We start from the raw sequence: 57,671 nt of genomic DNA on the forward strand, positions 1-57,671 counted from the left end.
TTGATTGAGGTGCGTGTAATGCTTAAAGACAGACTTAAACTTGCAAGAAAAAATGCCAAGAAGTCACAGCAGGCTGTTGCTGATGCAATAGGCGTAACTCAATCCGCATATAGTCAACTTGAAACTGGACGTGTGGATTCGAGTTCCTTCCTACCTGCGATAGCCAAGTTTTTAGGTGTTGATGCCTACTGGCTACAAACAGGTAAAGAATCAGAAAAGTTTGATCCGTTCATTACTGTGGATTCAGTTGTAGCAACCGAAGACTATAAAGATGAATTTATCTGGATTGATGTTGTTGAAGCTGTGTTTTCCTGCGGTGTGGGTGAGTCAATCGAATTCCATTTCGATACGATTAACGGAAAAATCCCATTTTCCCCATCATTCATGAAAGATAAGAATGTCACTGATAAGACAATGAAAATCATTAAAGCCAAAGGCGATAGCATGGCTGATTACATCAAAGATGGTGATTTGGTTGGGATCAATTTAGCCCAAACAGAAATTATTGATGGTGAAATTTACGCTGTGTATTTGGCTGGCGAAGGCATGTTGAAACAAATATTCAAAGAAGCTGACGGCTCTTTGGTGCTTCATAGCTTGAATGAAAAGTTTCCAGACAGAATTGTAAGTGAAGAAAATGGAAGGAATTTTAAAGTAATAGGTCGCCAGTTTTGGCGGGCGGGATAAATTTTAAAATAGAGAATACTTATGCACCCAAAACAAATAATGAATCAAATCATTGAACGTATTAACAATGCTGCAGCTGATAGCGAGTCACTAACACTTAACCCTGAAGAAGTGAAAATTCTTTCAGAAGAAATTGGCGATCTACACTTCATTCCTGTACTTACCAATGAGCAATTGATCCAGCTATGCAATGAGGGAAAGTTGGGTCAAAAGATGGTTGAAGAAGATTGTTAGCTATATAAAAAATTAATTGAAGATAACCTGTCTATTAAGACAGGACTACTAATCCAAAGGGGGAAGCCATGGATAATTTTGTACAAAGACTAAAAAATCATATTGAACATGTGAAAAAAGTGGGTGAGCACTGCACAACAGAGGAAACTACAAAGCAAGCTCTTATATTACCTCTATTGGATATTTTGGGATTTAATCCATACGATCCAACGAAAGTTCTGGCTGAGTTTGCAGCAGATTTCCCAGGAGTCAAATCAACAGAGCGTGTTGATTATGCATTATATTGCAACGGTCAGCCTGTAATGTTCATTGAAGCCAAGCCTTATATTGCCAACTTAACTAACCACGCCCCTCAACTATCAAGATATTTTAATAGCAGTCTTGGTGTAACTATTGGCGCTATTACAAATGGCCGTGAATGGAGATTTTTTACTGATTTAATAAACACAAATGTTATGGATGAAAAACCATTCTTAACTATTGATTTTACAAAAGCACATCCTGAAGATTTAACTCAATTGGCAGAGTTTAAGCATGATAATTTTCATGCAGAAAAACTTAGATTTTTTGCTGAAGAAAATCAATATATACAGCAATTTAAATCTGTGATTAAAAAAAGCATAAATGAAGTTGATATCGACTTTGTTCGCTATGTCGCACAACAGGCTAATATTCAACGTCAACTAAATACTAAGTTTCTTGAGTCCATCCAGCCTTTTGTTCAGCAGGCGGTACAGCAAGCGATTAGTGACACGGTTGTTAAGGGCTTGTCTTCTCCTACAATTATTACAGCACAACCTGTTGAGCAGAAGTTAGTTGGTGATCAGCCTGAAGTTAGCCAGGTAATACAAGAACCCGACTTTATCGTAAATCCCGACAATGAAAAAATCATCACAACAAAGGATGAGCAAGATCTGCTGCGCATTGTCACTGAATTATTCCCAGATATTGAGTTAGATGGCCGTGACACGGAAAGCTACTATTCTGTTTTATATCAAAATAAAAATAACAGATGGTTGTTTAGATATGACGTGAATCGTAAACGCCCTACTATTCAGTTTAATGTATCTATTGATGAGACACGTAAAGCTGAACTTGAGCGTGCTGGCCTAGAAATTCAAAATAATGGGCAGATTTTTATAGAAAAACCAGAGCACATCTACAGAATGGTAGGTATTTTAAGAGATAGCCTTGAATATTGTATGAATGACGAAAATTTCAAACGTACCTCCAGCCAGTAAATTTAGATGAGTTTAAGCCGCTATATGCGGCTTGGTTATTAATTGCGAACCCGACGCAGTCCTTTAGAACAGATCGGGTAGTAAATTATAGAGGGTGGAGTGCAGTATGGTATTGGATGAATTTTTAGATAACCACTTATTGTATGGTAGGGCTTTGATTGATTTGCAAGTAAGCAAAAAGGGTTCTAACCCTTTATGGACTGGGTTTGTCTCAACAAATCAAGGAGAATTTCCTGCATATATTAAAAAATGCAATCATAAAGATGGTTTATGTATCGAGATTATTAGCTCATTATTAGGGTTAATGCTTAATATTCCCATCCCAAAGCCAATCCTAGTTTTGGTTGAACCCAACCACCCTCAGATAGTTGTGAATGAACCCACTTTTTTGTTTGGGTCTCAAATGTATGAAATGCCATCGTTTGAAAGATTCTTATGTGATCATAATTTAAGCGAAGAATGTTTGCTTGATTACCCTAATCTTCATTCTATTGTTGCGTTTGATGAGCTTATTGCTAATCCAGATAGAAATAATAGTAATATTTTATATGATGGCGAATCCTTTAGATTTATTGATCATGAAAAAGCATTTTCTGCTACTCAAGACCCAAGGCAACCAATCAGTGAGATGAGTAAAATTGCTAACATCTCAGATATTGTGCAGCACTATAAGGGAGAGAATGATGTATACATCCACAAATTAATGTCGAAAATAAAAAAATCAATTAGTGAAGAAATGTGGGCGACAAACTGTGACTCGCTTATTAAAAAAGCTAAAGATAACTCGGTACTTAGTGAATATAATTTAATTCTTGAAAGGGTGCGTAGCTTTTTACTAGCTAGACAAAGTGTGTTGGCAGTTCTAATTGAAAATGCTATAAAACCACCACAAAACCCTCAGCAATTGGACTTAATAGGAGGTTATGATGTTTAATAAAGTTTCATTTCCCTCTGCACCTGATTTTTTTGCTGAATGGCGAACTGTGTATTTTGAGCCAATTCCAAATAGTGGGGAACGTATTGCTATACTCATAGTTATTAAGAATGTGAATGGTAGGATTGAAATTTTTGATGCCCTACACCCTACTGTTATCGATAGTCTATATGGTTCAAAAGCATCGTCATTTAACGGGTATTTAAAATTAATTAAACTAAATATTTTAAAAAATAATGGTGAGTCAACCATTGATGGAGTTGATATTAGCCCTTGGCATTCATCTCAATCTGTAAATATTCAAGGAGTAGTTAAACAAGCCCTATATAAGACTGCAAGCCTTGGAGCGGTTGCTTTAAAAAGCCTGTTTGAACAAGACGATAGTTCTATTGAAAATGAGCAAGTAGATAATCGTTGGTCTAAACGGATAAAAAATGCAGTGTTAGAAATTGACCCATCATATGAAAAATCATTCGATATAAAAATTCCCATTAGAAAAGATGTAAAAATTCTTTGTGGTTTTCATACATCAAGATACTCTGCAAAATTTAATGTCTGTACGTCACAGACCATAACTAGAATGAAATCAAACTTAATGGATCTCCAAATATTTGATTCTCACAATGTGTCTGATAAATTTGACTTAATTATTCAAATGCCAACAGATGACAATCTTCAAGTTTCACTTAAGACTTTGGCTAGAATGAAAGAAAATATTGAGTTACTAAAAGAGGAAGTCGCATCGAAAGCAAATATTAGTATTTACACCTGTAATTCAGAGAAAGAAGGTGCAGCAAGAATATTTGAAATGCTTAAAGCTAGTTAAGATTAAATCCTCATCCAACCCACCCCAGCGGTGGGTTTTTTATTGCTTAGAAAAATAAATATTAGCAAAATTATAAAAAATATAAGTAAAACTATTGACCACTAATATTAGTATGCTAATATTTATCTCGTAAACAACAAAAAAGCACACCGACCGTCAAATCATGTGTGCTTTTTCCAAAACTGCGAGGTAATTATGAATACAACAAACCAATCTTTCAAGTATCCAATTGTAGCTATGGCTGCTGCAGTTGCCACAGTGGGCGCTTTGGCTGTCACCTACACACCAAAGCCAACGACTTACACACCCGCTTTTACAGCGAACACTGCACCGTCTCAATACGAGCTATTACAGCTGCGTATGACTGACAACACCAAAGGTCAGGCTGTAATTCGTTTAGATGGTTTCCGCATCACAACAACTTTTGAAGTTGAAGCATTTGAAGACAATTACGGCGTTCCAGGATCTGAATTTACTGCTGTTGATGTTACCAGTCTTGATGATGTTCAGGTCTTTGATGCAACTGGCAAACGCTATAACGACTTCACCGATCACATCGATCACCGAAACATGAATGCTCTAATCAAAGCGCACATCGAAAAACACCGTTTAGTTACCGTGGGAGATGAATCATGAATTTTGCAACTCCAGAACAAGTGTTCACTGCCCTTGGTGATGGCAAGGACGTGTATTGGTCAGAGGATGGCTCAAGCGAATGGACTCCTTTAAACCAAAAGTCACAGCTTAACTTTTCAGACTTGTACTCAGGCTTTTTAAAGTTCCGTGTTGAGGATCTTCCGAAAATAAACATGCCGATTGAAGTTGCTGACACACAGTACTTTTCAGCCTTTGTACGACATGAGGGCAGCTTTGAAATTTACCGTGTGGGCACAACAAAAACACGTTTTTATGCACTAAAGCTGAAACGTAATGTGCGCTCTGAAAACTACTTTTCAAACATTGATGTATTTGCAGTTAACACTGACGGTAGTTTGAAAAAGGTGTTTAGAACAGTTGCTAATGATTGGGTATTTAGTGCTTTGGAAACGGCTCGCAAGGCGAATCGTAACCGCGAATATAACCAAATTCTGCAGGATACAGGCTTCTTTTCTAGCAAAGAATATGGCGAACACAGACGCAGAAGCCGCCGCATGGGAGGAATGTAATCATGGCATTACCGATTATTACAGCTGACCAGCCGCTAATTGTTCAGGCGATCATTACCTACATCTATGCGGATCCTGGTCTTGGTAAAACTTCTATGGGTTTTACAGGTGACAAAGCCATATCTTTTGACTTTGACAAAGGCGCACATCGTACTGGTGAGCTACGTCGTGGTGCCGTGGTTCCTGTTCAGCAATGGTCTGATGTTGCAAATATCACCCTGCAGGATTTAGCACCGTATAACACTGTTGTGATTGATACCGTGGGCGCAATGCTTGAAAGCATTAAAACCCACCTGCTTGGCAACCGTGAAAACCGTCAAAAGGATGGCTCACTTAAGCTTAAGGCGCAGGGTTTGGCCAACAACATTTTTACTCAATATGTGAACAACTTGGTCAGCTCGGGTAAAGACGTTGTATTCATTGCCCACGCATCAGAAGACAACTCGGGCGACCAAGTTATTTACCGTCCAGACTTAGGCGGTAAAAACAGAAATATGCTTTATCGCATTGCAGACATCATGGGTTATTTGACCACTGTCACTACCAGTGAAGGTAAAAGTGCACGTGTAATTAGCTTTAAGCCATCCCCTACTCACCACGCTAAAAACTCAGGTGCTTTAGGGGGTGAAACGGGCGAGGTTTGGGTACCTGATCTGAAAGAGCACCCGCGCTTTTTGGCTGACCTAATTAATCAAGCCAAGAGCCATATCAACACACTAACCCCTGCACAGCTTGAAGAGCAAAAGGCTCAGCAAGACTTGGGTAACTGGGAGCAGAGTTGCAATGAAGCAAAGCATGCTGGCGATATTAACGAACTGACCGCTTCTTTGGTTAAAGAGCATCGTTACTACGAAGTTATGCGCAAAACTCTACTGCACCATGCAAAGCGACTGGAATGCACATTCAACAAAGAATTGAACAAATGGATTGGGCCAAAAGAGTTTTTAGGCATCACGGATGAACAGCGCGATGAACTCCAAGACTTACTTTCCCAAAACAATGTTGATGTTATGACGTTCTGCGAAGAACAAGGAATTGACAGCCTTTTAGCAATCAATACCGCTGACTTCCAGGCAGTAAAAGCACACATCATGAATAACTTTAAAGAGGCCGCAATTGCATGAACGCAGTAATTTTAGACACCGAAACTCACGACATGAATGGATACCCGATTGAGATTTCGTATTCGCCTTGCGACTTTGTAGATGGCGCTTTGCACGTGGGGCATGAATTGAATTTTGATGAATACTTTTCATGCCCAGAACGCATCTCTTATGGTGCGATGGCAGTGCATCACATTTTGGAATCCGACATTGCAGGCAAGCCAAGCTATGAAACTTTCCGCTTGCCTACCACAGTCAAATACATGATCGGTCACAACATTGATTATGACGTTGCAGCAGTTAAAAAGTGCGACCCAAAAATTGAAGTGAAAGCAATTTGTACTATGGCACTTGCTCGGATGCTATGGCCTGAATCAGATAGTCATACGCTTGGCGCCTTGTATTACCAAATCAGTGAAGACAAAGAAAAGGCTCGTAAGCATTTACGCAATGCTCATAACGCGAAATATGACATTTACTTCACTGGTGTATTGCTTGAGGTGTTGGTTGGCGAGCTGGGCATCAAAGACATGAACTCGCTTTACATGATGTCTGAAACAGCGCGTATTCCGAAAATAATCACATTCGGCAAACATAAAGGTACTTACATTGAAGACCTGCCGAATGACTACAAAGCTTGGTTACTACGTCAGGATGACTTGGATCCGTATTTACGCAAAGCATTAAAAGGGTAAGAACATGAAGAAAAATTATGTTTGGAGCTATAAAGCAAAAGTACAAGGCGGCCGTGGCTACATCACTGGGCAAGTTGAAGCGCCTAATTACAGCCAAGCTGAACAAATGGTTATTGATGACAATTTATTGGTGGATTCGGTTGAACTGAAATTATGCCGCAATGTGAAGCCAACACAGGAGTTTGCAGCATGAAATACACATATTCCTCAATGACCCGCACCTTAACTGTGTGCGGGGCGAAGATGACACACATATTTAACAACGTGAGTTTAGGTGAAATTGACAGCCTAATTCTGAACGCAAAATTCAAAGAAGCGAACTGGAGAGAATAATGAATTCAGCAGCTGATCTAAAACGATTACATGAGCAAACGGCTCTACAAAAAGCAAAAGACAAGGTAATTGATGCTTTAAAGAATGACCCGCTTGGCTTGTCTGCAAACCAATTAATGACTGTTTGCCGCTTGAGTATCAAGACAGTGAAAAACATCCTGGCAACGATTGATGTGCAAGAAGAGCATGGGGTTTATTCCCTGTCAGGTGCTACTAGAGCAGAAATAAAAGCTGAGCCACAGCCACTGCCAGCAGAGCAACCAAAAGCTGAACAACCTAAACAGGTTTCAACCAGAGTGCAGGCAAAAGCTCATGAAGAAATTTTGCAGTACTTGCATGACTTTCCTGAAGGTTTAACAAAGCCTGAATTGATGGCTGCTTTGCAACTGAATGACAAGCAATTCACCAATGGGATTTATAAGCTCAATAAGGATGGCGAAATTATCCGTACAGGTAAATTCGGCAGCTACAAATACCAATTAAAAACTGATGGTCAAGAAATGAATACTGAAGTTATGGCGGCACCAGTTGCTGAAGAAAATACGATTGAAGTGCAACCTGTTGTAGAAACGTCTGCTCAAGATCCACAACCAAGTGAGCCTGATGCTATCGCTTTATTAAAAGACCAGATTAAAACAGTGGTCACACGTAAAAGTGAATTGACTCTACAGCAAGACCAACTGAGTGAACTTTTATCAAGTGTATTCGGTTTAAACACAGTCAATTTCTGTGTTGAAGGTAGCCGCTTAGTGGGTGTGCATCTTTCTCAAGAAGAGGTGGCGTGATGGATATTTCGATCAAACAAGAAAAATGGCGTCAAGAACGTCCATTATTTGAAGCTGAGTTTATTCACTCTCACCTTCTACCGTATTTCAATTTCAATGAAAGCACTGGTGATTACGAAATCAAAAGTGAAGTTGAATTTAACGAAGATGAAGATCGTAAATTGGCTTATGAGGTTTTAAATAGTAGCTGGGTTATGTGGTTGCGTGCAAAACGTGATGCCAAATCGCAAGCCGACGCACCAGGTCACATAACTGTTACCCATGAGCGTTTTCAAGAGCTTATTGCAATTGGGGTTAAGGCGGCACTGGAGCAAGCTAATGACTGAAATTCAATTAACAAACATTCAGTTCGCCCAGCTTCAACTCGATAACCTTGTGGCTAAGGATAAGCCATACATTGAAACGTGGTCGGCTGGTGACGTTGGCTCATTCAATGCGATTTTAAATGCGGTGGATTTTGACAATGAGTTCACGTATCACATGCGCGGCTGGTCAAGACAGCGTGTTAAAAGCGGTACTGGTGCAATGATTGAAGTGAATGAAATGAATGCGGATCAGCTGTATCACTTGTTCACTTGTTATTTGAGTAGGTTGCCGTGTGGTGTGGTTAAAGCTTTAGGAGAAGTGTCTTGAAAGCGAATGAGTTTGTTAAAAAGCACGGGTTGAATAAGGCAAAGGTGTTACTGTCAACACAGGGTAAAACAATCGCAAATCTAAAGAGTGAGTATACCGCAGAGCAGCTTAAAGAGTATCAGATGTATATTGTTTCTGACGACCTGATGAGCCTTGTTGAGTTGAAACGCCTTGTCGAAAGTCATGAGTTGGTTAAAGAGCATGGCGGCTTAGAGCGAGCCAAAATGTATGTTGAATCAATATACACAGCGCCAGAAGTTGTTGAGCGCATGAAGCAAGCCATCGCAGATGTGGAAAGTTGTATGGAGGTGAATGATGGAAATTGATCGTAGAATCCGAGCGAAAGAATTTATGCAGTTACTGGCGATTGGCAAAGATAAATTTTATGCCTTGGTAAATTCTGGGGATATTAAGCAGCCAGTACGACTTTCTGAAAAGGATGTGTTTTGGTATTCATCTTATGTGAAGAATAAAGTTGAAGAACACAAAACAGAATCTGATATGATAGCCCACACTTAGTGGGCTTTTCTTTATCAAATTTTTACCCTTCATCTCCCAAAACGGGTAACTAAACGGGTAACTCGAAAACCACAATATAATATATTTATTCTTTTTAGTAGGTTACAGTGAAAATAGTTATCCTAAATAAACCATATGACGTTCTCTCTCAATTCCGTGAAGATGAAAAACATCTCACCATGTCGGCTTTTGTTGATGATCCAGACTTACGTTTAGCTGGTCGTTTAGATATGGATTCGGAAGGCTTGGTGTTCTTGACTGATCATGGCGGCTTGAATCAGTTTATTACCAATCCAGCCAATAAAAAATACAAAACCTATTTGGTTCAAGTCGATGGTGATGTCACTGAAGATGCCTTGGCACAATTGCGTAAAGGCGTGGAACTGAAAGATGGCATGACTTTGCCTGCGCAAGCGTATAAAGTCGATGAGCCTGAATGGTTGTGGGAGCGTGATCCTCCTGTACGTTTCCGTGCTTCTGTACCTACTTCGTGGATTGAAATTTCAATTTGTGAAGGTCGCAACCGCCAAGTGCGTCGTATGACGGCTGCGGTTGGTTTTCCAACTTTGCGTTTAATCCGCACCAAAATTGGTTCAATTGACTTGGTACAATTGGGTTTACAACCCGGTGAAACTAAAGAAATTGAACCGTTGTTGTATCCTGATTTTAAAGATGTGCCTGCTGCTGAACCGTATCGCTCGCGTTCTTATGTGAAAAAACCTGGTGGTAGGGGTGGCAAGCCAATCCATCAAAAGAAAAATAAAGATGGCACTACCAAGAAAAAATCAGGTACGCCACGTATTTGGCAAATGGAAGAAAGTGAAAAGCCACGTCGTAAGACCAATGGTACCACACGTCCTAATACCAAAAGCCGTGGACGTCGGGCGCGTTAAATAAAAAGGAATAAGCTCACTCATTATGGTGGGCTTATTCCATTATTTTAAAGGAGTTCAGACTCTAGTATTTGAATATACTTTGGTAAATCCTGCTCTATAAGTTCACGAAACTTTTCAGTCAGAATTTTTCTCAATTTTTCTGTATCCCCACTTTCTATAAAATCACCAATATCATTTTCAGACAAAATTAATTTCTGAAATGACTGATGCCATTTAGGCTGTAAATTCTTGTCAACACGATTAAAAAAACTTTTATGTTTGCGGTATATTTCAAAAAGCCTTTCACGAACTTCTTGTTCACCTGCTCCAATTTTTAAATCAAAATTAACAACATGATTTCTTATATTGAACTCATACAAATAAATAGTATTATTTTCTAAATTTCCATGCTTTGGAAATAGACCTTTATCCTTTAATTTCTCAATATTTTTATGCAAAAATATTGGTTGAAAGCGGACATAAGTTTTATTACTGTTATAAGGTAACAATAACTTCTCTTGCTCGATAAGTTCACGTAAAATATTTCCAATTTCACTTGTATCATTTGGCGTACTATATTTAAAAACTAAATCGAAAGCAGACTTATATCTCTTATAGAGTTTTTTTGCGATATCTTCAATTTCTTTATTTTCATTCAACATAGATTTTAACGTCTGTAAATATTGCTCAAGAACAAATTTAGTTTTTTCAGCCAAATTAGCTGATTGTTTTAGGATTTTTTGTTCAATCAGCTTACTAATATGACCATAATTTAACTGAACATAATGTTTTGAATCCTGATCATTAATATTTTGATCTTCCAAAGACAAATAAATATAAATCTTATGTTTATAATCAGGATAACTTGTTTCAATAATATTTCTATATTTTCTAAGCTGACCTTTTCCTTCTCCAGAGTATATTTTATTTTCAATCATCATACAAAATTCATTCTTTTTAGATAAAAACAATAAATCTATATTTTGCATTTCCCTATGAATTACGAGGTCATCAAAATCTAAGTGAACAAAATCAAAAACAGATAAACCTGACTCATTACCTAAATTTTGAAATTCATTTTCTTTAAAATATAATTTTATAAACTCTTTTAATACAAAATCTCCTAATTTATGAGTTTCTGCAGGATCAAACAGCCATGCTAAAAAATTTGAATGCTGTAATTCTCTGTGTGAAACTCTTAAAATTTCCATAAGATTGACTTCTTCATTTACTAAATTCTGCAAACTATTGAAGTCATCATCTAATATCAGCTCTTTTAACTGATATTCCACCTCATTTCTCATAATTTAAGCCTTGGTCCTTCTTAAGCATTACACTTAGTTACTTTCTTAATATTTTTATTAAAAGTAAACCGATGCAAAAGCATCGGTTTACATTTTTATGATCAGCCTTTCAACCACTGCTCTACTTTTGCCTGATCTGTAACATTTAATACCACTTCTGGCAATTCAATCTGCGCAGCATTTAGCTCAAAAGCCATCAACTCATCACGGCGGAAAGCATGAACAGTATAAATTGCATCCTGTTTGGCATATCGCTCAAGGGATTTTACCGTAGCTTTTAAACCATCAATCGCAATAATCACATCATGCGCAGAAAGTCCCGCTTTTGCCGCTGAACCCTGACGATGTGCAGTTTGTACCAATACCCCTTCAGGTTTATCTGCCAATTTCAAACCAAATGGCAAAGACTTATCCTGTTTTAGCTGATAATCAATCCCGAACTCAGGCAATAACTGATCGAGCGGCAATTCATCAGTCGTGTTGATTAAATGGTGGATTTGCTCCGACCAATCATCCCCAGTTAATTCTTTGCATAAATCAAAGATGGTGCGCTCATGTACTTGAATGCCCTGTTGCGCATTGGCATACAATTTCTGCATTAAGGCATCTAAGCTTGAACCACGTAAGCGCAAGCCCAAATCTAAACATAAAGCCACCAAACAACCTTTGTTATAGTAGCTGGTTCCTGCATTGTTCGAGTTTTCATCTTGACGATAGAACTTGACCCAAGCATCAAAACTGGATTCTGCCACCGTTTGAATCGCACGACCCGGGTTTTGCAAATAACGATTAATTTGTGCTTTAAGTAGCTCCAAATAAGACGCCTGATCAATTACACCACTACGAAGCAATAACAGATCATCGTAATAAGACGTAAAGCCTTCAAAAATCCATAACAGTGACGTATAGCCTTCCTGATTCAGATCATAATTCACAAAGCTTTCAGGACGAATGAATTTCACCAACCAACTATGAAAATACTCATGGCTGCACAGACCTAAAAAGCGCTGATAATCTTTAGAAGGTTGTTCAGGTTCGTTAGCTTTCGGCAAATCATCACGAGGTGTAATTAAACTGGTACTGTTTGGATGCTCTAAACCGCCATAGCTATTGCCTGTTGCCATGGTCATAAAGGTATAGTTTTCAAATGGCGCAGAACCAAACATGGTAATTTGTGTAGCACAAATTTTTTCAATATCTTGCTGCATACGCGCAGCGTTCATTGCATGTTTGCCCGAAACCACAAATTCGTGTGGAATATCTGCTGCGGTAAAACTAAAACGGGTTTGTTCTGCCAATTCAAACGGTGCATCAATCAGTTCGGCATAGTTTTTGGCTTTTAAGGTATAACGCCCTTTCACCAAACTTTTTGCTGCCAAACCTGTCGCAAGCTGAAAATGCTTCAGCTCGTCTGGTAAAAATAATTCAACTTCAATAGCTTTATCTTCTTGCCCATCTAAGCCCAAACAGGCACAGGCAGGATTGACGTATAAACGGGTTTGATCGACATAAGCGCCACGCACTGACAAATCATAAGCGTAGACATCATATTCCACCGTAATCAATTCATGATCGGTGTTAAATAAGCGCCATTTATTCTTTTCAAATTTCTGAATTTTGAGGATACGCCCCGCTTCATCATAAGCACGTACCGACTCAAGATGTTTGGAAAATTCACGAATTAAATAGCTGCCTGGAATCCAAGTGGGTAGAGATAAAACCTGAGTAGGATTAGCCAATAAACGCACGGTGACATGAATAAGATGCTGACGATAATCGTCAAATTCGATTTGATAATGCAACATAATGGGCAATACAAAATGTATAAATAAGAACTTGGCAACAAGCTTAACATTTTTTTAGCAATTGATGCGTCAAGATGAGATTTGTCTGCATTTATGGGTAGCCATCTGAGCAAAAAAGGCATAGCATTCCCTAGTCAATTGTTATTGTTTTTGCTGCTTAAAACCATTGTGACACCAATGGATTGGTGTAAATAAGGAACTTCTTTGAAACGTGTTATCTATCTGATTGCGGCGCTCTGCTGGCTCTGCAGCGCAATCACGCATGCCGCATTATTGAATATTCAAGCTGAAAGTGTCGAAGCCGAAGCATGGGCAATTTTAGACCCACAATCTGGGCAAGTGATTGCAGAACACAATAGTCACGTACAACGTGCACCTGCTTCACTCACTAAAATGATGGTGGCCTATATTGTGCTGAAAGATATTCAGGCAGGTAAATTAGACCGACATGAAATTTTGACCGCAACACCTGTGGTAGAACAAGTGATGTGGGATGAATCACAAATGTATCTAAAAGCAGGTGAGCAGATTTCGGTAGATCAATTATTGGCAGGCTTAATTATTATGTCTGCTAACGATGCTGCACTCACTTTAGGTGAACGTGTTGCAGGTGGTGTGCCGCAGTTTATTGCCCGAATGAATCAGGAAGCGCAAGCTTTGGGTATGCAAGACACACATTTTCAGAATCCGTCTGGTGTGACCATGCCAAACCATTATTCTTCTGCGGCAGATATGGCACGTTTGGCACAAGCGATTGTGACTGAAACACCCGATTATTTGGCTTATTCAAAACAGACCAGTTTTACCTATAATCAGCACTTTCACCGTGCGACCAATATTTTATTAAAACAAGACCCAAGTGTAGATGGATTAAAAACAGGCTTCACCAAAGCTGCAGGCTACAACCTTGCCCTAACCGCAAACCGCCCAACACTGGACAGTGATGCACCTGAACGTCGTTTGGTGGTGGTGGTGATGGGAACCAAGAGTGCGCAAAAACGCGCTGAGGTGGCACATCAATTATTAAATTTAGCCTATAGCTATACCCGTAATGAAGTCGCGATTAAACCCAAACAAATGATTGCAGAATTGCCTGTGGTGAAATCGACTTTACGCATGTTTAAGATTGAAAGCAGTCAGCCAAAGTTTGTAACGACATCACTGTATGAACAGCCACATGCAATTAACTTGGCGCAGTTTGATCAAAGCACTCAACGTCTACAACTTGTGAATGCACAGGGCGAATTAGAAACACTTGAACCTGCACAGCGTACACAAACGCATGTCAATATTGAATTGTCTGAAAAGTTACTGACTGCGCCATTGGCACAGGTTATGAAACTGGCAACCGTACACGTTTATCAAAATAATCAATTGATTAACAGCTTTGCAATTGAAGAACAGGTCAACATTGTTGAAGCCAATATTTTTGAAAGAATCATGATGTGGTTTGGCAGTTTGTTTAATTTCTTTAGCCATCAACCTGTAGAAGATGAGAAAACTTCACTCGGTTAGAAGCCGATGATCCTCAAGATTTAACGATCACCAAGATGGGCAATGTCCCATCTTTTTTATTGTCATCTACACATCATACAAAGGGCTTAAAATGAGCCTGCAATAAAATCTGCAAATTTATAGGTATGACGCACAAATTTGCATTGAAATTATAAAAATTGCCCCGATTAACTAAAAAATGTCATAAAAAACTCGGAAAAGTGAAGAATTTGCAGAAATGTCTATAACAAATTCCACGTTTCACTTTATGATGTACCCTTAAAAAATTGAATGGATCAATAACATGACTGCTATTGCAAATGACCTCGTGGTTTCTTTCCACTACACATTGACTAACGCAGAGGGTGAAACTCTCGACAAATCTCAAGGTGAACCACTTGCCTATTTGCATGGTGCAGGTAATATCATCCCTGGTTTAGAAAAAGCGTTAGAAGGTAAAACAGTAGGCGAAAAATTTACTGTAAACGTACCTGCAGCTGAAGGTTATGGCGAATACAACCCAGACTTAGTACAAGAAGTTCCTGCACAAATGTTTCAAGGTGTAGACAACATCCAAGCAGGCATGCAATTCCAAGCGCAAACTGATGATGGCGTTCAAATCGTAACTGTAAAAGCAGTTGAAGGCGACAACGTAATTGTTGATGCAAACTTCCCACTTGCTGGTCAAGATTTAACGTTTGAAGTTGAAATCATTGAAATCCGTGAAGCTTCTCAAGAAGAATTAGATCACGGTCACGTACACGGTGCGGGTGGTCATCACCACTAAGATCAGTATTGATCGAAGCAAAAGGCAAAGTATTTTTACTTTGCCTTTTTTGTTTGTCATTCTAAAATTCAGGATAAGCACATGACTGAAAGATCCTTTCAGGCAGACTATTGCGGAAAGATCATTACAGGAAAAATCAACACAGCACATTGTCGTTTTATTGGACAATTAAACCCTTCGCATTTAAGACAATTTTACCCAGTCATGCTTATAATGAAGTCACCTTTCTAGCGCTCACATCAAGCATTCTTCCCATGCAAAACTATAATTTAGTTTGGTTCCGACAAGATTTAAGAATTTCAGATCACACCGCACTTTGGCATGCTAGCCAAGCAGGAGCTTGTATTGGCGTGGTGATTCTTTCGCCTCAGCAATATCGTTTACATCACGATGCGCCCATTAAAATTGACTTTTACTTGCGTCAATTAAATGCACTAAAAGACGAACTCGCACAACTCAATATCCCACTGATTGTTCAAATTACACCATCTTGGGCTGACATTGCACAAACACTGCTCCAACTATGCCAAACATTGAAGGACTCTCATCCGATTCAAAATATTTATGCCAATATTGAATTGGGAGTGAATGAGCTAAAACGTGATCTTGAAGTTCAACAAACCTTGAACCAACACGGTCAGGATTTGGTTTTGTACCATGACCGCACGCTTTTTCCTGTGGGTACGGTGCGCAATCAGAGCATGAAACCGTATCAGGTATTCAGCGCATTTAAAAAATATGCCTATCAACAGTTGAATGTCAGTATTCCGCGTTGCTTTCCTCTGCCGCAACCACAACTACCCATCCAACTTCCTAAACAATATCTCTCTACAGTGCCAAGTTTAGAACACTTAGGTTTCGACCCGCTTCCAACGGCACAACAAAACTTATGGGCAGTCACGGAACAACATGCACATCACTTGTTGGATGATTTTACACGTGAAAAAATGCACGATTATCAGCAACAGCGTGATTTTCCTGCGTTGTCTGGTACCAGCCAATTATCTGCGTATTTAAACTGTGGCATTCTCTCCATTCGGCAATGTCTGGCTGCGGTTTTTGCTCATTCACAAGGGCATTTTCATCTCGAAAATGTAGGACAACAAACTTGGTTAGATGAATTACTTTGGCGTGAGTTTTATCAACATATTTTGTTTGATTATTCCAAAGTTTCCAAGCACCGTCCTTTTAAAGATCAGACCACACAAGTGGCGTGGCGAAATGATCCTGCAGGTTTAGCAGCATGGCAGCAAGGAAAAACAGGCATCCCCATTGTGGATGCAGGTATGCAGCAACTTTTACAAAAGGGCTGGATGCATAATCGAGTCAGAATGATTTGCGCGATGTTTCTGTGTAAAAACTTATTGATTGACTGGCGCTTGGGCGAACAGTGGTTTATGCAACATTTAATTGATGGTGATTTGGCTGCCAATAACGGTGGCTGGCAATGGTGTGCCTCAACTGGTACAGATGCAGTGCCCTATTTTCGGATTTTCAACCCAGTAAGCCAATCACAAAAGTTTGACCCCAATGGTGATTATATTCGCACATGGCTACCTGAGCTGGCACATTTAGATGCCAAAAACATTCATGAACCGTATGTGAAAAATCCAAACCTAAAACTGGATTATCCTCATCCAATTGTAGATTTAAAGCTCAGCCGTTTACGTGCCATTGAAGCCTTTAAACAGCTTTAATTTAGATAGCACAAACATGAGATTTGTCAGCCCTCCCATCTGCCATTCCTTAGCATGATGGGAGATTCAACGATTAAACCGACAGTTAGGCGGCTAGCTCGTCACGTTTAAAGACCAATTCGCCTTTTAAAGAACTGTCTGCATCGAAATAATAACCTTCACTATTGAATGCTTTTAAGTCTTCTGCGCGTTCTAATTTATTCTCGATGATAAAACGTGCCATCAAACCACGGGCTTTTTTGGCATAAAAACTGATGACTTTATATTTACCATTTTTCTGATCTAAAAATACAGGTTTAATAATTTCAGCCTGAATTTTTGCTTCCTGCACCGACTTATAATATTCATCGGAAGCTAGATTAACTAATAATGCCGACTGGTTATGTTTTAAATCTTGGTTAATTAAATTGGTGATGATATCGCCCCAGAAACGATACAAATTTTCACCGCGCGCATTATGCAACTTAGTGCCCATTTCCAAACGATACGGCATCATTAAATCTAAAGGACGCAATAAGCCATATAAGCCAGAAAGCATACGCAGGTGTTGTTGAGCAAACTCAATATCTGCAGCAGACAAACTATAAGCATCTAAGCCTGTGTACACATCACCTTTAAAAGCAAACATGGCCTGACGCGCATTGGCAAGATCAAATTCTGCTTGCCAGTCACGAAAACGCTCGACATTTAAAGTGGCAATTTTTTCACTCACACTCATTAAACTGGCAAGTTCAGTAGCAGAAAGTTTACGCGCTACATCAATTAACTCTTGTGAATGTTCAAGTAATCTAGGTTGAGTATATTCATCGCTTGGTAATGCAGTTTCATAATCTAAAGTCTTGGCTGGAGAAATTAAAGCGAGCATAAACCACCTAAATAAAAAATACTGCGCTCACTATAGCAGCAGCTTTCAACAAACTCCAATGCGTGTTTTTGTTTAACCCTATCGGAAAAACACGTTGCGTTGTATTGCTAGAAGATGATCTCTTAGATCAATCCAACGTGGAGGCTGAGGTGCTTTTATTTCAGTGTCTGCTTTAAAAAAACATTGATTCACTCTGATCAGTTGAGCTTATTTTTTTTATAGTACTTGCAACATTTCTCTAGGCAATAAAAAACCCACTTAACTCTCCCAAATTAAGCGGGTTAAATAAAAATTATTTTGTTGTATTGTTCTTGCTGCTTAATATACGGTTGTGATGTGTCATTTAGATGACACATCAATTAAAAAACGAATGATTTTGATTTAAAAATCATGTATAGATTTTAAACATCCAACACATATCGTCCTAGTTTAACCTTTCCACTCAAATTCACTAAAAGATTGGTCTTCTTTCAGAGTATTTTCTACCGCTTGCGCCAATTGATTTAATAAACTTTGCTCTGTAATCCGTTCTAGCCAGTCTTGTTCTTCATTGGGGTATGAAGTAATTTCACAAACAAGATGTCCATCTTCACCACGGCTTTGACAGTTCACAGCCAAAGGCAGCGCATGTTGATCTACACTTACAGCGACTTGTGCACCACTCTGCGGCAACGTTTGAAAGCCATAATGAGATAAGTTTTGTGAAAGTAAATTCGCCACATAATTCTGTGCCAGAGTGCAATCTTGTAACTCTTGTTTATTTTCACAATTCGCCATAAATTTTAATTTGCGCATGCTCGAACCCAAAGGCTTTTTTCTTGTATGGGTTTAGCATAAGCAATAAAACGCAAACAGCCAAGCAAAAGCTTGGCTGTTTCAGCATAAAGTCTAGGCTTTGCGATTTGTCATCGCAGCCCGTATCGTTTTGGCTTATTCTGTCACTTGAATATTCAGACCTGCCACACCTGCAAGCTCAGTAAAGGTTGGGAAACTTGTCGCTACTGTTTCTGTACCGACAATTTTAATTTCTCCAGAAGTACGCAAGCCTGCCATAGAGAAACTCATGGCGATACGATGGTCATGATGTGATTCAATCTCGCCGCCTGTGAATATCGCTGACCAGTCGCCTGCTTTGCCTTTACCCTGAATGATGATGCCATCGTCAGTGGGTGTGCAGTCAATGCCCATGGTTTTTAAACCATCTGCCATCACTTGAATACGGTCTGATTCTTTCACGCGCAACTCTGCAGCACCTGTCAGTACAGTTTGACCTTCAGCACAAGCTGCAGCAATGAACAATGCAGGAAATTCATCAATCGCCAATGGCACTTGATCTTCAGGAACATGAATCCCTTTTAAAGTACGTGAACCACGAATACGTATATCTGCAATTGGTTCACCGCCTGCAATACGTTCATTTTCCACGCTCAGGTCTGCGCCCATTTGTTTCAGAATTTCAATCACCCCTGTACGAGTTGGGTTAATGCCCACCGCTTCTAAGGTTACATCTGAATTTTCTGTAATGGCTGCACCCACCATAAAGAACGCCGCAGATGAAATATCAGAAGGTACTTGAATATCTGCACCCACCAATTTACCGCCACCTTGCAATGAAATGCGATTACCTTCAGTTTTCACTTCATAACCAAATGCACGTAACATACGTTCGGTATGGTCACGCGTTGGTTCAGGCTCAGTCACTGAGGTTTCACCTTCTGCCCAAAGCCCTGCCAATAAAATACCCGATTTCACTTGTGCAGATGCCATTGGCAAATCATAGTGAATGCCTTTTAACGCTTGCGCACCTGTAATAGATACCGGCGGTGTGCCACGTTCACCCGTTGTTTGAATTTGTGCCCCCATTTCACGCAATGGTTTAGCAATACGCTCCATTGGACGCTTGGTCAGTGACGCATCACCTGTCATAACAGAATCAAACTGCTGTGCAGACAACATGCCTGCCAACAAACGCATAGATGTGCCTGAGTTACCCATATAAATTGGGCCTGCAGGTGCTTTTAAACCTTGCATACCTACGCCATAAATGGTGACCTCACCATTTTTAGGGCCTTCAATGCTCACACCCATATCACGGAATGCTTGCAAAGTCGCCAATGCATCCTCACCTTCAAGGAAACCTGTCACATGCGTAGTGCCTTCGGCAATTGCACCAAACATAATGGAACGATGTGACACAGATTTGTCACCCGGTACGGTAAATTTACCTTGGAAAGTCTTAGCACCCGGCAAAATCGTAAATTGTTGTGTCACGTTATTGTTCTCCATAAAAGGTTTCTTGGCGAGCATATGATTAAAATGCTGTCGTGCCGCTTGTGCATGTCCAAGCAAGCCCATTAAAGCATGCGAGTCTTCTTGTTCAATCAGTTGGCGAATAATCGCGAGTTGACTTTCAAAGCCATCCACCGCTTTTAACAATGCAGTTTTATTGGCCAAGAAAATGTCATGCCACATTTGTGGATCGCTAGCAGCAATACGTGAGAAGTCACGAAAGCCACCCGCAGCATAGCGGAAAATGTCTAAATTATCTTCCCGATTTGCCAATTGTTCGACCAAATTAAAGGCCATTAAATGTGGAAGATGACTGGTATACGCCAATACCTCATCATGTTTTTCCACATCCATGCAAATTACTTCGGCTTTGGCGCTTTCCCACATTTGAATCAGTTTATTGACTGCCCACGGCGCACTGCTTGGCAATGGTGTCAAAATGACTTTGTGATTGGCAAATAAATCAACCTTGCCTGCATGCACGCCTGTATGCTCTGCCCCAGCAATTGGATGCCCGGGTACAAAACCTGCAGGTAAATGTTCTCCAAAAACCGCTTTGGCTGCAGCCACGACACTGCCTTTGGTGCTGCCTACATCGGTCAGAATTACATTATCTGCCAAATGTGGCTGAATTAATCGCAAGACTTTTTCTGTGGCTTGCACAGGTAGCGCCAACACCACTAAATCTGCGCCTTGTACCGCATCTACAGGATTGTTAAAGCCTTGTTCAATTAATCCTAATTCCAAAGCATCTTGCAGCGTTTTTTCAGAACGGGTCGATGCCACAATATGCCGACTTAAGTTTTCTGCCAGCATTACACGTGCCAAACTCGAGCCTATTAGCCCGAGTCCGATAAATGCAACTTTTTCAAACAATGGTTGCGCCATGTTTTATGCCTTCGCTTCCTTGCCCAATACTTTGGCTAATGCACGCAGGAACTTGGCATTTTCTGCTTCTGTGCCAATTGAAACACGTAAATGGGTCGTAATACCCACAGGACGTACAATTACACCTTCTTTCAATAAGGCATTAAAAGTTTGACCCGGATCGGCTTCTACATCTACCAAAATAAAGTTAGCACGTGAAGGCACATAATTCAGACCCAATGCTTTAAAGCCTGCTTCCAATTGCGCCATGCCTGCTTTGTTGGCAATACGTGATTTTTCGATAAAATCTTCGTCTTTTAATGCCGCAACCGCAGCCACCATTGCCAAGTGATTGACGTTAAATGGTTGACGAATACGGTTTAAATAATCGGTCACTTCTGCAGAAGCTAAAGCAAAACCAACGCGCAGCGCCGCCAAACCATAGCACTTAGATAAAGTACGGCTCACGATTAAGTTTGGATATTGCTCAAGGAATTTAAGGCTATTGAAGTTCTCTGGAAAATATTCCACATAGGCTTCATCTAATACCACAATCACCCGTGCAGGAACTTTTTGCATAAAGGCTTCAAATTCAGCCTCTTCAAACCATGTGCCTGTTGGGTTATTTGGGTTGGCAATAAAGATTAACTTGGTGTTGTCTTGAATTGCTGCCGCCATAGCATCCAAGTCATGTGAAAAACCTTTGGCAGGCACTTCAATCGCTTGAGCATTAATCGCTTGTGTCACCAAAGCATATACTGCAAAGGCGTGTTGGCTATACAACACTGAATCTTGATCTGAAACGAATGCGCGAGCAAACATTTCTAGCAAATCGTTTGAACCATTGCCCAAAGTAATACGGTCATGCGCAAAGCCAAATTGTTTTTGAATTTGGTCTTTTAAAATAAAACCACCACCATCTGGATAGCGACCAATTTCAGCAATTTCTGCTGCAACGGCTTCTTTGACTTTGTCTGAACAGCCCAATGGGTTTTCATTTGAAGCAAGTTTGACGATATCTGTAATCCCCAACTCACGCTCAAGTTCACTGATTGGTTTACCTGGTTGATAAGGCTTTAACTTCGAGATGCCTTCATTGGCTGGGACAAACGACATTTTACACTTCCAGTTGACTAGGTGGTGAATGTGGCGCGCATGACAAACATGCACACCACTAAATTAAATACGGTTATAACACGGCAGCAGGATAAGAACCCAAGACACGAATTTCTTTCACCAATGGACGGATTTCTTCAATCGCTGCACGTACATTGTCTTGCTCGACATGCCCTTCTAGGTCAATGAAGAATACATAGGCCCATTTTTCAGGCAAGGCAGGACGTGTTTCAATACTGGTCAAGCTAATATTGTGCTTCGCAAATGGTGCAAGAATCTCAAGCAATGCCCCTGCGCGGTCATGTGCAGACACCAACAATGAAGTTTTATCATTGCCACTTGGTGGAACTTTCTCACGACCAATCACCAAGAAACGTGTGGTATTTTCTGGGTTATCTTCAATATTGCTATGTAAAATTTCGAGTTCGTAAATATTGGCCGCAATTTCAGAAGCAATTGCAGCAGAATGCCATTCATTACGAATACGGCGCGCTGCTTCTGCATTGGAGCTGAGTGCCACACGTTCTACACCCGGATAATGCACATCTAACCATTTACGGCATTGTGCCAAAGTTTGCTGATGCGCATAAATTTGTTTAATGCTGTCTTTACGAGTGTTTTCTGACACAAGGAATTGGTGATGAATACGCAATTCTACTTCACCAATCACATTTAATGGCGATGATTTAAAGCAATCTAAAGTATGGTTCACCACACCTTCAGATGAGTTTTCGACAGGTACTAAACCATAGTGTGCACTGCCTGCTTCCACTTCACGGAAAACTTCATCAATAGTAGGCAAAGGACGCACAATCGCATCTTGACCAAAATGTTTAAGTACTGCGGAATGCGTATAAGTACCAATTGGCCCTAAAAACGCAATACTTTGTGGCGCTTCAAGTGCCAAACATGCCGACATAATTTCACGGAATAAACGTGCCATGGTCACATCAGACAGCGGCCCTTCGTTGCGTTCCATAACATTACGTAAAACTTGCGCCTCACGTTCAGGACGGTAAAACAACGGGCTCTCTTCTGCTGCAAATTTTGCTTTCGCCACCGCTTCAGCAAGTCGTGCTCGACGGTTAATCAGCTGCTGAATCTGTTGATCTACAGAGTCAATATCTTCACGGATTTTAGCGAGATCAAGAGAAGTCGTTGTGTTCTGATCGTCTTGGATCATTGTTATGTCGCCCTTCATAAACATTTTGCAAATAGTATAACAATAGTTAGCTTTCAAATGTTGCGCAATACAACTTTCAGTGTTTCAGATTTAAAAACATACAGTTGATCAAAGCATCACCAATCTATACATTTAAGCCGCAACTTTGCACAACGTACTGCTAAAACTGGGTAACTACGCTTTTCCCTTTTACATCTTTAATTCTAAGCGGAGTAATTTTATTTTTAAGTGTAATTATCAATCAGCTCATTGCTTTTAAGTCTGATCAAATTCATAAAAAAAGAGCCAGCACTGGGCTGACTCTGGAGATGATCCTTGATCTTTATTCAATTGGACTTTTAGGCATTGTTTTAACGCCCCAATAAACCACGCGCGACAATTTCTTTCATAATTTCATTGGTTCCACCGTAAATTCGCTGGATTCGCGCATCGACAAAGAAACGAGAAATCGGGTATTCCGTCATATAGCCATAACCGCCAAACAGTTGCAGCAATTGATCGGCAATTTTCATTTGCATATCTGTCGCAAAGCTTTTTAAAGCGGCTGCAGTTTCGACGTCCAGTTTGCCCTGCATATACAATTCGACGTTTTGATTATAAAAAGCAGCAGTTGCCAATTCATCAATCTTAGCCTGTGCCAATACAAAACGGGTATTCTGGAACTGACCAATGGCTTGTCCAAACGCCTGACGCTCTTGCACATATTGTGTGGTCACATCAATTGAACCACGAATAGCACCCAATGCTGTGGCTGCAATCGCGGTACGTTCACGTGGCAATTCTTGCATTAAATAGGCAAAACCATGCCCTGCCTGTCCCAACAGTTGGTTTTTCGGCACTTTGACATTGTCGAAGAATAGCTCTGACGTATCTTGTGAATGCAAACCAATTTTTTCCAAATTGGTGCCTTTTTTAAAGCCTTCCAAGTGAGTATCGACCAACATGAGCGACACGCCTTTGGCACGTGCTTGCGGATCAGTTTTTACTGCCAAAACCACCAAGTCTGCATGCTGACCATTGGAAATAAAGGTTTTAGAACCATTCAGTACATAATGATCATCTTGCAAAATGGCATTGGTACGCATGGCTTGTAAGTCTGAACCCGCGCCTGGCTCGGTCATGCCAATTGCACCAACCACTTCACCCGATACCATTTTAGGCAGCCAGTATTGTTTTTGTTCTTCTGTACCAATATGCAAAATGTACGGCGCAGCAATTTCAGAATGACAGGAAATACCTGTAGAAAGTGCGCTATAACCTGCACGTGCCGATTCTTCGACCAACATTAGGGAATAATGCGTTGGAACACCATAGCCGCCATATTCTTCAGGCACATCAATACATAAAAAGCCATTTTCACCTAACAGATTCCACACGCTGCGCGGCATGATGCCCTCACGTTCCCACGCAGCATAATGCGGTGCAATATGCTCCTGCATAAAACGTCGAAAGTTATCTCTAAATAATTCTAAATCAGCATCATAAGCCAGCATATCCAATCCTTTATTTTTCAATTGTTGTTTTCAATAGTATCCATGCTATGCATTTTTATACAGGCTGTCATGTGTTATCCCTACAGATTGTCTTACTTTACAGTCAAACTTTAGTCGTCATTTCAGATATGCAATGAAACTTGTGGCAGCTCGTACAAGCTGAAGCTGTGAATAGTGCTGCAAACTGTTGCCGAAGTTTATACACTAGTATACTAACTAAAGATGTGTGTGAACTCGCTTATGCCAAATACAAACCCCAATAAAAGAAATATTTATAAAGATGCAGAACATCCATTCGCACAATTTATTCGAATTATTGGCAAAGGCAAAACAGGCGCACGTTCACTGACCTATGACGAGGCCTATCAAGCTTTTTCTATGATTTTGCGCAATGAAGTGTTGGATGTGCAATTGGGTGCTTTTTTAATGTTGCTGCGTGTGAAGGAAGAATCTGTAGAGGAGTTGGCAGGTTTTGTACAAGCTACCCGTGATCAACTGCAATTTAAACCGCTTCAGGTCGATTTAGACTGGTCATCTTATGCAGGTAAACGCAGACATTATCCGTGGTTTTTATTGGCAGCGCTGACTTTAGCAAAACATGGCTATAAAGTGGTGATGCATGGTGCTTCTGGGCATACCATCAACCGTTTATATACCGAACAAGCACTGCAATATTTAGATTATCCAATTTGCCAAAATGACCTAGACGTTGAGCAACAATTAGCGCAGCGTAATTTTGCTTATTTACCTTTAGATGTTATTTCACCGATTTTGAGTGAGTTGATTAATTTACGCAATGTGATGGGTTTACGTTCTCCTATTCATACCCTTGCCCGTTTAATCAACCCTTTTAATGCCAAAGCCACCATGCAGGCGATTTTTCACCCTGCCTATCGCAGTTCACATCAACAAGCCGCATTTCAGCTGGGTTATCAAAACAGTGCAGTGATTAAAGGCGAAGGTGGCGAGTTTGAACGCAACCCCGATGCCAAAACTTTAATTTGTGGCATCAAAAATGGCGCTTTATATGAACACGAACTGCCTAAACTGACCGATAACCGCAGCCCTATAGAAGAAGAACTGGATTTGGCAGTATTTAAAGCCGTCTGGCTAGATCAGCAAACTCATGAGTATGGTGAAGTCGCCATTACCGAAACCATAGGTATCGCTTTATATACCATGGGCGTTTGTGATGATTATGCAGTAGCGATGCAAAACGCACAGCAGCTTTGGCAAAATCGTCACAACTAAAACCTCATTGAAAATACAAAAAAAGACACCCATCTCAGGTGTCTTTTTTATCTTTCAATTTTTCTGAAAGCTTTCTTACATCATTTAAACAAAACGAATCGGTTTAAATTCTTCATGCTTGTGATGATCGTCATCACACTGCTCGCCTTCTTCTTTAGTGCCACGGTCAATATAGCCACTACGCTCAGTTTCAGGCAGGTTTTTCATTTCCCACGCATACACTGCTTGCATACAAATTTGACGTTGCTCTTGGGTCAGCGCAACACCGTTTGGCCACTTGCCAATTTCAATTGCCGTTTTTAAACGTCCAACAATTTCAGGATCGAGTACGGCAAGCATTTGTTCAATATTCATCATTCATCCTGCTGTTGCATTGATTCAAAATCTTGATTCCACCCTAATTTGGTACGACATGCCATATAGAAGTCATAACCTGGTGGATGTAATAAATTTAATTTATAAGGATGTTTGCGGATATGCAAACTATCTCCGACATTTAATGAAACACTATGTTGACCGTCAGCACTAACCATCGGCAACACACGGTTTTCACGAATATTGATTTTAATTTCGCTGTGTCCACCCACCACAATTGGGCGTGAAGACAAGGTATGTGGATGCATAGGCACCAATGCAATTGCATCCATGCTCGGATGTACAATTGGGCCACCACCCGACAAAGCATAAGCCGTTGAACCTGTTGGGGTCGAAACGATTAAACCATCACTGTGCTGACGATAGACATATTGCCCATCAATATTCAGTTCAAAGTCAATCATGTGAACCGACTTACCCGAATGTAGCACCACATCATTTAAGGCAATCGCTTCATAAATGATTTCACCTTTAGAGCGCACTTCCATTTCCAATAAAAAACGACGGTCTGACTGAAAATGTCCTTGCAAAACCTGATCGAGTTTAAAGATTACTTCTGTCGGTTTAATATCGGTTAAAAAGCCTAAACGCCCACGGTTCACACCAATTACAGGGGTATTGTATTTAACCAAAGCGCGCGCTGCGTGCAGCAATGAACCATCCCCCCCCACCACAATCACCAAATCGACCACTTCGCCTAATAAAGCACGGCTGACTGTTTGGGTGTTGTTATAAGGTACAAGTTGAGCAGTGTCAGAATCAAAAACGGGATGCAAACCCAATCCTAAAATATGGTCGTGAATCAGACATAATGTTTCTACGACAGAATATTTGTCTGGACGGCCAATCAGTCCAATGTTCCGAAAGTTCTTATGTGAAATTTGCACCTGCGATATCGCTCCGCTACGATTCGACGCCTATCATAGCACTAACCTAGTTGATTTAAAAAAACTTTAAAACTACATTTCTGCTCAATTTTATGACGATATTTTCCCTTCAGTCACAGATTAATTATTGCAAATTCAGTAAAAGCTTCGCATGATTAGCAAAATTTATCAGGATCTTATCGCGATTTATGAAGTCTGAGCGTGGCATAGGCATAATTGCATTACTATTTTGCATCATCGTTATTGGTGGATTTATTGCATTTAGTATCTACTTGATTCGTCTGGATAATATTGTCAGAGACAAATTTGAAGGACAGCGTTGGGATATTCCAGCCAAGGTTTTTGCACGCCCGTTAGAAGTGTATAGCAATGCACCTGTCAGCCAGACCGACTTTACTCAAGAACTAAAACTGCTTGGCTATAAAAATACAGATAATTATGCTAAATCAGGCAGTTATGTCAGCGATGGTAATACTTTATTTGTGCATACCCGTGGTTTTGACTTTGGCGATAGTGTTGAACCTGAACAGGTTTTAAAAGTCAGCTTTGCCAATAATCAAATTAGTGAGGTGAGTGCCACCAAGCCTTCTAATACAGGTATTGCACGTTTAGAACCGATGTTGATTGGCGGAATTTATCCACAGCACAATGAAGATCGTGTGCTGATTAAACTGAATAAAGTACCTAAACCGCTGATTGAAGCCCTTATTGCCACTGAAGATCGTAATTTCTATCAACATCACGGCGTTTCAATTCGTGGTACTGCACGTGCTATTGTCAGCAACGTCACTGGTGGCAAACGTCAGGGTGGTTCTACCCTTACGCAGCAATTGGTGAAAAACTTTTATTTAAGCCCAGAACGCACCTTAAAACGTAAGGCCAATGAAGCACTCATGGCCATGCTGATTGAACTACATTACAGCAAAGATGAAATCTTAGAAGCCTATTTAAATGAGGTGAATTTAGGTCAAAACGGTAACTATTCTATTAATGGTTATGGTCTAGCTTCACAGTTTTATTTTGGTATGCCGTTGCGTGAGCTAAACATTTCACAACAAGCCTTTTTGGTCGGTTTGGTACAAGGTCCATCATTATATAATCCTTGGCGCAACCCTGAAGCTGCCAAAAAACGTCGTGACATTGTACTAAACAATATGTTGGTGATGGGTTATTTAAACCAAGAACAATATGAAAAAGAAACTGCGCGTCCCTTAAATGTCATTACAAAACCGACCATTGGCCCTGCCCGTTTCCCTGACTTTTTAGATATTGTCCGCCGTCAATTACGTACAGAATATCAAGAAGGAGATTTGACCAATCAGGGTTTGCGTATCTTCACGACGCTTGATCCGATTGCACAAACCAACGTACAAAATGCTTTTAAAGCATCGGTTGAGCGTTTAAGCAAAGCCAATCCAAAGCGTTTAAAAGAATTACAAGGCGCGGTGCTAATTTCTCATCCTGAAAATGGCGAGTTAGTGGCAGCGGTAGGTTCTACGCAAGATTTTACGGGTTTTAACCGTGCCTTGGATGCCAAACGTCAAGTTGGCTCACTGCTCAAACCAATTATTTATTTAAGTGCGATTGAGTCTGGTCGATATAACTGGGCAAGTCCTGTAGAAGACAGCCAAATCAGCATCCCAATTGATGGTAAATCTTGGACACCACGTAATTATAGCGGCAGCGATCATGGGATTGTGTCTATGTCACAAGCCCTATCTCAGTCTTATAACCTATCTGCAGTTCGTTTGGGACAGGAGTTTGGATTATCTACCTTCCGTAATCACCTCATTAAATTTGGTGTACCAAGTGATGCGGTTCCGCAATATCCATCTATTTTCTTGGGTGCGGTAGATTTATCACCAATGCAAGTGATGGACATTTACGGTAACTTTGCCACAGGTGGTTTTAAATATCCGACCAAAGCGATTCGCACCGTAGTCGATGCCAATGGACGTTTACTGGATCGTTATGGTTTAACCGTACAACAAACTATTGATCCTTCTGCCGCCTATATTTTGAATTATGGCTTACAGCAAGTGATGAGTTCTGGTACAGGTCGTTCAGCTTACAATAGCTTATCGACAGATTTAAAATTGGCAGGCAAATCAGGTACAACCAATGATACTCGTGATTCATGGTTTGCGGGCTATTCAGGCAATTATTTAGCCGTTGTATGGCTTGGTTTGGATGATAACAAAGTCACAGGCTTAACAGGCTCGTCTGGTGCTTTGCCTGTCTGGAGTAATGTGATGCAGCAATTGCGTCAAAAACCTGTCAACTTACGTCAGACCGAACAAATTCAATGGCATTGGATTGACCGCAGTTCTGGGCATTTATCTGCACAAGGCTGTGAAGGTGCGATGTATATTCCAGTGAATCGTAATAATGTACCGCGTCAGGCAACCGCATGTGGTTTTTCACACTATCAAGTTGAACCCGTTTACCAACCCGATACTGAAACTCAGCAAACAGCTCCTGAAACCAGTGACAGTATCGAAAATTATATCCGTGAAACTGAACCCGTAACAGATGACAATACCGATGGTCGTGTCATCTCAAGTGGCAGTTATATCAATTAAACTTGAGGATATCGGTCAGTTACGCTTATGAAATTATCACGTTTAAGACAAGTTTTTTTCACCACATTCGCTATGGGTGCGATGGCAACGATTGTAGCTTGCCAGAGTTTACCTGAACCGCCTGCTCCTCAGCCTGTGCCTGAAAAACCTAAAACTGTGACGACACCAGAAGGTGTGGTGATTCGTCCTTATGAACGTGAAGAAATTAAGCGTCAATCGTTGCAAGTGGTGGTGCCACAACAAACCGTGCAACAAAAATTAGAGGATGGTCGTAGTTTGCCTGCTTTTCAAAAGTTGATGCAGCAAACCCAGACCGCTTATAAACAAGGTCAATTCAATCAGGCCGAAACAGCAGCTTTGCAAGCGCAGCGACTTGCCCCGCAAGCGGCTGAAACCTATTTATATTTGGCTTTAATTGCCAACCAAAAGAAGCAACCCGCTAATGCAGAAGCCTTGGCACGTCGTGGTTTAAGCTATGCACAAAGCGATGCTATGAAACGTCAATTATGGCTAGTCATTCAAAAAGCAGCACAGCAACAAAATAATGCCAAAAGCCTTGCGCAAGCCCAACAAGCTTTGAAAGATTTGTAAGGACGATAATTTAATAAACTAAAAATCGCTGAGTGTGATTACATCAGCGATTTTTTTATTTGCGCAAACTAGAAAAAATCAAATAAAACGTACACCTGCAATGCCATAGGCATGATGCTGCTCTGCGGTAGTTAAATCATCTTGAGTTAAGCCACCCAAAGCAAAAACAGGAATATCGACAAATTCAGCGATCTGCTGGAATTTTTCCCATCCTAAAGGTGTGGCATCATGATGCGTGGTGGTTACTAAAACAGGACTGAGTAAAATTGCTTCACAACCAATTTGCTGTGCATGTTGTGCCGAAACAATATCATGACACGCTGCAATATAACGCTGCCCAACTTTTAAATCGCCCTTTTGTAATTGCATCAGTTGCGATTGTTTTAAATGAATTGCTGCAATGGCGTGTTGCTGAATCGTATTTAATTGCTTCCACAATTCCAAATTGACAATCACTTGCCCCAGTTGCTCAATACAATATTCTGACAATTCGACCTTGCATGCAGCATTGGGTTCAACCCGCCAATACAGCAGTTTTTGCTTAGGCAAATTTGCTAAATGTTTTAAATCTTCACTGACTTTAATTGCCTGTTGCCACACTAGTCGTTGCATAATTGCACGATTGGCTTGTGGAAAATTCAGCTCCAAAAGTTGCGGACGGCTAAACCATGTCCAAGGCACTTGAATATCTTTTAATAAAGCTGCGGGTACAGCAGCCTGAAAAATATGCAGATTGACAATCACATCATCATATTCATGGCAAATAATATCAAAAGCATGCCAATGCTGTATGCCAACACCAACTTCTTCAAACACTTCACGGCGGCAAGCATCTACAGGAGTTTCGCCTGCTTCCACTTTCCCACCTGGAAATTCGTGTTTATTGCCCTGATGTTGTTTGGCTTCGCGCCAACCCACCAACACTTTGTTTTGATGAAATAACAGCGCAATTGCCACATGAATATTTGGCTTGGACATGAACCCGATTCCTTTTTTGCAATTTACGTTTTACTGCAAATTGTAGACTTTTATAAAATTAAAAATAATCCGTTGACAGGTTTACATGATAATGATTATCATTTAAAACAATTCTTACACACCACGGAGTAACTCAAAATGAACGCCCCATTTAATTTATTTTCACGTCATTCAGACACTCAGCATGCCCTACCTATGTTACATTCAAATAACTTGTTTGCGCTAGGACGCGAAATTCGTATTTTGCATGCAGGCGAAGAATATCGTTTACGCTTAACCCGTAACAATCGTCTTATTCTCACAAAATAATTAAAATAATCAACACAATAATAAACGTGGAAACAGCAGTATGAATCAGCGCATACTGCTTTTAAGTTCTGACTTGTCTAATTTTAACTTGCTTCCTAAAACCAATCATATTTACAACTGGGCTTTAGGCAACAAAATACGCACTTTTAAACCACCTTGTTCAGCACGTGAAAATTCAATTTTTCCTGCATGCAACTCTATAATTTTCTTACAAATCGACAGTCCTAAACCAGAACCTTGAGTTTTACTGCCTAAAGCACGGTAAAAGCGTTCGCCCAAACGTGCCAAAACGTCATCAGTCACTGCATGACCATTGTCGGCGATGCAAATTTCCTGCATCAATTCATGCGGTTTCGCTTCAATCCAAATACGTCCTTGAGGTGCTGCATAACGCACTGCGTTGTCAATCAAGTTGCGCAGGCAGCTAAATAGCAATTCAGGATTGCCTTGCACTTGTATCGGTTGAATATCTGACTGAATCTGAATGGCTTTTTCCTGAATAAACGGCGTCAGACTTTGTAAAACTTCCTGCACCAAGTCTGCTATAGATACCGCACTTTTATTTAACGATGCCGAATCTGTCGGGTCTAAACGTGCCAATAACAGCAAATTTTCCAATACTTGTGTACCACGACTGACATCACGCTGAATTTGCTCTAAATCTTGTGCCAACTCAGGTTGCTGTTGGTATTTACGTTTTAGCACCTGCAAACGCAATTGAATGGCAGATAAAGGAGAGCGTAATTCATGCGAAGCATCTGCTGTAAATCGCTGTTCTGCAATTAAAGACTGCTCTACTCGCCCCAACAATTTATTCAATTGCTGCAGCATGGGTTGCAGTTCTTTCAATTCAGGTTGTGTGGGGATAATTGGCGTCAAATCATGTTGATTTTTTTCTGCAATTTGTTGGGAGAGTTGCTGAATCCGCTTAAATTGACGACCAATCATAAAATGCACAATTGCCCATTGCAGCAACCACAACAGCAATAAAATAGCGGCATAGCCCAAACTGGTTGCAGCAATTTCCTTAAAGCGATATTTAAGCGGCTGCACGACAATCACATGCAAGCCATCTTCCTCTGCCACATAGCTGCGCCAAATTTGCCCATCTTGCCAGTGAAATGAAAAACCATGCTCAGATGCCACGGCAAGCTGAGGCAAGTGAAGCGGAGGTATGTCTTGTTCATCTTCAGAGGTGGTCAGAATCAGATCATCCAAACCCAATTGATAGGCAATATGAAATTGCTCGCTCAACTCATCGACCTGATTGCCTGCATGGTCACGCAAGTCTGCTCGCAGCAACATATCGGCTATTTCATCCATAATCTCGTCATGGACTTGCATGGTTTGGTAACTGGCAACCGCCAATAATAAAATCAGGGCGAGTCCACCCGCCAAGACCGAGCTTAAAACGGAGCTTTTAACCAGTTTGGATTGTAAAGAAATGACCTGTTTAGACATGCGGAGATCAAACTGAATTAGTTATCTTGCTGCATACGATAGCCTAAACCTCGTATGGTTTTAATGCGGCTACTGCCAATTTTTTTGCGTAATTGATAAATAAATACTTCAATCGCATTACTTTCAATTTCATCGCCCCATGCATATAAAGACTCTTCGAGCTGTTCACGAGTCACCACATGCTGCGGGTTTTGCATCAGTTTATGTAAAATCTGGAATTCCTTAGCCGTTAAATTGACCTGTTGATCATCCACTTTCACTTGTTTGCTTTGCGTGTCTAAAACCAAGTTGGCAAATTCAAGCTGCTGTGTCGGATGACTTTGCGCATTGCGTAACTGACTGCGTACCCGTGCCGAGAGTTCTTCAAGGCTAAACGGTTTAACCAAATAATCATTGGCGCCCAAATCAAGTCCCTGTACCCGATCTTGAATACTATCGCGCGCAGTAATGAAAATAACAGGAGTATCCTGTTGCTGCTGTCGTAAAGCGTGCAGAATTTCATCACCGCTATTTTTAGGCAACCCACGGTCTAACAACACACAATCATAATGATGCTGCTGAATGGCTAAAATGGCGTGATCGCCACGCTCGACCCAATCGACATTATAACCATCCATTTCCAGCCAAGTTTTAATACTTTCTGCTTGTGATACATCGTCTTCAGCCAAGAGTAAGCGCATATCTTCCTCTGTTATTTATGCTTCAAAATTTTATGATTTCAAAATACTTTACATGATAAAACCACATACACCTTACAGCGTATGTGGTTTTTGAGTGAAATCAGTTTTGTGTAGCAACTAATGCTGTTTTACACAGCGTAGATTTAGAAACGAACTTGATCCACATCTATTTCAATACGTTTTGTAGGCTTGTGATCAATATCCACTTCACCAATTAAGGTAACAGGCGTTTTGGCAGAAACGGCTTTGCCATTCCATAAATCATCATCAATATCGACCGTAATGGTGCCTGTGTTATCACGGAACTGATATTTTTCATCACCAATAGATTTCACCACATAACCTTTTAACTGCACTTTACTATCATCTTTCAGGCTTAATGCTTGTTTTACCGTTACATTTTGATGTAGTGCTTGGGTATTAATGCTGTCGTTTGCCATGGTGATTGAAGCTGCTGCCATTAAACCTGCCATCAACATTGCTTTCATTGTAAATTTCATTGCTTCACCTTTTTGTGTTGCTCATTTCGTTATGGTGATTAAAACAAAGCAAGATGAACTGAATCTTAAGATTTCCATTTTTTTAAAATTCATCGTAAAAAGTTTGAATCTGCTAATTTAATGGCACGACTCGCAACACTTCCTCTAAAGTGGTCATGCCTTCTAAAACTTTACGCGCGCCCGCAATACGTAACGGTTCAATGCCCTCTTTTTTAGCTTGCTGACGTAATTCATTTAAATTGGCATTGGCACTGATGAGCTGTTTGGTGTCTAAACTTAAAGGCATAAACTCATAAATTCCGACCCGACCTTTATAGCCCGTTTGACGACATTCATCGCATCCGACAGGTTTAAACACTTGTGCAGGCATTTCCATAATGTAATCGAAGGTCAAATGTTCCCAATCTTTTTCATTTATTGAGCCTTCTTGCTTACAATGCGGACACAGTTTACGCACCAAACGCTGTGCCAAAACGCCTAAAATTGTGGCAGCTGTCAAAAATGGCTGTACGCCCAAATCATGCAAACGAGTCAAACTTGAAGGCGCATCATTGGTATGCAGTGTCGATAAAACCAAATGCCCCGTCAGTGCCGCTTGAATTGCCATATTTGCGGTATCCTGATCTCGAATTTCTCCGACCATAATAATGTCAGGGTCTTGACGCATTAAGGCACGCACACCATCGGCAAAACCTAAATCAATTGCAGTATTCACCTGCATTTGGTTAAAACTCGGTTCTAACATTTCAATCGGGTCTTCAATGGTGCAGACATTGACTTCATCGGTAGCCAATTGCTTTAGCGATGAATACAGCGTGGTGGTTTTACCCGAACCTGTAGGGCCTGTAACCAAAATAATGCCGTGACTATGTGCAGTCAGGGCATGCCATTCATTCAACAAACGACTATCAAAACCCAATTGCTGAAAACTGCGTACCAATACTTCTGGGTCAAAAATACGCATCACCAGTTTTTCGCCAAACGCCGTTGGTAAGGTCGATAAACGCAGTTCAGTTTCTTGTCCTTTTGGAGTTCGGGTTTTTAAACGTCCATCTTGCGGTTTACGTTTTTCGGCTACATTCATACGCCCTAAAATTTTAATCCGTGAGATGACTGCGGTAAGCGTATTGGCAGGCATGTTATAGATGGTGTGCAACACGCCATCAATACGAAAACGTACTTTGCCTGTGTCTTTACGTGGTTCGAGGTGAATATCGCTTGCGCCTTGTTCAAAGGCAAATTGCAGCACCCAATCGACCAACTTCACAATATGTTGATCATTGGCATCTGGGTTTTGGGTATCGCCCAATTGCAATAAAGCCTCGACCCCTTTATTTTCACGGTCGTGTGCAGAAGATTTTTGTGATGAATGTACTGCACGACTCACTTGGTAATATTCAATCAAATAGCGCTGTAATTGATCTGGGCTGAGTAAAACCCGCTGAATTTTTTTGGGCAATAAACTATGTTCTAAGTTGGCAACCCATTCTTTTTTATAAGGTTGATCTGTCGCAATTAATACCGCATCTGCAGTCACTTCCACCGCTAAAATACGGTTACGCAGCGCAAATTCCTGCGACATCACAGCAGTTAAAGCGGCAACATCGGCTTTTAACGGATCAATAATATAGAATGGCAAGCCTGATTTATCAGCCAGCCATTGGCATAAACGGTTTAAAGTTAAAGTGGTTTGGGGATGACTTTGATCGACCAAATTAAAGTTGGCAATCCATTGTAGTGGATGCCATTTTAATTGATCACGTTGACGATGCGTGGTTTGTACCAAAGCCTGATCACGTTCGGTAATTTTGCCATCTTTGACTAATTGTTCTAAGCACCAAGTACTGTCTATTTCAAAATTAAAATTCATTGTTATATGCCCCAAAATCTGGGTTTACTATAGCAGAGTTTGCTTTCAGGGCTGAATGACTTCTTTAATACAGTAATCTTGTATGGTTCGATTAAGCCATAATTTTAGAGTGAAAATAGATTCATAAATGGCGATAAACACAATTCAAATATATGATGTTTAAAATAACACCTTGTATTTGGAATGTTGCTGTGGATTTTCTGACTCCTCCATCTTTGGTTACAACCAATTTTCCCGAACTGCTCACCATGTTTGCAGCAGCACTTGGCTGTGGCTTACTGATTGGATTAGAGCGTGAACGCAGTAAAAAAAATGGACAACATCACCGTTTTGCAGGCGTACGTACCTTTGGAATTTGCGCATTATTAGGTGCCATTTGCTTCTTATTGGGCACGAGCATTGCCATTGTGGGTGCGTTGATTGTTGGGGGAATTGGCTTATATTCCCTCAAAAATCAAACGGAAGATGACCCCGGCGCTACCACCGAACTTGCCTTCGTGATGACCTATTTTATTGGTGCATTGTGTTTATGGAATATTCCATTGGCAGCAGGTTTATCGGTTATTTTGACAGGTTTACTCATGACCAAGCACACCATGCATGGCATTGTCAGTCAGTGGATTACCGAAGCTGAACTACGTGATGGCTTGTTCTTACTGGCTTTGGTGTTAATTGCCTTGCCGCTGACACCCAATACCGCACTATGGGGCAATGTACTTAATCCTTATGTGATTTTAAAATTATTGATTTTAATTTTAAGTGTGCAGGCTTTAGCGCATATCGCCAAGCGTTTACTCTCAAGCAGCAACGCCCTCATATTATCTGCAATTGCTTCAGGTTTTGTATCAAGCACCGCAACCATTGCCAGTTTAGGCATGGAAGTACGCGCAGGTCGTGGCGACGCACGTGCCAATGCAGGTGCAGCTCTGATGTCTTGCGTGGCAACTTTAGCGCAAATGTTGATTATTGTGGCGGGTGTCAATCTGGCGTGGTTTAAGCTGTTAATTATGCCCAGTCTGGCAGGCATTGGCATTTTAATTTTGGTCGGCGTATGCTTGCTTAAAAAGCATAAAAATACGACAACAGCAAAACCTGAAGCCGACACCCGTATGTTTAGCCTTAAAGAAGCCGCTATTATTGTGGCGACCTTAACCGCAATTCAAGCCATGGTCTACGGCTTAGAGCAAATGCTTGGCGACGCAGGCTTAATCATTGGTACCTTACTCGCCTCTTTATTTGAGGTGCATGCCGCCATTGCTACTGTAGTGATGCAAGGTCCACCCAGTCAGCAAATGTTGCTGTACGCCTTAATTTTAGGTCTTGTTGCTCATGCAATTTCTAAATGTATCAATGCCGCACTCATTGGCGGCTTACGTTTTGCACTTTATTTCGCACCTACCCAAATTTTGCACATGCTGGCGTTGGTGGCTATTTTATATATGATGGTTTAATCGACAGCGATTAAAACAATTTTTAGGATGTGTACTGCGTGCTGATCGACACGGAAACTGACATCAAAATCTGCAAAATTCATGGTGTAAATTCGTTCAGCATCATCCTGATATGCAGGTCGTGGATCTAAAGACAAGACCTGTTCCAATTCCTGCGCAATCTGTGGCTGTAATACGCCAGATTCGAGCAACTGATTTTTTTGCGCTTCGGCTGTGTCCATCCATAGCACTGTTTTTCTTATGGGTTCATCTTGCGCATAACCACTTTGTGCATCAGGCACAGCATCTGAATATTGAATATAAGGTTTAATATCCAAAATAGGCGTGCCATGCAACAAATCTGCTCCTGTCACATAAACTCGCAGTGACTTACCCACTTTTTTGACCTGTTTAAATTGCACTACAGATAAACCAATGGGTGCAGGTCGATACATGCTGCGCGTCGCAAACACACCTATTTTTTGATTACCACCCAAACGTGGCGGACGCACTTGTGCACGAAAACAGGGGTTTTGCTGTTTCTGTACGGTTGGATGAGCATCGGTTTGGTTTTTATTGTCGTGAAATTGCCAGATTAACCATAAGTGACTAAACGCTTCGATCCCTTGAAATGCCAACACATCGTTATAAGGCGCTTGCATTTCAATATACGATTCGACCTGTACCAGATTTGGTTGACGAGGAATACCAAATTTTTCTCGGTAGGGAGAGTGCATAAATCCGATTATTGGCATTTTTAGATCAGTCTTCATCACTTTTTCTGATAAGCTCAATTAAATATATTCAGTTTATAGAGAATGATTTTAGATTAGAATAGCAAGCTGTTCTAATTTGATAATTTATTGAGACCTTTAATGGCTGCTTTCAACGTCGAAAAGATTACTCACGTACACCACTGGAATGACACTTTATTCAGTTTTAAAACGACTCGCGATACCGCACTACGTTTTAAAAACGGTCAATTTGTGATGATTGGTCTGGAAGTAAATGGCAAGCCTTTAATGCGCGCTTACTCGATTGCCAGTGCTAACTATGAAGAAGAGCTAGAATTCTTCTCAATTAAAGTACCTGATGGCCCTTTAACGTCTATTTTACAAAAAGTAAAAGTGGGCGATGAATTGCTGGTTTCTAAAAAACCTACAGGCACTTTGGTACTGGATGATTTAAATCCTGGTAAAAACCTATACTTACTTTCTTCAGGTACAGGTCTAGCTCCATTTTTGGCAACCATCCGCGACCCTGAAACTTATGAACGCTTTGAAAAAGTGATTGTGGTTCACGGTACACGTTTCATTTCTGAATTGGCTTATCAAGATTTAATTCTAAATGAATTACCAAATCACGAGTTTTTCCAAGAACTTGGTATTCGTGAAAAACTGGTATATTACCCAACCGTTACACGTGAAGAATATCCAAACCAAGGACGTGTGACCACGGCAATTGAATCGGGTGAAATCTTTGAAAAAATTGGTTTACCACGTTTTAACCCTGAAACTGACCGTGCCATGTTATGTGGTAGCCCTGCATTCTTAAAAGATGTTGCAGCATTACTTGACCAACATGGTTTAAAAGAATCACCACGTATGGGTGAATTGGGCGATTACGTGATTGAACGTGCTTTCGTTGAAAAATAAAAGCTGTTGAATCTAAAAAAACCGAGCTAAATAGCTCGGTTTTTTGTCATTAGCATCAATTAACGTACACTGCGACCTTCTTGGTTAGCACGTCCTTCACAGTGTGCACCACCACCAATTACAAACCCACGCTCTGCCTGACATGAACCAATCATACGACCACTCGAATCATAAGTTGTCACTTTTGAAGCACAACCTGTCATCAAAATAGCCGCTGTTAATGCGATTAAACTAGAAATTTTCATTGTATTACCCCTCTAAAAAATTAGTCTTGTTGCAGTGAAATCTGCGAATTATTTGGTATGGTTGGCAATAAACCCGTGCGCTCATCTACTTTAGAATAGTTAATGCCTTGTATGTTGGCACCACCATAACACACAGCTTTAGCCCCCAAAATAAAGCCCTGTGTAGCGACACATGAACCAATCACTTGCCCTGCAGTATCATAAGTCACTACTTTAGAACTACAGCCAGCCAAAGCAATCAGGCTTGCTATAGAAAATAATTTAATTAGTTTCATTTAACCCTCAATTTAAAAAAAATTAAATATTATTCATCGTGTAAATTATTTTTAAATACATCAATTTATTTTTAATTTTAGTTATATATTATTTTTTGTAAACGCAATTTGGAATAACTTATCGTTATTTTTACTTCAAATTTTAAAATTATTGCGACTACAAAAAATTAAAAGCACTCCATCTAAATCACTCAAATCAGATGGAGTGCTTTTTACGTTTATTCTTTATTCTGGTACATTTATTCTTCGTTCAGCCAAAGCTTGCTGAATCACATGATACCCCGCTGTTAAGCCCAAACTCGCCATAATCACGGCTACCACAAGATCTGGAATCAAACTACCCGTACCAAATACACCCACTGCCGCCAAAATAACTGCGAAATTACCAATCGCATCATTACGGCTACATAACCACACCGATTTCATATTCGAATCACCATCTCGAAATGCATATAAAATCAATGCAGTAACCACATTGGCTAATAAGGCGATGATCCCAATAATACCCATGGTTATGGCTTCAGGTGGAATACCCTGTATATAGGCATAGATAACCTTGCCCATCACCACCACACCAAACAAGGCCATCGTGATGCCTTTGACCAAAGCCACAGTAGCACGCCAATACAAACTTGCACTTAACACCGCAAGTGAAATCCCGTAATTGACAGCATCTCCAAAGAAATCCAGTGAATCTGCCCATAGGGATGATGAATGGGCATAGGCACCACCTATCAACTCGATAAAAAACATGCTGAGATTGATCACCAATGCAATCCATAACGCGGTTCTAAATTTACTATTCGGTTTGATTGGCGCAGGTTCATGACTACACGTACATGCCATAGACACACCTTCTTTCAAAATGAAACTGTTTCGATTATGCTCATTTAAAACTATAGACTTAGTCCAAGGTCAAGCATGACACAATATTTAATTCATGAATTAGCTAAAAAAGTTGGAGTCAGCACAGATACAATTCGTTTTTATGAAAAGAAACACTTACTCACCCCAAGCTTTCGTGCCGAAAATAATTATCGCTATTACAATGATGAGGCACTCAAGCGTTTGATTTTTATTAAGCGTTGTCGTGCTTTAGATATGAACTTAAAAGAAATTGAAGCTTTGATTGAATTAGAAAAACAGCCAAAGCAAAACTGCTGCGCCGTGAATGAATTGATTGATGAACATTTAAGGCATGTAGAAGATAAAATTGCCGAGTTGCAGCATTTTCAGCTACAACTTCAGCAACTTAGACAAGCCTGCATCACACAAACAACTATTGATGATTGTCAGATTTTAAAACGGCTCGAAGCCGAATAATCACTCTCTCAGCCTTTTCTCATGCGGTTTTGCTTATCTAAAATTGAATTATCAAGACTTCTGATTAACACGTTGCGACAACTGCTCGGCAGTTTCCACACGTTCAGAATAACGATCTACCAAATATGCAGATTGCCCGCGAGTCAGCAAAGTAAATTTATATAACTCCTCCATGACATCGACAATACGGTCGTAATAGCTAGACGCTTTCATGCGGCCATCTTCCTCAAACTCTAAAAAGGCTTTAGGAATAGAAGACTGATTGGGGATGGTGATCATCCGCATCCAACGTCCTAAAATACGTAATTGATTGACACTGTTAAATGACTGCGACCCGCCACACACCTGCATTAAAGCAAGCGTTTTACCTTGTGTGGCACGAATTGCACCTGCAGCAAGTGGAATCCAGTCAATTTGTGCTTTAAAAATTGAGCTCATCGAACCATGACGTTCTGGGCTACACCAAACCATGCCTTCTGCCCACGCCAGCAATTCATGTAACTCTTGGACTTTGGGATGTGAAGCATCGCCATCTTCTGGTAAAGGCAAACCTTTAGGATGGAAAATTTTTACCTCAGCACCAAAGTGCTCCAAAATTCTGCCTGCTTCTTGTACCGCCAAACGACTATAAGAACGCTCACGGTTTGAACCGTACATCAATAAAATACGTGGCGGATGGTTCAACGGCTTTGCCTGCACCTGTTCAAAACTTGGTGTAGGCAATAAATCTAAATCAATATTGGGTAATACCATGCTGCATACTCTTAAAACTAAAATGGGCAACGCATGCCCATGTTTTTATCTTAAACCTCAAAATGAAGAAAATTACTTTGAACTGACAATCGACTCATTTTGATAAAACTTTTTACGCAGCCATAAAGACACACTCACCAAAGCAATCAACACAGGCACTTCAACCAAAGGGCCAATAATCGTGGTAAATGCAACGGGAGAAGCCAAGCCAAACGTTGCAATGGCAACAGCAAGTGCTAATTCAAAATTATTCCCTGCTGCGGTAAAGGAAATGGCGGTCGTCCGTGGATAATCATTGCCCATCCATTTGCTCATAAAGAAGCTAATAAAGAACATGGCAACGAAGTAAATAATCAATGGAATGGAAATGCGTAAAACATCCATCGGCAAGCTCAGTACTTCTGCGCCTTTTAGTGCGAACATCGCCACAATGGTAAATAGCAATGCCAACAGACTAAATGGGCTAATTTTGGGTAAAAAAGACGTTTGATACCAATCTAAGCCTTTGCTTTTCACTAAAATCAAGCGTGTTAAAAAGCCCATCAAAAAAGGAATACCCAAATAGATTAAAACAGCTTGGGTGATTGTCCAAAAACCAACATCAATCACTTGTCCTGCCACGCCAAAATACGGCGGCAAGAAACTCAGAAACAGCCATGCATAAGTACTAAAGAATACAATCTGAAAAATACTGTTAAACGCAACTAATGCAGCCACGTATTGGTTATCACCACAAGCCAAGTTGTTCCAGACCAAGACCATCGCGATACAGCGTGCCAGACCAATTAAAATCAAACCTGTCATATATTCAGGATAGTTTTGCAAGAAAATAATCGCCAAAGCGAACATCAAACACGGAGCAATCAACCAGTTTTGTACCAAAGACAACAACAAGGTTCGGCGGTCTTTAAACACTTCTGGCAAAGCTGCGTAATCGACTTTTGCCAATGGTGGATACATCATCAAAATCAAACCAATCGCAATGGGAAGATTGACTGTTCCCACACTCATTTGATCTAAGCTTGCCGATACTGCAGGAAATACCACGCCAATCGCAACACCTAGCCCCATGGCAATAAAAATCCATAAGGTCAGATTACGATCTAAAAAAGAAAGTTTGGACTGTGCCATGTGCTTACTCGCAATGTGTTGCAATTGTAGGGTTGATGTGCGTCATCGGGCTGACATCTTGCTGCGCGATAATATTTAAAACAGCAAACGCCCATTCGGGTAAATCTGGGTTCAAACGGTAATACACCCACTGCCCCTGACGTTGATCTAGCAAAATAGATAAATTCCGTAACAACGCCAAATGACGTGATATTTTCGGTTGATTTAACTGCAATTGTTCTGTCAATTCGCATACACAAATATTGTGTTGAGCCATCACCAATTTCAGAATGTCCAGTCGGGTTGGGTCTGACAAACATTTAAAAAAATCAGTTTGATTCATTTTTTATCTGCACTTCAATATTAACTATTGCGAATATACGCATATCCATATATAAATGCAATATTGAAATTTTATCGACCTAAAACGAGTCACTACGCATGAGCAACACCATCAAAATTTTTCATAACCCTGCCTGTGGAACGTCACGCAATACTTTAGAATTAATTCGTAATACAGGACAAGAACCTGAAATTATTGAATATTTAAAAACCCCACCTACACAAGCTGAACTTACTAGCATGATTCAACAAGCAGGTTTAAGCGTGCGCGATGCAATCCGCAAAAATGTAGAACCATACGAACAGTTGCAACTTGAAGGTAGCTCACACAGCGATGCGGAATTAATTGCATTGATGGTCGAGCATCCGATTTTAATTAATCGTCCATTTGTCGTGACCGAGTTAGGTGTGAAACTGTGCCGCCCTTCTGAACTGGTCTTAGACTTGCTCACTCAACCACAATTAAAAAGCTTCAGCAAAGAAGATGGTGAAGTGGTGATTGATAAACATGGGCAACGTGTACGTTAACACGCTTTCATCCATCAGAAATTGATTATAAGCAATCTGTCAAATTGGTATTGAAAGTCCCTTCTCGTGCGTTTTGTATAGCTCAGGATGAGGAACTTTCTATATCAAGATTAGCCCCAGCGTTTCAGCACAAGTTTTCTTCTGAATCCCGAGCTATTTACTAGGTTGAATCCTAAATTTAGATTCATACAATAAAGCCATATTTCTGCTATTGCTTTTTGATCATGACCATTTCCCACGTCACCGAACTTCTCTCTCCTGCTGGTTCTTTAAAAAACATGCGCTATGCCTTTGCTTATGGTGCAGATGCAGTCTATGCAGGTCAGCCGCGTTACAGTTTGCGCGTGCGTAATAACGAATTTGATCATGAAAACTTAGCAATTGGTATTCAAGAAGCACATAAATTAGGCAAAAAGTTTTATGTGGTGGTGAACATCCAACCGCATAACAGCAAACTCAAAAACTTTATTCGTGACCTAGAACCTGTGGTTGCCATGCAACCCGATGCGCTGATCATGTCTGACCCAGGTCTGATTATGATGGTGCGTGAAAATTTCCCCGACATGCCTGTACATTTATCGGTACAAGCCAATGCGGTGAACTGGGCAACGGTGAAATTCTGGCAAAATATGGGTTTAACCCGTGTCATTCTTTCGCGTGAATTGTCGATTGATGAAATTGAAGAAATTAAAAACAACGTGCCTGGCATGGAAATTGAAGTATTTGTGCATGGTGCGCTGTGCATGGCCTATTCAGGTCGTTGCATGCTTTCAGGCTATATGAATAAACGTGATGCCAACCAAGGCGCATGTACCAATGCCTGCCGTTGGGAATATAAAATTCACGATGCAAAAGAAGATGAAACAGGTGACGTAATTCCTGTCAAAAATCTTTCTGAAACTGCCGATGCAGATGAACAACACATGCAGGCACAGCATCAATTTAACGAGCCTGTGTTATTACAACGTAATGACGAAGATATGTTTGCTGCCGAAGAAGATGAACACGGCACTTACTTTATGAATTCTAAAGATTTACGTGCAGTGCAGCACGTTGACCGTTTAACTAAAATGGGCATCCATTCACTAAAAATTGAAGGTCGCACCAAATCTTATTTCTACTGCGCACGTACTGCACAAATTTACCGTAAAGCCATTGATGATGCACTTGCAGGCAAACCATTTGACCCTGCATTAATGACTCAATTAGAAGGCCTAGCTAACCGTGGTTATACCGAAGGTTTCTTGCGTCGTCATGTGCACAGCGAATACCAAAACTACGAAACAGGTTCATCAAGTTTTGATCATCAGCAATTTTGTGGTGAAGTCTTAGAACGTAATGGTGACTACATTAAAATTGATGTAAAAAACCGTTTTGTAGTGGGCGATTCTCTAGAATTGATGACGCCACAAGGCAATATCTATTTCACTTTAACTGAAATTAAAGATAAAAAAGGCAATCTGATTGAAGATGCCAAAGGTTCAGGGCATATTGTAGAAATCCCTATACCTGCAGATGTCGATATGCGTTATGCTCTGCTGATTCGCAACTTACCAAATTCGACTGCAGATATTTCTGCCTCATCGTTGGCTTATCAAGCCAACTAAGTGGCAATAAACTAAGCGAGTATTGCGATGGCACTCCTGATTACCGACCAATGCATCAATTGCGATATGTGCTTACCCGAATGCCCGAATGAAGCAATTTATGAGGGTGAAAAGGTGTATGAAATTGATGTGGCGCGTTGCACAGAATGTGTTGGGTTTTATGACTATCAAACCTGCGTTTCAGTCTGCCCAATTGAATGTATTATTCCGCATCCTGAGCATGTCGAAACCAAAGAGCAGCTACAGGAAAAGTTTAATCAGTTGAATTTATTTGGACAAAATAATAAGGCTAATTAGACTGAAATGAATCTAACTGCTGTAAATCAAACTGGATGTAAAAAATAAAAAAAGAACTGAGTTGTTAGCCGACTCAGTTCTTAAAACCAAAAATAGAATAAATAAACTTTTAATACTGTGCGATAACGCACTTTACTGAACATAGCGCCTGAGTATTGGGGAACTCAGGCGCTATCTTTTTAGCGAATACAATTTAAGGATGGTTAATCCGCGTATTCAGATGTATTCGTTCAGACTTATTGACCTGAACGGATGATGTAATCAAATGCTGAAAGTGATGCTTTCGCGCCTTCACCTGTTGCAATGATGATTTGCTTGTACGGTACAGTTGTACAGTCACCTGCCGCAAATACACCTTTTACATTGGTTTCATTGCGCTCATTTATCACAATCTCACCACGATTCGTCAGCTCTACTTTTGACTCTTTTAAGAAGTCCGTATTTGGTAATAAACCAATTTGTACGAAAATTCCTGCAAGTTCAACAGTATGCTCAACATCTGTCGCACGGTCTTTATATTTCAACGCAGTCACTTGTGCGCCATCACCAATTACTTCAGTCGATAATGCATTGGTAATTACAGTAGTATTTGGCAAGCTGTTCAATTTGTTTTGCAAGACTTGGTCTGCACGTAATTTAGTATCAAACTCTACCAAAGTCACATGCTCTACAATCCCTGCAAGGTCAATCGCTGCTTCTACACCTGAGTTACCACCACCAATCACTGCAACACGTTTGCCTTTAAACAACGGGCCATCACAGTGTGGGCAGTATGCCACGCCGCGGGTACGGTATTCTGCTTCACCAGGTACATTCATCTCTCTCCAACGTGCACCTGTAGACAAGATCACCGTTTTCGATTCAAGTGTTGCGCCATTTTCCAAAGTCACTTCGACCAAACCATTGGCAGTTTCATCAGCACCTTTAATGGCAGATACTTTTTGTAGATTCATAATATCGACATCGTATTCACGCACATGCGCTTCCATTTCTGCCGCAAACTTTGGACCTTGTGTTTTTTGGATAGAAGTGAAGTTTTCAATATCCATGGTATCCATCACCTGACCGCCCATCCGCTCAGCCACAATACCTGTACGAATACCTTTACGTGCTGCATAGATTGCAGATGTATTCCCTGCAGGGCCGCCACCAATTACCAAGACATCAAACGCCTCTTTGGCATTCAGTTTCGCTGCATCTTTGCTCGCAGAATCTGTATCTAATTTAGCTACAATTTCTTCCAAAGTCATACGACCTTGACCAATGTGGTTGCCATCTTGGAATACCATCGGCACAGCCATAATTTTGCGCTGCTCAACTTCTTCTTGGAAGAATGCACCATCAATCATGGTTGCTGTTGTGCCAGGGTTGTAAATCGCAATGAGGTTCAAAGCTTGTACTACATCTGGACAGTTGTGGCAGCTCAACGATACAAACACATCAAAGTGAGATGAAAGATTCAATTCTTTGATTTGCGTTAATACTTCATCCGATACTTTTGGTGCATAACCAGAAGTTTGCAATAAAGCCAAAATTAATGAAGTGAACTCGTGCCCCATTGGTAAACCTGCGAAGAATACGCGCGGTTGCTCACCTACTTTTGCAATCCCAAAACTTGGTGCACGTGCGTTGTTACCGTCAAAACGTGCAGTAACTTGTGGCGAAAGTGCTGCAATTTCTTCAACCAATTCTTTAATTTTGGCAGATTTATCAGAACCATCTAAAGTCGCGACAAGCTCGATTGGGCTTTCAAGACGTTCTAATAAAGTTTTAAGTTGTGTAGAAGTATTTTGGTCTAACATGGCTAACGTCTCCAAGGGAGTAAATTTATTTGTTGATGTCATCTTACGAAAAATAGTTACATAGGGGAAACGGTTTATTTTTATATTTATGATCGTTTTTTTAAATGATAGTGAGTTTCAAGCTTACTATTTCATTTAAAATACCTAAAGCTATTCAATTTAGACATTAACATAAAAACTGAATGTCTGCCTTAAGCAATTGAGCCTAATCATTTTTTATTCAAGTTGTTGTTGAATCCGCAGAATACGTTGCTGTAAATGGCGTGATAAAAACCACAGTACCGCAGACAGTATCAACATAAGCGCCATAACTGCAAGATTCATATAATAAGCAAGCGTATTTAATTGCTGTGCTTGCTGCACTTGCTTATGTACGCTTTGCGCCATAGGCGTTAAGGCTTTGCCATAAACTTGCTGCTGCATGGTCCATAATTGTTCAGGTTTAAATCCATAATGTAAAAATTGCGGATCTTGCTGCTCTGCTTTGACCAAGGTCAACACTTGCGGAATGGCTGCATCTTTATCTGCGGGATGATGCATCAATGCCGTTTGCGCCAACAAATAGGCTTTAACAGGCGCTGCCATTTCTGCATTTTGTAAATAACGCGCCAATTCACTTTCTTGAATGTGCTTTTCATAATGCACAATTTTGGCATATACCTGCTGCGTATCATCTTGTCGGTCATGCTGAACATAACTCAATGCCGACCAAAGTAAAATAAAACTCAGCAACCAAGCTACAAATTTCAAGACAAAGGACTGAAAGCGAATATAAAAAAAACGAATTTTCTTGAGTAGATGAACTAGAACGAATGCACCAATAAATGACACCGACAGTTTTAAAATCAACCAACCCAACCAGTTCAACAAACTGAAAAAATAATCAGGTTGCTGCCCTAAATTTGCCAAAGTCGCATCGACACTTGCAGGCATGTGTAATTGCTGAACTTCAGTACTTAAACCAAAGAAGCTATAAATCACATCTTGCTGAATAAAAAAGCCAATTGCTGATATAAGCACCACCGTCATAGACAGCACAGCCAAAAAACTGAGCTTTTTTTGACGCTGCTGTAATGCCACAACACCTGTTTTTAGTTGCTGTGGCTGAATGGCATATTCATCGAGTGGGGGCAAATCCGACTCCTTATCAGGTAAATTTCAGATTAAATGAAGTCATTGTCAAAATGCATTTATTGACCAGACTGTTGACTTGAACCAATCACCAATTGATTCAGATTCTCCTGTAAGGCTCGCAAACGCGTAGTCGCTTCTGCACGTTTTTGCATGCCTTCTTTTTGTACCTGGATCACATCGTTCACTGTTTTAATGAGGGTATTTTGTACGTGTTCAAGGGTTTCAATATCAATCACCGAACGCTGATTGGCTTTGGCAGTATCAACCGAGTTTTGATGCAATAAATCTGCATTACGGCGCAGCAATTCATTGGTGGCATCATCAATACTGTTGGCCAGTTGCACACTGTTTTTCTGCTCATTTAAAGAAATCGCCAAACTAATCTGGTTTTTCCACGCAGGTAAGGTAATGTTTTTAATCGCATAAAATTTATCGACCAACATTAAATTATTGGACTGGATAATCCGAATCATCGGCAAAGTTTGCATGGCAGATTGTTGCAACACCTGCAAATCACTCACCCGCTTTTCTAAATTATTAGCAAGATGATTGAGATCATAAATTTTTTGAGTCGTGGTCTGATCCTGCGGCTGCGCGGAAAATTCAGAAATTTGCTGCTGAATTTCCTGCTGTTTTAACTTACCTGCTGCAATATAAATCCCCAATTGTTTATATTCATCTTGCACACCATGAAACATTTTATCCAGTGTATCTACACGGTTTTTTAAACCATTTTGTGAGCTTTCAATTTCTGTGACCAGACTATCAATTTGCGCTTTGGTGCTGTTAAAGTTTTGATCAAAACTTTGTTTAGCGCCTTTTAACTTATTGAATAAACCACCCAAAAAGCCACTGCTTTTGTTTGGATTTAAAATACTGTTGGTATTTAACTGCTGTGCAACCTGCACCACCTGATTCAGCTTTTGCCCTGTGACATCCAAATCCTTATTTTGCACCAAACCTAAAAGCTCATCGGTATAACTTGACGTTTTAGTGGCGATATTTTTGCCATATTCTGCAACCGAATGATGGCTAAGATCGCTTAATTCTTTACGCGCAGCCAGCACCTCCTGAAAGTCATCAGGCTGTAAGCCAATTTCCTGCAAATTGAGTTGCTGAAATTGTTGCTGAGTCTGTTCATCACTCACTTGCACAGCGACGTTGCGTTGTTCAGAAGTTGTCATATTTCGCCTCTATCTAATCAAAACCATGCCTTATGATTGCGCAGGTTTTTCTAAGGATTTTCTTAATGTCTTAATTAAATGCTCACGACTTTGATCCAGCTTTTCTAGCTGACTGTGTGAGCCACTTTGCTGACTTTGTTTGACATGATATTGCCATGCAGGAATGAGTACCTGCTGCGCTTCTTTAAAGCGATCTAACAAACTAAAAGAGAGTTGCTGTGAAAGTTGCATTTGAGTAATCGCAATATCATTACTACTTTGCAAAGTCTTTAAACTATAAATTTTCTTGGCCAGTCGTTCGCTAAAATTATCCAAAGGATGCTGATTGCGCACAAATCGTGGATATTCCACTAAAAACTCATCGGCAGCTTGAATGTATTTCGCCATTTGCTCACGCAAACCAACCAACTGCTGAAAACGTGATTGTGATTTCTGAATTTCGATTTGCAGCTTTTGGCTTAAACGATCTGCTTGTCCTAATAAATGATCTAGGTTTTTATAATATTGCACTTGCCCCGCGCCATATTCCAAATCTATGCCTAGCCACTTTTGTAGTGCATTAAACTTACGTTGCTTTAACACTTTTTTAGATTTGCCAAGCGCCTGAATCAACTGCTCAATGGTCACACTCAATTGCTGAGTTAAATGTGGATCCACCCCATCCAATAAAACTGACTGCGCTTGAATCACCTGATCTGCATAATGATTTAGACGATATTGATCATTCAACAACGGAACTAAATCATTGCGTTGAATCGCCAAAAGCTCTGCACGATCCACCGTAATCTCTTGCAAAGGCAGTAACACTTCAAACTGAGCCATAGACCATCACAACCCTCTTTACATGATTTTATAGTACGTGTTTTTCGGCTAAGGTCATGTAATATTTTGCAATTTTTTATTTCGATCTGCTTAAATGCTTTTTTATAGATTCGCATAACATCAGTCACAAGATGCCTGATTCAAAACACCAGTGCATAAAAAAGCCATGATCAACATGGCTTTCAATGTTCCTAACGCAGGATGATAAACAGATTATAAATAATCGCCTTCACGCTCTGGCTGATACAAAATCTTCTCAATTTTGACTTTCATCATATGACCATCGGGCTGTGGCCATTCAATTTCCTGACCTTCAGCTAAACCTAAAATGGCAGTCCCGACAGGTGCAACCACATTCACCTGCCCTTTCTCACCTTTAAAGTCATGCGGATAAACCAAGGTAATTTCAGTCGGTTCTTTTGCAGGTGCAATGGTAATCAATGCGCGGGCATTCATGCTCACCACATTATTCGGTACATCTTGTGGCGCAACCACTTCAGCACGTGCCAATTCATCTTCTAGATGTTGCATCGTTGGCGTCAATTTAGGTTGATGCTCAAGCATCGTTTCCAAACGGTGCAAATCTTGTTCTGAAATAATAATCTTTGGTCTAATCATTTACTTTTATTCCTGTCATTCCGACAATACTGTCATCATCAGCTTGCCTACAATCATATTCAATACGCTTAAGTTATAACAGAAATTCAGCTTATTGAACGAAAAATCAATTTTTTACATCCATAAAAAAAGCCCCCTTGAGGGGCTTTTCTCAAGGCTGTGCTTATTTTGCGTAAACTGGGAATTTCGCGCAAACAGCTTCAACTTTTGCTTTTACAGTATTAATTACAGCTTCGTCACCTTTGCTGTCAAGAATGTCTGCAATCCAACCTGCAAGATCACGTACTTCTGCTTCACCAAAACCACGTGTAGTTACCGCTGGAGTACCGATACGGATACCAGAAGTTACAAATGGAGAACGTGGATCGTTCGGTACAGAGTTTTTGTTTACAGTAATGTGCGCAGCACCTAACCATGCATCTGCATCTTTACCTGTAATATCTTGCTTGATTAAAGAAAGCAAGAACAAGTGGTTTTTCGTACCACCAGATACTACATCATAACCACGTTCAATAAGAACTTCAGCCATCGCTTGCGCATTTTTAACAACTTGTTGTTGATACGCTTTGTATTCAGGCGCCATTGCTTCTTTAAAACAAATTGCTTTTGCTGCAACTGCGTGTACCAATGGACCACCTTGGTTACCAGGGAACACAGCAGATTGTAATTTTTTCTCGATCTCTTCGTTTGCTTTCGCAAGAATTAGACCAGAACGTGGACCACGCAATGTTTTGTGTGTAGTAGTAGTCGTTACGTCAGCAATTTGCACAGGGTTCGGATATACACCAGCAGCCACTAGACCTGCTACGTGTGCCATATCTACAAATAAATAAGCACCAACTTTGTCTGCGATGTCGCGGAAACGCTGCCAATCTACAATTTGGCTATACGCAGAGAAACCCGCAACAATCATGCGTGGTTTGTGTTCAAGCGCTAAACGCTCAACTTCTTCGTAATCAATTTCGCCAGTTTCTGGGTTTAAACCATATTGGATAGCGTTATATGTTTTACCTGAGAAGCTTACTTTTGCACCATGAGTCAAGTGACCACCATGTGCCAAGCTCATACCTAACACAGTGTCGCCTGGGTTAAGTAAAGCTAAGTAAACTGCAGAGTTTGCTTGTGAACCAGCGTGTGGTTGAACGTTAGCATAATCTGCACCAAAGAGTTCTTTAGCACGGTCAATCGCCAATTGTTCAATAATATCTACGTATTCGCAACCGCCGTAGTAGCGTTTGCCTGGGTAGCCTTCTGCATATTTATTGGTAAGTTTTGAACCTTGAGCTTCCATTACTGCAGGTGAGCAGTAGTTTTCAGAAGCAATTAACTCAATATGAGCTTCTTGGCGCGCATCTTCATTGGTGATCGCTTGAGCTAATTCTGGATCAAATTCGGCAATAGAAATATTGGCAAACATTAGCGAGGTCCTATTAATTTAGGGCTTTTAAGCCGTGCTAAGATTGGCGCGTATTGTAGCATAAAGTTTGTGAACTGAGAGAATGAACTTTGCTCAGTTTTACATAAAAATAGCTCATGTTTCAGATAAAACATGAGCTATATCAGGTCAAATCAATCTTTATCGTAATTCAACAACTTACTGAATAGGCATTAAAGATTGTACATCTTTAATAATCTCATCCATATTATCCACATACACCGAACCATGATCCCATTTTTGCTCTACAGGTAAATCCTGATCAGTGACGTAATGAATTTTAGTTCCCATCCCTTGAGCTGACTGAACCAAGTAATCCGTGACTTGTTTCGGTACAGTTGGGTCAGCCGTTCCTTGATAAATAAATATAGGCGTACTGATTTTCACTTTTAATGGCTGTGAACCATTGGTTAAGAAATCTTTAACTTCAGGGATGGTCGTCATGAAATTCGGTTGAGTACGTGGATAACCATCCAATTTTCCATAAGTCTGTGCGTGCTCTCGCATTGGCTGAAGCATACTCCCACCTAATGCCTCATAACAGATTGACTCTGCCTGAGCAGCAAGTTGATCTGTTGGTGACACAAATATTTCAGAATATTTCAAGGTTGGAGCAGTATTTCTTAGCCCCGCAGCAATTAGAGCAGTAAACGTATCTAATGGTACAAGTGTCTGTACTTTCTTTATTACATCTGGCTCCTGAGCTGCTTTTTGTTCACCACCCGCCAATACCAACGCTAAATTTGATGCAGGTGCGATAGCTATGGCACCCTTATAATTTAACTGCGCACGCGATGCATACTGCGCTGCACCTAAAGCCGCATGTCCACCCTGTGAATGTCCAACTACACTCCAGCGCGTTTCTGCAGTATTACCCAAAAGCTTGCTTGCAGCGACAACAGCATCTGTAATCGAATAAGCTGCACTTTTTAAATTTAAGAATGGGTGTAATTCTTTACCGCTCGGCTCACCCAAACCTTCGTAATCTGGTGCAACAACGGCATAACCTGCCGCCAATAGTTTAGCAATGAAGTATTCATTTCCTTTTAAACCTTGACGGCTCGGTGCACACGCATCTGCCACGCCTGTTGTGCCATGTGCCCATACTACAAGTGGCCATCCGCCCGCAGGTTTAACTGTTTGAGGGGTAAAAACAAGTGCAGTTGCCTGAGTTTCCTGTCCATTTACACCTAACATTTTATAAGTCATCAATGTTTTAGAGGCACTTACTGTATCTAAAACATTATTCGCATTTGCACCCTGATCCAAATAAGGCTCTGTTTTTACGATAGGGGCACTAAAATTATATTTCGGAATGCCATCTTCAATAACCACAACACTCGTATCGTCATGATCATCATTACAGGCGGTTAAAAACAAACTGCTACTAGCCAAAGCCACACTTAACCATATTTTTTTCATTTGTTTACCCTTATCTTCATATTCTTATTGATTGCATCCTTCGCAATCTTTATTTGTACGCTTCTTTACCGTATTAGGCAAGATTTCAACAATTAATATGCAAGTGTATTTTATTTAAAATTAAACACTTACGGTAAAAATCAGTAAATTGATCACATATACAAGTGCCTATTAAATTTCAATTCAATTTGTCATACGCAGCGGCTAATGTTAGATTGCATTTTTATTGAATGACGCAAGCGAATCAGGACATGCAGGCAATTATTCTCGACACTGAAACCCATACTTTAAATGGACAACCCATTGAGATTGCCTACGCCCCCATTCAAATTCAAGATGGCAAAATCAGTCTAGATAAAAGTCAAATTTTCGATCAGTTATATCAAGTCGATGAGCCGATTTCATTCGCAGCGATGGCGGTGCATCATATTTTAGAATCGGATTTAATTGATCAACCGCATTACAGCAGTTTTGAATTACCTGCCGAAACCACCTATATCATTGGGCATAATATTGATTACGATATTCGCGCTTTAGAAAAATGTGGTGTGGATACTTCTAAAATTAAAGCCATTTGCACTTTGGCACTTGCACGTCGCGTATGGCCAAACGCCGAAGCACACAATATTTCAGCTTTAATTTATATGATTACCAAAGGCAGCGAAAAAGCGCGTGACATGATTAAAAAAGCGCATCGTGCCGATATGGATATTATTTTAACGGCCAATATTTTGATGCACGAAGTTCATCAATTACAAATTCAAAGTATTGAAGAACTCTACACTGCCTCAGAAGAAGCACGTATTCCACAAATTATCAATTTTGGTAAACATCGTGGTACGGCAATTGCTGACCTTCCTGCCGATTATGTGCAATGGTTATTAAGACAAGAAGATTTAGATCCTTACTTACGCAAAGCGCTCGAAAATACCAGTATTTTGACTTTATAAATGTTTCAAGTGAATCTTATTGCATTTACCTGTCATAAATTATTCATATTATTGTAATTTTCAAAGTCTATGCTTTGCCTTAATTTATTGGGGAAATAAATTAAGGCTCATGTTTAATTATCAAAAAACTCAACTCGGTCTAGATGCATTACAACAGCGCACACGTGATTTAAATGCACGTCAACGTCGTTTATTGGTACTGATTGGTACTGAAGATTTTGATTTACTCGGAGATCAGTTCAAGCAACGTCTTGCACCACCTGAATTGATTGAACAGCTATTAGATATGCACCTGATTGCCCCTGCTGCGCTTGAGCAAGACACTTTGCAACACCAAGAGCAAACGGCTAACATTCTGCTGCAACAAGAGCAAGAGCCATCATCTACCACTTTACACACAGAAATTCATAGCCAACTTGCAAGCAGCACCCCGCAAGCGCATGCTGAAAGTTTGGCAGAACCAATCCACACCCAACATCTTCAAGTAAATTCAGTTCCTGCATATTTAGAAGCACGTGTTGCAGCTGCCATCAATACAGAACAGCCCGCTGAACAACCTGAACCCCAAGCAGAAATACAGCCTGAAATTACCGCTTTGAGTTTTGAAGATGTAAAATTTCTCATGATGGATACTTTGCAGCGTCATTGTGGATTAATGGCAAAACAACTGATTCAGCGAATTTTACAAGCTCAGGATATTCGCAGCTTAAAACTCTGCCAAATGCAATGGATTACCTCTTTGCAAGAAACTCGTTTACCACCGAAAGCACTCAATCAGATTTTGCAGCAAATCAACCACTCTCTGCAAAAGCTTAATCCGACTTAAAGCTTAGATTTTTTTACTTAGTTTTAAGTCTTTTTAACAATTAAAACCATGCTCAGGGACATATGGATTAATTTATTTTTATTACTTTTCAACACCTTAAAAACACATATAAACCTTAGATCCATTATTCCTATAAAAGCTAAGACTTTAGCGGCATAGCCCCGACTGATAAAAATCAGCGATATAGTATTTTCTAGAATTGTTGAGGCACAGGGTTATGATGAATTATGCATTTTTTTTAGCGTTTGATGCTTATGACAATCCAATGCAACTCAGTAAAGTTGGCAATTGGGTGATTACCTTTTTAAGCCCAAAAGATCAGGAAAGCCAAATACAGTTAGCGATTACCAATGTGTTGCCGCGTCAAATTTCAGCACATTTACAACCGCGACGCATAGTGATTCAACAAAGTACAGATGCCCAGCTCTGGCAAATCTTGCAAATTGAATGTTTTGATAGTCAAACCAATCAAGAGTTGAGTTTTCAACCCGATGATGACATTGGGCAAGCGGTCATTCAAAAAATTATTCAAGAGTTTGATAAATACGATGTAAATATCCAACTTGTAGAAGATCAGACGGTTTAAAGCGATATGTTTTACACTTAATGAGCACTTTATTTACGTGTGCTTTAAAAATCCTGCGCACAAAAAAGCTCATCGAAATGAGCTTTTCTAAAAATAAAGTAGTCTCACAAATATTTACTCCAACACACGGAAAATACTATCAGACTCGCGGCTTTCAAACAAAAGTTCGATGCTTGGTAAAATCACTTCACCTTCCACAATAATGTGTTCAATTTTGTGAAATAGTGCCAAACCCGCTGCCAATGAAGTTTCTGGGATATTACGTAGCAATGCTTTTGCTTCGTAAATATGGCTAAACTGGTCTTTAACTTTAATATCGATGATTTGCGTCATTGTTGTTCCCTTTTTCTTGACGGAAATTTTTTATACCATAGCTTATAAATTTTTTAAAAAAGTGAGTTGTTAGATTGTTTGACAATGTAGTATTTTTTTAAACTAAATTTAAATTATCTAATAAATTCAAACACATATTTTTTAAAATTTTATTTACAACTTACAAAACCACAGTAAATTTGCTTGTTTTTCATTCTAGCACAGAAAAAACTCGCATTGCTGCGAGTTTTTTTATGTTGGAAGGCTAGTGCTGATTTTATTGTTTGAACAAGAGTTACAAACTCAACGAGCTGTCATTGATCCGTCCAACTGCATCGTAGCGTCTATTACATTGAATGACCTACTGTAGTTTTAATATAGTGAAACTTATTTTTTGCTGCAATAGCCCACTACATTTCAACACATTCACACAGCAAAATTTCAATTGATTTAATTTTCAGTTACGGCATAATTTTATGCGGTTAAAAGCTCCAGCTTTGCGATTAGCTTCTGCATAACTTGGCGATACTTTCAAATAATAAGAAGTCGACGATTATTCAATTAACTCAATTTCATAATCAACATCTTGCAGCATATCTT

Annotated in this window: 63 protein-coding genes (1 of these 63 only partly in view); 32 read left to right on the forward strand and 31 right to left on the reverse strand. The window is 40.2% G+C overall.

The genetic code is table 11. The annotated features are described in order from the left end of the window. Nucleotides 1-18: 18 nt before the first annotated feature. The 16 genes from VF675_RS02930 (at nt 19) to VF675_RS03005 (ending at nt 10,049) form a co-directional block, all read left to right on the forward strand. A complete protein-coding gene (locus tag VF675_RS02930) occupies nt 19-687 on the forward strand; it encodes an XRE family transcriptional regulator (protein ID WP_440204741.1) in 669 nt (222 codons plus the stop codon). Nucleotides 688-708: 21 nt separating this feature from the next. Beyond that, nucleotides 709-921, forward strand: a complete 213-nt coding sequence (locus VF675_RS02935; protein ID WP_440204742.1) for a hypothetical protein — start codon at nt 709-711, stop codon at nt 919-921. Between the two features lie 68 nt (nt 922-989). Beyond that, nucleotides 990-2,162, forward strand: a complete 1,173-nt coding sequence (locus VF675_RS02940) for a type I restriction endonuclease (RefSeq protein WP_440204743.1) — start codon at nt 990-992, stop codon at nt 2,160-2,162. Between the two features lie 106 nt (nt 2,163-2,268). Then, nucleotides 2,269-3,096 carry a HipA family kinase gene (locus VF675_RS02945; protein WP_440204744.1) on the forward strand — a complete coding sequence of 276 codons (828 nt, stop codon included), beginning with the start codon at nt 2,269-2,271 and terminating at the stop codon, nt 3,094-3,096. Next, nucleotides 3,089-3,922: a hypothetical protein gene (locus VF675_RS02950; RefSeq protein WP_440204745.1), complete on the forward strand. Its 834-nt coding sequence runs from the start codon at nt 3,089-3,091 to the stop codon at nt 3,920-3,922. The genes VF675_RS02945 and VF675_RS02950 overlap by 8 nt, the downstream gene beginning before the upstream one ends. 195 nt (nt 3,923-4,117) lie before the next feature. Beyond that, complete coding sequence (locus VF675_RS02955) at nt 4,118-4,558, forward strand: hypothetical protein (RefSeq protein ID WP_440204746.1); 441 nt, start codon at nt 4,118-4,120, stop codon at nt 4,556-4,558. Continuing rightward, complete coding sequence (locus VF675_RS02960; RefSeq protein ID WP_440204747.1) at nt 4,555-5,088, forward strand: hypothetical protein; 534 nt, start codon at nt 4,555-4,557, stop codon at nt 5,086-5,088. The genes VF675_RS02955 and VF675_RS02960 overlap by 4 nt, the downstream gene beginning before the upstream one ends. 2 nt (nt 5,089-5,090) lie before the next feature. Beyond that, complete coding sequence (locus VF675_RS02965; RefSeq protein WP_440204748.1) at nt 5,091-6,212, forward strand: ATP-binding protein; 1,122 nt, start codon at nt 5,091-5,093, stop codon at nt 6,210-6,212. Then, a complete protein-coding gene (locus tag VF675_RS02970) occupies nt 6,209-6,886 on the forward strand; it encodes a 3'-5' exonuclease (protein WP_440204749.1) in 678 nt (225 codons plus the stop codon). The genes VF675_RS02965 and VF675_RS02970 overlap by 4 nt, the downstream gene beginning before the upstream one ends. A gap of 4 nt (nt 6,887-6,890) precedes the next feature. Next, nucleotides 6,891-7,079: a hypothetical protein gene (locus tag VF675_RS02975; RefSeq protein ID WP_180062121.1), complete on the forward strand. Its 189-nt coding sequence runs from the start codon at nt 6,891-6,893 to the stop codon at nt 7,077-7,079. A gap of 139 nt (nt 7,080-7,218) precedes the next feature. Next, nucleotides 7,219-8,004, forward strand: a complete 786-nt coding sequence (locus VF675_RS02980) for a hypothetical protein (protein WP_440204750.1) — start codon at nt 7,219-7,221, stop codon at nt 8,002-8,004. Then, on the forward strand, nt 8,004-8,330 hold the full coding sequence (locus tag VF675_RS02985; RefSeq protein WP_440204751.1) for a hypothetical protein: 327 nt from the start codon (nt 8,004-8,006) through the stop codon (nt 8,328-8,330). Before VF675_RS02980 ends, VF675_RS02985 begins: the two co-directional genes overlap by 1 nt. Beyond that, on the forward strand, nt 8,323-8,637 hold the full coding sequence (locus VF675_RS02990) for a hypothetical protein (RefSeq protein WP_440204752.1): 315 nt from the start codon (nt 8,323-8,325) through the stop codon (nt 8,635-8,637). Before VF675_RS02985 ends, VF675_RS02990 begins: the two co-directional genes overlap by 8 nt. Continuing rightward, a complete protein-coding gene (locus tag VF675_RS02995) occupies nt 8,634-8,963 on the forward strand; it encodes a hypothetical protein (RefSeq protein ID WP_440204753.1) in 330 nt (109 codons plus the stop codon). The genes VF675_RS02990 and VF675_RS02995 overlap by 4 nt, the downstream gene beginning before the upstream one ends. Continuing rightward, nucleotides 8,953-9,156 (forward strand): helix-turn-helix transcriptional regulator, encoded by a 204-nt coding sequence (locus tag VF675_RS03000; protein ID WP_131261769.1) that lies wholly within the window; start codon nt 8,953-8,955, stop codon nt 9,154-9,156. Before VF675_RS02995 ends, VF675_RS03000 begins: the two co-directional genes overlap by 11 nt. Nucleotides 9,157-9,263: 107 nt before the next feature. Beyond that, on the forward strand, nt 9,264-10,049 hold the full coding sequence (locus tag VF675_RS03005) for an rRNA large subunit pseudouridine synthase E (RefSeq protein WP_440204754.1): 786 nt from the start codon (nt 9,264-9,266) through the stop codon (nt 10,047-10,049). 47 nt (nt 10,050-10,096) lie between these two features. Here the strand turns inward: VF675_RS03005 and VF675_RS03010 are convergent, their stop codons facing one another. Together VF675_RS03010 and VF675_RS03015 are read right to left on the reverse strand one after the other, a co-directional pair. After that, on the reverse strand, nt 10,097-11,323 hold the full coding sequence (locus VF675_RS03010; RefSeq protein WP_236093656.1) for a PD-(D/E)XK nuclease family protein: 1,227 nt from the start codon (nt 11,321-11,323) through the stop codon (nt 10,097-10,099). A 113-nt stretch (nt 11,324-11,436) separates the two neighbouring features. Beyond that, nucleotides 11,437-13,140, reverse strand: coding sequence for a M61 family metallopeptidase (locus VF675_RS03015; RefSeq protein ID WP_440204755.1), 1,704 nt, complete (start codon nt 13,138-13,140; stop codon nt 11,437-11,439). A gap of 204 nt (nt 13,141-13,344) precedes the next feature. Between VF675_RS03015 and VF675_RS03020 the strand changes: the two genes are divergently transcribed. From VF675_RS03020 to VF675_RS03030, 3 genes are all read left to right on the forward strand, one after another. Further along, complete coding sequence (locus VF675_RS03020) at nt 13,345-14,655, forward strand: D-alanyl-D-alanine carboxypeptidase family protein (protein WP_440204756.1); 1,311 nt, start codon at nt 13,345-13,347, stop codon at nt 14,653-14,655. Between the two features lie 283 nt (nt 14,656-14,938). Then, the gene (gene slyD, locus VF675_RS03025) at nt 14,939-15,421 is read left to right on the forward strand and encodes a peptidylprolyl isomerase (protein WP_096901865.1); all 483 of its coding nucleotides are present in this window, start codon (nt 14,939-14,941) and stop codon (nt 15,419-15,421) included. A 254-nt stretch (nt 15,422-15,675) separates the two neighbouring features. Beyond that, nucleotides 15,676-17,118, forward strand: a complete 1,443-nt coding sequence (locus tag VF675_RS03030) for a cryptochrome/photolyase family protein (protein ID WP_440204757.1) — start codon at nt 15,676-15,678, stop codon at nt 17,116-17,118. An 85-nt stretch (nt 17,119-17,203) separates the two neighbouring features. Here the strand turns inward: VF675_RS03030 and yaaA are convergent, their stop codons facing one another. From yaaA to VF675_RS03060, 6 genes are all read right to left on the reverse strand, one after another. Next, complete coding sequence (gene yaaA, locus VF675_RS03035; RefSeq protein WP_167846104.1) at nt 17,204-17,983, reverse strand: peroxide stress protein YaaA; 780 nt, start codon at nt 17,981-17,983, stop codon at nt 17,204-17,206. Between the two features lie 429 nt (nt 17,984-18,412). After that, on the reverse strand, nt 18,413-18,778 hold the full coding sequence (locus tag VF675_RS03040; protein ID WP_004972981.1) for a hypothetical protein: 366 nt from the start codon (nt 18,776-18,778) through the stop codon (nt 18,413-18,415). A 135-nt stretch (nt 18,779-18,913) separates the two neighbouring features. Next, complete coding sequence (locus VF675_RS03045) at nt 18,914-21,160, reverse strand: bifunctional prephenate dehydrogenase/3-phosphoshikimate 1-carboxyvinyltransferase (protein ID WP_440204758.1); 2,247 nt, start codon at nt 21,158-21,160, stop codon at nt 18,914-18,916. A gap of 3 nt (nt 21,161-21,163) precedes the next feature. Further along, on the reverse strand, nt 21,164-22,255 hold the full coding sequence (gene hisC, locus VF675_RS03050) for a histidinol-phosphate transaminase (protein WP_004972978.1): 1,092 nt from the start codon (nt 22,253-22,255) through the stop codon (nt 21,164-21,166). A gap of 73 nt (nt 22,256-22,328) precedes the next feature. Continuing rightward, a complete protein-coding gene (gene pheA, locus VF675_RS03055) occupies nt 22,329-23,438 on the reverse strand; it encodes a prephenate dehydratase (RefSeq protein WP_004972976.1) in 1,110 nt (369 codons plus the stop codon). 350 nt (nt 23,439-23,788) lie between these two features. Further along, nucleotides 23,789-24,931 (reverse strand): acyl-CoA dehydrogenase family protein, encoded by a 1,143-nt coding sequence (locus tag VF675_RS03060; RefSeq protein ID WP_096901859.1) that lies wholly within the window; start codon nt 24,929-24,931, stop codon nt 23,789-23,791. A gap of 240 nt (nt 24,932-25,171) precedes the next feature. Here VF675_RS03060 and VF675_RS03065 point away from each other — a divergent pair, with 240 nt between their 5' ends. Further along, nucleotides 25,172-26,182, forward strand: a complete 1,011-nt coding sequence (locus VF675_RS03065; protein ID WP_180060925.1) for a glycosyl transferase family protein — start codon at nt 25,172-25,174, stop codon at nt 26,180-26,182. An 84-nt stretch (nt 26,183-26,266) separates the two neighbouring features. Here the strand turns inward: VF675_RS03065 and VF675_RS03070 are convergent, their stop codons facing one another. Together VF675_RS03070 and VF675_RS03075 are read right to left on the reverse strand one after the other, a co-directional pair. After that, entirely contained in the window at nt 26,267-26,536 is a 270-nt protein-coding gene (locus VF675_RS03070) for a YeaC family protein (RefSeq protein ID WP_004972971.1), read from the reverse strand. Next, entirely contained in the window at nt 26,536-27,453 is a 918-nt protein-coding gene (locus VF675_RS03075) for an NAD(+) kinase (protein ID WP_207973958.1), read from the reverse strand. The genes VF675_RS03070 and VF675_RS03075 overlap by 1 nt, the downstream gene beginning before the upstream one ends. A gap of 179 nt (nt 27,454-27,632) precedes the next feature. Between VF675_RS03075 and mrcB the strand changes: the two genes are divergently transcribed. After that, nucleotides 27,633-30,026 carry a penicillin-binding protein 1B gene (mrcB, locus tag VF675_RS03080; protein WP_096901853.1) on the forward strand — a complete coding sequence of 798 codons (2,394 nt, stop codon included), beginning with the start codon at nt 27,633-27,635 and terminating at the stop codon, nt 30,024-30,026. 72 nt (nt 30,027-30,098) lie between these two features. After that, nucleotides 30,099-30,617 (forward strand): hypothetical protein, encoded by a 519-nt coding sequence (locus VF675_RS03085; RefSeq protein WP_096901888.1) that lies wholly within the window; start codon nt 30,099-30,101, stop codon nt 30,615-30,617. Between the two features lie 78 nt (nt 30,618-30,695). Here the strand turns inward: VF675_RS03085 and VF675_RS03090 are convergent, their stop codons facing one another. After that, complete coding sequence (locus tag VF675_RS03090) at nt 30,696-31,595, reverse strand: NUDIX domain-containing protein (RefSeq protein WP_440204759.1); 900 nt, start codon at nt 31,593-31,595, stop codon at nt 30,696-30,698. A 138-nt stretch (nt 31,596-31,733) separates the two neighbouring features. Between VF675_RS03090 and hemP the strand changes: the two genes are divergently transcribed. Next, nucleotides 31,734-31,904 (forward strand): hemin uptake protein HemP, encoded by a 171-nt coding sequence (gene hemP / locus VF675_RS03095; protein WP_004972965.1) that lies wholly within the window; start codon nt 31,734-31,736, stop codon nt 31,902-31,904. A 111-nt stretch (nt 31,905-32,015) separates the two neighbouring features. Here the strand turns inward: hemP and VF675_RS03100 are convergent, their stop codons facing one another. The 4 genes from VF675_RS03100 to VF675_RS03115 all read right to left on the reverse strand — a co-directional run bounded on the left by VF675_RS03100 (nt 32,016) and on the right by VF675_RS03115 (nt 36,415). Continuing rightward, the gene (locus tag VF675_RS03100; RefSeq protein ID WP_440204760.1) at nt 32,016-33,365 is read right to left on the reverse strand and encodes a sensor histidine kinase; all 1,350 of its coding nucleotides are present in this window, start codon (nt 33,363-33,365) and stop codon (nt 32,016-32,018) included. 17 nt (nt 33,366-33,382) lie between these two features. Continuing rightward, nucleotides 33,383-34,045: a response regulator transcription factor gene (locus VF675_RS03105; protein WP_096901847.1), complete on the reverse strand. Its 663-nt coding sequence runs from the start codon at nt 34,043-34,045 to the stop codon at nt 33,383-33,385. 143 nt (nt 34,046-34,188) lie between these two features. Next, the gene (locus VF675_RS03110; protein WP_253103610.1) at nt 34,189-34,545 is read right to left on the reverse strand and encodes a NirD/YgiW/YdeI family stress tolerance protein; all 357 of its coding nucleotides are present in this window, start codon (nt 34,543-34,545) and stop codon (nt 34,189-34,191) included. Between the two features lie 112 nt (nt 34,546-34,657). Next, nucleotides 34,658-36,415, reverse strand: a complete 1,758-nt coding sequence (locus VF675_RS03115) for a GspE/PulE family protein (RefSeq protein WP_004972956.1) — start codon at nt 36,413-36,415, stop codon at nt 34,658-34,660. A gap of 248 nt (nt 36,416-36,663) precedes the next feature. On the opposite strand from VF675_RS03115, the gene VF675_RS03120 reads away from it, so the two are divergent. Then, nucleotides 36,664-37,866: an MgtC/SapB family protein gene (locus VF675_RS03120; RefSeq protein WP_167846470.1), complete on the forward strand. Its 1,203-nt coding sequence runs from the start codon at nt 36,664-36,666 to the stop codon at nt 37,864-37,866. Here VF675_RS03120 and tsaA read toward each other — a convergent pair. Next, the gene (tsaA, locus tag VF675_RS03125; protein ID WP_207973603.1) at nt 37,863-38,600 is read right to left on the reverse strand and encodes a tRNA (N6-threonylcarbamoyladenosine(37)-N6)-methyltransferase TrmO; all 738 of its coding nucleotides are present in this window, start codon (nt 38,598-38,600) and stop codon (nt 37,863-37,865) included. The genes VF675_RS03120 and tsaA overlap by 4 nt on opposite strands. Before the next feature lie 120 nt (nt 38,601-38,720). On the opposite strand from tsaA, the gene VF675_RS03130 reads away from it, so the two are divergent. Further along, on the forward strand, nt 38,721-39,500 hold the full coding sequence (locus VF675_RS03130) for a ferredoxin--NADP reductase (protein ID WP_004972950.1): 780 nt from the start codon (nt 38,721-38,723) through the stop codon (nt 39,498-39,500). Between the two features lie 59 nt (nt 39,501-39,559). Here the strand turns inward: VF675_RS03130 and VF675_RS03135 are convergent, their stop codons facing one another. From VF675_RS03135 to VF675_RS03145, 3 genes are all read right to left on the reverse strand, one after another. Beyond that, nucleotides 39,560-39,745: a hypothetical protein gene (locus tag VF675_RS03135; protein ID WP_004972947.1), complete on the reverse strand. Its 186-nt coding sequence runs from the start codon at nt 39,743-39,745 to the stop codon at nt 39,560-39,562. 20 nt (nt 39,746-39,765) lie between these two features. Continuing rightward, nucleotides 39,766-40,020 carry a hypothetical protein gene (locus VF675_RS03140; RefSeq protein WP_004972946.1) on the reverse strand — a complete coding sequence of 85 codons (255 nt, stop codon included), beginning with the start codon at nt 40,018-40,020 and terminating at the stop codon, nt 39,766-39,768. A gap of 225 nt (nt 40,021-40,245) precedes the next feature. Then, nucleotides 40,246-40,866 (reverse strand): cation transporter, encoded by a 621-nt coding sequence (locus tag VF675_RS03145; protein WP_178318927.1) that lies wholly within the window; start codon nt 40,864-40,866, stop codon nt 40,246-40,248. 75 nt (nt 40,867-40,941) lie between these two features. On the opposite strand from VF675_RS03145, the gene VF675_RS03150 reads away from it, so the two are divergent. Further along, nucleotides 40,942-41,343 carry a MerR family transcriptional regulator gene (locus tag VF675_RS03150; RefSeq protein ID WP_178865847.1) on the forward strand — a complete coding sequence of 134 codons (402 nt, stop codon included), beginning with the start codon at nt 40,942-40,944 and terminating at the stop codon, nt 41,341-41,343. A 51-nt stretch (nt 41,344-41,394) separates the two neighbouring features. Here VF675_RS03150 and arsH read toward each other — a convergent pair whose 3' ends face one another. The 3 genes from arsH to VF675_RS03165 form a co-directional block, all read right to left on the reverse strand. Continuing rightward, nucleotides 41,395-42,096: an arsenical resistance protein ArsH gene (arsH, locus tag VF675_RS03155; RefSeq protein ID WP_136144350.1), complete on the reverse strand. Its 702-nt coding sequence runs from the start codon at nt 42,094-42,096 to the stop codon at nt 41,395-41,397. A gap of 72 nt (nt 42,097-42,168) precedes the next feature. Further along, nucleotides 42,169-43,227: an ACR3 family arsenite efflux transporter gene (arsB, locus tag VF675_RS03160; protein ID WP_004972938.1), complete on the reverse strand. Its 1,059-nt coding sequence runs from the start codon at nt 43,225-43,227 to the stop codon at nt 42,169-42,171. Nucleotides 43,228-43,231: 4 nt separating this feature from the next. Next, the gene (locus tag VF675_RS03165; RefSeq protein WP_004972936.1) at nt 43,232-43,549 is read right to left on the reverse strand and encodes an ArsR/SmtB family transcription factor; all 318 of its coding nucleotides are present in this window, start codon (nt 43,547-43,549) and stop codon (nt 43,232-43,234) included. Between the two features lie 98 nt (nt 43,550-43,647). On the opposite strand from VF675_RS03165, the gene arsC reads away from it, so the two are divergent. The 3 genes from arsC (at nt 43,648) to VF675_RS03180 (ending at nt 45,980) form a co-directional block, all read left to right on the forward strand. Beyond that, nucleotides 43,648-44,076: an arsenate reductase (glutaredoxin) gene (arsC, locus tag VF675_RS03170; protein ID WP_004972934.1), complete on the forward strand. Its 429-nt coding sequence runs from the start codon at nt 43,648-43,650 to the stop codon at nt 44,074-44,076. Between the two features lie 224 nt (nt 44,077-44,300). Then, nucleotides 44,301-45,683: a prephenate-dependent tRNA uridine(34) hydroxylase TrhP gene (gene trhP / locus VF675_RS03175; protein WP_004972932.1), complete on the forward strand. Its 1,383-nt coding sequence runs from the start codon at nt 44,301-44,303 to the stop codon at nt 45,681-45,683. A gap of 27 nt (nt 45,684-45,710) precedes the next feature. Then, the gene (locus VF675_RS03180) at nt 45,711-45,980 is read left to right on the forward strand and encodes a YfhL family 4Fe-4S dicluster ferredoxin (protein WP_004972931.1); all 270 of its coding nucleotides are present in this window, start codon (nt 45,711-45,713) and stop codon (nt 45,978-45,980) included. A 236-nt stretch (nt 45,981-46,216) separates the two neighbouring features. On the opposite strand, the gene ahpF is transcribed toward VF675_RS03180, so the two are convergent. The 7 genes from ahpF to VF675_RS03215 all read right to left on the reverse strand — a co-directional run bounded on the left by ahpF (nt 46,217) and on the right by VF675_RS03215 (nt 54,397). Beyond that, nucleotides 46,217-47,782 (reverse strand): alkyl hydroperoxide reductase subunit F, encoded by a 1,566-nt coding sequence (ahpF, locus tag VF675_RS03185; protein WP_096901839.1) that lies wholly within the window; start codon nt 47,780-47,782, stop codon nt 46,217-46,219. Between the two features lie 216 nt (nt 47,783-47,998). Then, the gene (locus VF675_RS03190) at nt 47,999-48,916 is read right to left on the reverse strand and encodes a hypothetical protein (RefSeq protein ID WP_104852203.1); all 918 of its coding nucleotides are present in this window, start codon (nt 48,914-48,916) and stop codon (nt 47,999-48,001) included. Between the two features lie 56 nt (nt 48,917-48,972). After that, nucleotides 48,973-50,100, reverse strand: coding sequence for a toxic anion resistance protein (locus VF675_RS03195; protein ID WP_104852204.1), 1,128 nt, complete (start codon nt 50,098-50,100; stop codon nt 48,973-48,975). 30 nt (nt 50,101-50,130) lie between these two features. Then, complete coding sequence (locus VF675_RS03200) at nt 50,131-50,922, reverse strand: hypothetical protein (protein ID WP_004972923.1); 792 nt, start codon at nt 50,920-50,922, stop codon at nt 50,131-50,133. A 213-nt stretch (nt 50,923-51,135) separates the two neighbouring features. Beyond that, nucleotides 51,136-51,540: a nucleoside diphosphate kinase regulator gene (gene rnk / locus VF675_RS03205; protein ID WP_004972920.1), complete on the reverse strand. Its 405-nt coding sequence runs from the start codon at nt 51,538-51,540 to the stop codon at nt 51,136-51,138. Nucleotides 51,541-51,703: 163 nt separating this feature from the next. Beyond that, on the reverse strand, nt 51,704-52,957 hold the full coding sequence (glyA, locus tag VF675_RS03210; RefSeq protein WP_019836649.1) for a serine hydroxymethyltransferase: 1,254 nt from the start codon (nt 52,955-52,957) through the stop codon (nt 51,704-51,706). Nucleotides 52,958-53,134: 177 nt separating this feature from the next. Beyond that, nucleotides 53,135-54,397 carry an alpha/beta hydrolase gene (locus VF675_RS03215; protein ID WP_136144553.1) on the reverse strand — a complete coding sequence of 421 codons (1,263 nt, stop codon included), beginning with the start codon at nt 54,395-54,397 and terminating at the stop codon, nt 53,135-53,137. A gap of 251 nt (nt 54,398-54,648) precedes the next feature. On the opposite strand from VF675_RS03215, the gene VF675_RS03220 reads away from it, so the two are divergent. The 3 genes from VF675_RS03220 (at nt 54,649) to VF675_RS03230 (ending at nt 56,759) form a co-directional block, all read left to right on the forward strand. Then, nucleotides 54,649-55,347, forward strand: coding sequence for an exonuclease domain-containing protein (locus VF675_RS03220; RefSeq protein WP_026438378.1), 699 nt, complete (start codon nt 54,649-54,651; stop codon nt 55,345-55,347). A gap of 109 nt (nt 55,348-55,456) precedes the next feature. After that, nucleotides 55,457-56,173, forward strand: a complete 717-nt coding sequence (locus tag VF675_RS03225) for a hypothetical protein (protein ID WP_179988940.1) — start codon at nt 55,457-55,459, stop codon at nt 56,171-56,173. A gap of 217 nt (nt 56,174-56,390) precedes the next feature. Then, a complete protein-coding gene (locus VF675_RS03230; protein ID WP_004972910.1) occupies nt 56,391-56,759 on the forward strand; it encodes a hypothetical protein in 369 nt (122 codons plus the stop codon). 114 nt (nt 56,760-56,873) lie between these two features. Here the strand turns inward: VF675_RS03230 and VF675_RS03235 are convergent, their stop codons facing one another. After that, nucleotides 56,874-57,092: a hypothetical protein gene (locus VF675_RS03235; RefSeq protein WP_004972907.1), complete on the reverse strand. Its 219-nt coding sequence runs from the start codon at nt 57,090-57,092 to the stop codon at nt 56,874-56,876. Nucleotides 57,093-57,624: 532 nt separating this feature from the next. Further along, nucleotides 57,625-57,671, reverse strand: partial view of a hypothetical protein gene (locus VF675_RS03240; protein WP_004972905.1) — the end only. Its footprint extends 151 nt past the window's final position; 47 of the gene's 198 nt are visible here — the last part of the coding sequence; its start codon lies off the right edge, out of view; it ends in the stop codon at nt 57,625-57,627.

It is taken from the genome of Acinetobacter sp. Lyrl_1, from assembly GCF_051948795.1.
Classification (GTDB): domain Bacteria; phylum Pseudomonadota; class Gammaproteobacteria; order Pseudomonadales; family Moraxellaceae; genus Acinetobacter; species Acinetobacter towneri.

Coding starts and splice junctions, on each gene's coding strand:
- pheA (WP_004972976.1), bottom strand. CDS start 23,438: ATGATCCAAGACGATCAGAACACAACGACTTCTCTTGATCTCGCTAAA.
- mrcB (WP_096901853.1), top strand. CDS start 27,633: ATGAAGTCTGAGCGTGGCATAGGCATAATTGCATTACTATTTTGCATC.
- yaaA (WP_167846104.1), bottom strand. CDS start 17,983: ATGCTCGCTTTAATTTCTCCAGCCAAGACTTTAGATTATGAAACTGCA.
- VF675_RS03110 (WP_253103610.1), bottom strand. CDS start 34,545: ATGAAATTTACAATGAAAGCAATGTTGATGGCAGGTTTAATGGCAGCA.
- VF675_RS02935 (WP_440204742.1), top strand. CDS start 709: ATGCACCCAAAACAAATAATGAATCAAATCATTGAACGTATTAACAAT.
- VF675_RS02980 (WP_440204750.1), top strand. CDS start 7,219: ATGAATTCAGCAGCTGATCTAAAACGATTACATGAGCAAACGGCTCTA.
- VF675_RS02960 (WP_440204747.1), top strand. CDS start 4,555: ATGAATTTTGCAACTCCAGAACAAGTGTTCACTGCCCTTGGTGATGGC.
- arsB (WP_004972938.1), bottom strand. CDS start 43,227: ATGGCACAGTCCAAACTTTCTTTTTTAGATCGTAATCTGACCTTATGG.
- VF675_RS03090 (WP_440204759.1), bottom strand. CDS start 31,595: ATGTCCAAGCCAAATATTCATGTGGCAATTGCGCTGTTATTTCATCAA.
- VF675_RS03030 (WP_440204757.1), top strand. CDS start 15,676: ATGCAAAACTATAATTTAGTTTGGTTCCGACAAGATTTAAGAATTTCA.
- VF675_RS03235 (WP_004972907.1), bottom strand. CDS start 57,092: ATGACGCAAATCATCGATATTAAAGTTAAAGACCAGTTTAGCCATATT.
- glyA (WP_019836649.1), bottom strand. CDS start 52,957: ATGTTTGCCAATATTTCTATTGCCGAATTTGATCCAGAATTAGCTCAA.
- VF675_RS03085 (WP_096901888.1), top strand. CDS start 30,099: ATGGGTGCGATGGCAACGATTGTAGCTTGCCAGAGTTTACCTGAACCG.
- VF675_RS02940 (WP_440204743.1), top strand. CDS start 990: ATGGATAATTTTGTACAAAGACTAAAAAATCATATTGAACATGTGAAA.
- trhP (WP_004972932.1), top strand. CDS start 44,301: ATGACCATTTCCCACGTCACCGAACTTCTCTCTCCTGCTGGTTCTTTA.
- arsC (WP_004972934.1), top strand. CDS start 43,648: ATGAGCAACACCATCAAAATTTTTCATAACCCTGCCTGTGGAACGTCA.
- VF675_RS02975 (WP_180062121.1), top strand. CDS start 6,891: ATGAAGAAAAATTATGTTTGGAGCTATAAAGCAAAAGTACAAGGCGGC.
- VF675_RS03230 (WP_004972910.1), top strand. CDS start 56,391: ATGATGAATTATGCATTTTTTTTAGCGTTTGATGCTTATGACAATCCA.
- VF675_RS02930 (WP_440204741.1), top strand. CDS start 19: ATGCTTAAAGACAGACTTAAACTTGCAAGAAAAAATGCCAAGAAGTCA.
- rnk (WP_004972920.1), bottom strand. CDS start 51,540: ATGATTAGACCAAAGATTATTATTTCAGAACAAGATTTGCACCGTTTG.
- VF675_RS03150 (WP_178865847.1), top strand. CDS start 40,942: ATGACACAATATTTAATTCATGAATTAGCTAAAAAAGTTGGAGTCAGC.
- VF675_RS02945 (WP_440204744.1), top strand. CDS start 2,269: ATGGTATTGGATGAATTTTTAGATAACCACTTATTGTATGGTAGGGCT.
- VF675_RS03200 (WP_004972923.1), bottom strand. CDS start 50,922: ATGGCTCAGTTTGAAGTGTTACTGCCTTTGCAAGAGATTACGGTGGAT.
- VF675_RS03000 (WP_131261769.1), top strand. CDS start 8,953: ATGGAAATTGATCGTAGAATCCGAGCGAAAGAATTTATGCAGTTACTG.
- arsH (WP_136144350.1), bottom strand. CDS start 42,096: ATGGTATTACCCAATATTGATTTAGATTTATTGCCTACACCAAGTTTT.
- VF675_RS03215 (WP_136144553.1), bottom strand. CDS start 54,397: ATGAAAAAAATATGGTTAAGTGTGGCTTTGGCTAGTAGCAGTTTGTTT.
- VF675_RS03135 (WP_004972947.1), bottom strand. CDS start 39,745: ATGAAAATTTCTAGTTTAATCGCATTAACAGCGGCTATTTTGATGACA.
- VF675_RS03100 (WP_440204760.1), bottom strand. CDS start 33,365: ATGTCTAAACAGGTCATTTCTTTACAATCCAAACTGGTTAAAAGCTCC.
- VF675_RS03130 (WP_004972950.1), top strand. CDS start 38,721: ATGGCTGCTTTCAACGTCGAAAAGATTACTCACGTACACCACTGGAAT.
- VF675_RS03115 (WP_004972956.1), bottom strand. CDS start 36,415: ATGAATTTTAATTTTGAAATAGACAGTACTTGGTGCTTAGAACAATTA.
- VF675_RS03060 (WP_096901859.1), bottom strand. CDS start 24,931: ATGCTGGCTTATGATGCTGATTTAGAATTATTTAGAGATAACTTTCGA.
- hemP (WP_004972965.1), top strand. CDS start 31,734: ATGAACGCCCCATTTAATTTATTTTCACGTCATTCAGACACTCAGCAT.
- hisC (WP_004972978.1), bottom strand. CDS start 22,255: ATGTCGTTTGTCCCAGCCAATGAAGGCATCTCGAAGTTAAAGCCTTAT.
- VF675_RS02985 (WP_440204751.1), top strand. CDS start 8,004: ATGGATATTTCGATCAAACAAGAAAAATGGCGTCAAGAACGTCCATTA.
- VF675_RS02965 (WP_440204748.1), top strand. CDS start 5,091: ATGGCATTACCGATTATTACAGCTGACCAGCCGCTAATTGTTCAGGCG.
- VF675_RS03120 (WP_167846470.1), top strand. CDS start 36,664: ATGTTTGCAGCAGCACTTGGCTGTGGCTTACTGATTGGATTAGAGCGT.
- VF675_RS03015 (WP_440204755.1), bottom strand. CDS start 13,140: ATGTTGCATTATCAAATCGAATTTGACGATTATCGTCAGCATCTTATT.
- VF675_RS03145 (WP_178318927.1), bottom strand. CDS start 40,866: ATGGCATGTACGTGTAGTCATGAACCTGCGCCAATCAAACCGAATAGT.
- VF675_RS03225 (WP_179988940.1), top strand. CDS start 55,457: ATGTTTAATTATCAAAAAACTCAACTCGGTCTAGATGCATTACAACAG.
- VF675_RS03140 (WP_004972946.1), bottom strand. CDS start 40,020: ATGAAACTAATTAAATTATTTTCTATAGCAAGCCTGATTGCTTTGGCT.
- VF675_RS03065 (WP_180060925.1), top strand. CDS start 25,172: ATGCCAAATACAAACCCCAATAAAAGAAATATTTATAAAGATGCAGAA.
- VF675_RS03105 (WP_096901847.1), bottom strand. CDS start 34,045: ATGCGCTTACTCTTGGCTGAAGACGATGTATCACAAGCAGAAAGTATT.
- VF675_RS03040 (WP_004972981.1), bottom strand. CDS start 18,778: ATGCGCAAATTAAAATTTATGGCGAATTGTGAAAATAAACAAGAGTTA.
- VF675_RS02990 (WP_440204752.1), top strand. CDS start 8,323: ATGACTGAAATTCAATTAACAAACATTCAGTTCGCCCAGCTTCAACTC.
- slyD (WP_096901865.1), top strand. CDS start 14,939: ATGACTGCTATTGCAAATGACCTCGTGGTTTCTTTCCACTACACATTG.
- VF675_RS02950 (WP_440204745.1), top strand. CDS start 3,089: ATGTTTAATAAAGTTTCATTTCCCTCTGCACCTGATTTTTTTGCTGAA.
- tsaA (WP_207973603.1), bottom strand. CDS start 38,600: ATGCCAATAATCGGATTTATGCACTCTCCCTACCGAGAAAAATTTGGT.
- VF675_RS03180 (WP_004972931.1), top strand. CDS start 45,711: ATGGCACTCCTGATTACCGACCAATGCATCAATTGCGATATGTGCTTA.
- ahpF (WP_096901839.1), bottom strand. CDS start 47,782: ATGTTAGACCAAAATACTTCTACACAACTTAAAACTTTATTAGAACGT.
- VF675_RS02970 (WP_440204749.1), top strand. CDS start 6,209: ATGAACGCAGTAATTTTAGACACCGAAACTCACGACATGAATGGATAC.
- VF675_RS03195 (WP_104852204.1), bottom strand. CDS start 50,100: ATGACAACTTCTGAACAACGCAACGTCGCTGTGCAAGTGAGTGATGAA.
- VF675_RS03045 (WP_440204758.1), bottom strand. CDS start 21,160: ATGGCGCAACCATTGTTTGAAAAAGTTGCATTTATCGGACTCGGGCTA.
- VF675_RS02955 (WP_440204746.1), top strand. CDS start 4,118: ATGAATACAACAAACCAATCTTTCAAGTATCCAATTGTAGCTATGGCT.
- VF675_RS03070 (WP_004972971.1), bottom strand. CDS start 26,536: ATGAATATTGAACAAATGCTTGCCGTACTCGATCCTGAAATTGTTGGA.
- VF675_RS03220 (WP_026438378.1), top strand. CDS start 54,649: ATGCAGGCAATTATTCTCGACACTGAAACCCATACTTTAAATGGACAA.
- VF675_RS03165 (WP_004972936.1), bottom strand. CDS start 43,549: ATGAATCAAACTGATTTTTTTAAATGTTTGTCAGACCCAACCCGACTG.